Raw genomic sequence first — 57671 nt, 5'->3', positions numbered from 1 at the left:
TTGGTGGTGAGCTCGTCCGAGAGCACCTGCATGTAACGGGCCAGGACCACCAGATCGGCCTGGTATTCCTCGACCAGTTCCAGCAGGCGTGCCTCGGCCTGGGGCTTGGTGTCCGCGGTAATCGGGACGTGGATGAACGGCAGGCCTGCGGCTTCCGCCATCGGGCGGAGGTCTTCGTGGTTGGAAACCACGACGGCGATCTCCGCCCCGAGGCTGCCTGCACGCCACCGGAAGATGAGGTCGTTGAGGCAGTGGCCGAACTTCGAGACCATCACCAGCAGGCGCTGGGGGCGGCCGTCGTGGATGGCGAACTCCATCTCGAACTCTTCGGCGACGGCGGCGAACTCGGCGCTGAGGCTTTCCGCGGAGACGTCGCTGTCTCCGGGGGTGAAGGCCGTGCGCAGGTAGAGCTTGCCGCTGATGTGGTCGTCGAACTGCTGGTGCTCCACGATGTCGAAGCCGCGGTCGGCCAGGAAGCCGGTGATGGCGCGGACGATCCCGGGGCGTTCAGGGCAGGCGAGCGTCAGGACGTACTGAACGGTGCTGGTGGTCCCGGCCGTCGCGACGGCTTCGGCTGTTGCGCCCCCGGTGGGGCGGCCTTCGAGGACTGTGGTCATGGTTTTACTCCTGGTTTCTTGTGAGGGCCTGGTTGTCAGTGGGGGAAGCCGCGCAGCGGTCGTCGTCCGTGCAGCGCTGATCGCATTGATGTTTGGTGACGAGATCGAACTGGACGCCACCGTGCTGGTCCACGCCGCTGCGGATGGCACGCTCCACTACCGAGTCCGCCAGCCGGCGTCGGAGGGAAAGCGGGTCCCGGCGCAGGTCCCGGGTGAGGGCGAAACAGAGGAGGAACATCACCAGGACGAACGGCAGGGCCGCCACAATGGTGATCCTTTGAAGACCGGAGAGGGCTTCGGACGGTTGGTCACCGCCGGCAAGGAGCATGACCGCCGCCACCGCGCCGGTGAGGGTTCCCCAGAAGATCACGACACCCCGGCGAGGCTCCTCGGCACCGTTGGAGCTGAGCGAGCCCATGACAATCGAGGCGGCGTCGGCGCCGGTGATGAAGAAGATCGCCACCAGGATCATGGCCAGGACGATCACTGCGGAGATGGCCCAGCCGGGCATCTGGAGGTTCTTGACCAGATCGAAGAGTGCGCCGTCGAAATTGATGGTGGAGACGCCGTCGACCATCTTTGCGATGCCGTCAGACGGGTTGGCTGTCTTGTCGGCAAGCTGCTGGATGTTGAAGGCGGTTCCGCCGAAGATGCCGAACCAGATCACGGACACGATGCTCGGAACCAGGAGCACCCCGGTGACGAACTGGCGGATGGTGCGGCCGCGGCTGATCCGGGCGATGAACAGGCCCACGAAGGGCGTCCAGGAAATCCACCAGGCCCAGTAGAAGATCGTCCAGCTGGACATCCACTTGCGCAGTGCCTCATCGCCCACGGCTTCGGTGCGCGACGACATGGTGGCGAGGTCGCGGATGTAGTCGCCGACGGCCGAGGGGATCAGGTTCAGGATGAACAGGGTGGGACCGGCCACGAACACCACAAGTGCCAGGACCACTGCCAGGACCATGTTGATGTTGGACAGCCACTGGATTCCGCGGCTGATGCCGGAAACGGCCGACGCCACGAAGCAGAAGGTCAGAATGGCCACGATCACCACCAGGACCGGGGTGCCGATTTCACCGGCCCAGCCGTTGGAGGTGATGCCGCTGCCGATCTGCAGGGCGCCCAGGCCCAGGGAGGCGGCGGTTCCGAAGAGTGTGGCGAAGATGGCGAGGATGTTGATGAACTTGCCAACAGGGCCTTCAACGGCGCGTACGCCGAAGATCGAGGTAAACGCCACGGAAATGAGCTGGCGCCGGCCAAGCCGGTAGGTGCCGTAGGCCATCGCGATGCCCACCACCGCATACATAGCCCAGGGGTGCAGCGTCCAGTGGAAGATTGACGTGGCCATGGCCGTCTGGATCGCCTCGGGAGTGTGCCCGTCCACCGTTCCCGGCGGCGGCGAGATGAAGTGGTACAGCGGTTCAGCCACGCCGTAGAACATGAGGCCGATGCCCATGCCGGCGGCGAACATCATGGAGATCCAGGAAACCGTGCGGTATTCGGGCTTCTCGCCGTCCTTGCCCAGCGGGATGTTGCCGAACTTCCCCAGAGCCAGCCAGAGAATGAACACCACAAAGAGTGACGCCAGCACCATGAAGAGCCAGCCGGTGTATTCCATGACCCAGTCCAGGACGCTCTGCGAGGTCGTGGCCAGGCTGTCCCTGCCGAGGAATCCCCACAGAACGAAGGCGAGGGCGATTACTCCCGTGATGCCGAAGGTCCACTTGTCCAGGACGAGCTTCCGGTTGCGGCGGGCACTGACTGCCTGCTCGGTTCGGGTCTGGCGCAGTTCCTGCAGGATCTGCCGGTTGAGCTCGCTGTCGCTGTCGCTGTTTTGCTCCAGTTCCGGCTCGTGCTCGTTCTGCACTGTCGTGGCTGCTTCGTTCACTTCGGGGCCTTGCTCTATCTCGCCTACTTGGTCTATCTCACTATTCAAGGTCATGGGGGAATCCTTTGCCTGTGCTCAGATGAGGGTGGGGAGTGGCCGTCCACGGTCGGGCCGGGTGGGAGGTTGGGGGGCACCGTGGGGGTCGGTGCTCACGATTCGCCGGCGATCATCGGCGGGGCCGTGTTGGGTCGCAGAGCTTCCTCCGGGGCGGGTTGGTTGAGGGGGAACGCCCTGTGCATGGTGGACCTCTTTTGCATTCGAGATGGTGAAGAACGAGGCGGGCGGGCCATACGGCCTGTTCCGCATGGATCAACAGACTTCGCGATATGCAACAGCGTGGCGGAGCTCACAGGGCTTGTCAAGAGCTTTCCGCTCTGTTTCCTCCGGATTCTTGGCCCCACCGCACGGGCCTGCCCGGGAATCAGCCTTTCCAGATGGCGAATTTTGTTGCGCATTACGCGTTATATGACGATCTGCTCCCGGGATCCGGCGCATTGTCCCTGGACGCCGGCCACGGGCCCGTGAGCGCCCGTGGGAGGCCGTTGAGCAGGGAGTGCGGGTAAATTGACCACCGAGGCGGTTTTGGCCGGCACAGCGGAGCCTGTGGCCGCCTTCACGTGGAGGAGAAGTGTCCGGCGGACACCCTCGCAAGGCTGTGGAGGGGGCTGATGATTCCTTCGCCAAAACGACGACGCGGCCGGTGCGCCACCCTGTATGGCACGGGGTGGTGCACCGACCGCTATGGCCTGGCTGCAAAGGAGGAGCTGTTGCCTCGGACTAGTTGCTGATGTAGCCGTTCGGGTTCAGGACGTACTTCGTGGCGGCTCCGGCATCGAATTCGGCGTACCCACGCGGGGCGTCCTCGAGCGGAATGGCTTTAGCGTTGACTGCCTTGGAGATCTGGATCCTGTCGTGCAGGATCGCCATCATCAGCTGCCGGTTGTACTTCATCACCGGGCACTGGCCGGTCGTGAAGGAGAGGGACTTCGCCCAGCCGGTACCCAAGGACAGGGAAAGGCTGCCCTTCTTGGCCGCCTCGTCCGCAGCGCCCGGATCTCCGGTGACATACAGGCCGGGGATACCCACGGATCCGCCGGCAGCAGTGATATCCATCAGCGAATTGAGCACGGTGGCCGGTGCCTCCTGGGCCCCGTGGCCGTGGCCGCGTGCCTCGAAACCGACAGCGTCGATACCAGCGTCGACTTCCCGGACGCCGAGGAGCTGTTCGATTTGGTCAGCGGGGTCCCCGTTGGCCACATTGACGGTTTCGCAACCAAAGGACCGGGCCTGGGCCAGGCGATCTTCATTGAGGTCTCCCACGATGACCACTGCGGCCCCCAGCAGCTGGGCGCTGGCCGCCGCGGCAAGCCCCACGGGGCCGGCTCCGGCAACATAGACGGTGGACCCGACGCCGACACCGGCCGTGACGGCCCCGTGGAATCCGGTCGGGAGGATGTCCGAGAGCATGGTCAGGTCCATGATCTTCTCCAGGGCCTGGTCCCGATCGGGGAACCGCAGCAGGTTCCAGTCCGCGTAGGGGACCAGGACGTATTCCGCCTGCCCGCCTACCCATCCGCCCATGTCGACATAGCCGTAGGCGGACCCGGGACGGTCCGGGTTCACGTTCAGGCAGATCCCGGTCTTGCCCTCCTTACAGTTCCGGCAGCGCCCGCAGGAGATGTTGAAGGGGACCGAGACGATGTCCCCGACTTTGATGAACTCGACGTCGGGCCCGGTCTCGATGACTTCGCCGGTGATCTCGTGCCCCAGAACGAGCCCGGCCGGCGCAGTCGTGCGGCCGCGAACCATGTGCTGGTCCGAGCCGCAGATGTTGGTGCTCACGGTCCGCAGGATCACTCCGTGCGGAACCTTCCGGCCCACATTGATGGGATTGACACCGGGGCCGGCCTGCAGTTCAAACGTGGGATACGGGGTATCGATGATTTCCACGACCCCAGGTGCCTTGTAAGCAACGGCTTTGTTACCTGACATTGAATGGCTCTTTCCGTGAAGTGAATTGACTCAATTGGTGCGTGCAGCGCATGTCGCCGTGGAGCAAGCGACGGCGTTCAGGCCGGTCAGGCGTCGATCACCAGGTCCGTCTGCGCGGTGGAGCAGCAGGGCAGGAACTTGCCTGCAGAGATTTCCCTTGCCCGGATACCGCCCTGGTGGTTCATCTCGATCTCCCCGGAAAGCTTGACGACCTTGCAGGATCCACACATGCCTTCCTTGCAGTTTGCGCCGATCCTGACCCCCGCACGCTGCGCCACCTCGAGGATGTGCTCGGTGGGGTCGATCCGGACGTTGATGCCCGTGCGGAGGAAGGACATGGTGAGGCTGCCTGTGCCCACCGTGTCGAAGCTCGAGGCATCAGGGGTGGCGGCCTCAGGCTCCGCACCGCCGTCGGAGGCTTCGGAAGCGGGTGCGTCCGGGTCGACGGGTTCCAGCGGCAGCCCCGAGGCCTGCAGCGTTCCGTCGGCATCGTAGCCGGGCTCGTAGAGCCCGAACGCGGCGGGCTGGCCCTCGAAGTAGTCCTCGGCGGATTCGGCGATTTCCTCCGCGATCTCTTCTGCAATGTTTTCGGCCAGGGCGAGCTCCGCCTGATACTCAAGGAGCGTCTGGCGGTCGCCCGAGAAGAATTCCATGTAGATGGACGTGTCGTCGACGCCGACCTCGTTGAGGAGCTCGGTGGCGCCGTTCAGGTAACCCTCGGGGCCGCAGGCGTAGACCTGGCGGCCGTTGGCATCCGGGGCCACCTCGTTGAGCATGGCCGCCGACAGCCTTCCGCTGAGCCCTTCCCAGTCCTCGGGCCGGCCGCGGTCGCCCAGGGAGTAGAAGACCCTGAAGCGCGAATCCACGGAAGCGATGTGGGCCAACTCGCGGTCGAAGGCGAAGCCTCCGGCGTCCGAGCCGTGGTAGAGCACCACGACATCTGCCAGTCCCGGCAGGGAGTGGATGGTCCGCACCATCGACATGATGGGGGTGATGCCGGCGCCGGCAGCAAGCAGGAGGTACCGTGCCCGGCGGTCGGCGTCGGGCAGGTGGAATGCTCCCACCGGTCCGAGCATCTCAAGCACGGTGCCGGGCCGGACGTTTCCGTGGACCCACGGCGAGACCAGGCCCGTGGCGTCGCGCTTGACGCTGATGCTGAAGGTCCACGGCTGCGTCGGCGAACTGGACAGCGAGTAGCTGCGGTCCACCGGTTCCTGGTCCTCGCCGTTCACCGGGAAGGCGACGTTTACGTACTGGCCCGCGCGGAACGCCAGGGGCGCACCGTCGCAGCGGCGGAACACGAAGGTCATGATGCCGCCGGCCTCGGGAACGGTCTCGACGCATTCGGCCATGAACTCCTGGGGGTGCCAGGGGCCCAGGGCGTGGGCGGCGCGGGCCGGCACTTCGGTGCCGCCCATCACCCTGTTCCACGGCATCTCAAGACCGCGGATGCGCTGTGGTTCCAGGATTGCCGTTTCGGGGAGGAGCTCAATCATGCCAAGTGCTCCTGCACGCGCTGCACGTACCAGTTGATGAACGCTTCGACCTGGTACTCGCTCTTCATGTACGGGCCGGGCTCGTAGGCGGGGCTGGCGGCACCCTGCTGGCACAGTTCCACGAACGCCTTGTCCTGGATGTTCGTCTGCTTCCACACGTAGGTGAGCTTGTCCAGGTCGTAGTCAACGCCTTCCACGGCGTCGTCGGCTACCAGCCAGGTGGTCCGGACGAGGGTCTGGTGCTCGTTGATGGGGAAGACGCCGAAGGTGATCACGTGGTCGCCCATGAAGTGGAACCAGCTGTTGGGCTGCAGGTGCATCGAGCAACGACCGAGGCGGAAGTCGCGCAGGTCGCCGAGCAGCTTCTTGGAGAGCCGGCGCCCATCGGCGGAGAATGATTCGCCATCTCCGTCGAGCGCTTCACGGGAAATGCGGATGCCCGCGACGCGGGTATCGAGCTCCTCGACCACCTCGTAGGGAAGGCCGTAGCGGCGGCAGCGCTCCTCGAGATCGGATTGGGCCTGCTTGTTGCGGTCCCACACTTCCTCGAGGTGGGTGGGGATGAGGCCCTCGGTCAGGCCCCAGGTGGGGAAGAGGGAGCAGGCGAGTTCCGGGTGCCCGTCGCAGTGGTAGCACTCACGGTTGTTCTCCATGACGAGCTTCCAGTTGCCCTCTTCGATGATGTTCTGCTGGTAGGCGATCTTCGTCTTAGCCAGCTCGTGGGGCGCGAGGTAGGGTTCGAAGATCTTGGAGGTTTCGTCGAAGTCGGCGGGCGGTTCGTTCGCGATGCAAACGAAGATGAGGCCGGCGACTTCGCGGCCGTGGGCGCGCTTGAGCGCGAAGCAGTTCTTGTCGAACTTGGTCTCACCCGGTGCGGAGGCGTGGATCAGGTTGCCCTCGGGGGAGTAGGTCCAGGAGTGGTAGCCGCAGACCAGGTTTCCGGTCGACCCGGTGGCTTCGGTCAAGACGCGGGCACCGCGGTGGCGGCACACGTTGTGCAGCACGTTCACGCCGCCGTCGTCATTGCGCAGCACGATCAAGGAGTAGGGGCCGTAGTCGACGGTGACGTAGTCCCCCGGCTCGGGCAATTCAGCGGTGCTGGCTGCGAAGATCCAGTGCTGGCCGAAGATGGCCTCCATGTCGAGGCTGAAGATCGTGGGATCGGTGTAGAAAGGGGCATCGAGGGAGTAGCCGGTGCGCCGGAACTCGAACAACGCGGTGATTTCTGCCAGCTGTTCGGCGGGCAAAGTTGAAGCGAGTTTTCCGCGTGAATTCAGGGGCACGTTCACTGAAGCAGTCATGGGTTTCCTCCCGGGAGGCATGGGTAATTGGGTGTTGCGTGTCGATCACGGTCCTGCGTGCAGCAGGTGGCGTGGACGAAGACCTTGTAATGAATGAGATTAGGGTCACTAGAGCTGCAACAAAAGCGCAAGATTTTGAAGATAACCATGCAAAATAGACGCATGATCGATGCGAGGCTCATCACACTTCGGGTTTTTGCCCGGTGCGGCACCATAGGCGCAACTGCGGAACTCACCGGCTATTCGCCTTCCGCTGTCTCCGCACAATTGCGGGAGCTCCAGCGCGTGCTTGGCATGCAGCTCTTGACGAAGGACGGCCGGGGCGTGCGGCTGACCGCCACGGGCCGCTTCCTTGTGGCAGGCTCGGATCCCCTCATTGCCCAATGGGAGAGCCTGCGCGCCGCAGCCATGGAGGCCGGTGACCAGGTGCAGCCCCACTTTGGCCTTGGCGGATTCTCCACTGCAGCCGCCCAGTTGCTCGCGCCGCTGGCTGCCACGCTGCGCTCAACACGCCCCGAGCTCGAAGTGCAGGTTCTTGAGGCCGATCCGGCCCGCTGTTTCGACTTGTTGATTGCGGAGCGAATCGACCTTGCGGTCATTGTCGCCATGCAGTCCGAAGCCTATGGGGAGGACGATCCGCGCTTCGAGCAGACGGTTCTGCTCGACGATCCGCTGGACGTCATCATTCCCGCCGACCATCCGCTGGCATCACGGGAAACAGCGACGCTTGAAGAGCTGGCCGCGGAGCCCTGGATCACGGAGGCCGCTGGTTCCACCTACCATTCCCTCTTCACTGCGGCCTTCACGGCCGTCGGGGTGACGCCGCGGATTGCCCATGAGGCCGTTGAATGGGAAACCCAGATCGCGTTCGTGGGTGCGGGGCTGGGGGTCGGCCTGCTGCCACGGCTGGCACCTTTGCGCGGTGCCGAGAACGTGGTTCGGCTACGTATTACAGGCAAAGCGAAACCTGCGCGCCGCATTGTTGCTGCGGTGCGTAGGGGCAGCATCGCCTCACCGCTGATCCAGGAGTCGCTGGGCATCCTGCAGGTTAACGCCGATCGGATCCTCACCGCCCGGCTTGAAGAGGATCACTGAACGCTGCCAACGCGCGGATCAGCGGCGGGCGTAACCCATCCGCGCGCTGATCCTCAGCCCGGCTTCTTTCAGCCCGTCCAGGAGTCCCGGCTCCGTTTCCGGATCGAAGCGGAAGGCGGGCCCGGAGATACTAACGGCCCCGATGACGACGCCCACGTGGTTGTAGACCGGCACCGACATCGAGGTGAGCCCGATCTCGAATTCCTCCCGTACGACGCCATACCCCTGGCGGGCGACATCAAGCAACTCGGTTTCGAGGGTTTTCCTGTCCGTGATCGTGCGCGGCGTGCGGGCCGGCAGCCCGGTCTCCTTCAGGATCCGTGCACGCTCGTCCGCGGGCAGTCCTGCGAGCAGGACCTTGCCGCTGCTGGTCGCGTGCAACGGCGTCAGGCTGCCCACCCAGTCGTAGGTGGCCAGGGTGGACGGCCCCATGGCTTGGTCCACGTTCACGGCGAAATTGGAACGCAGCACTGCCAGGTTGACGGTTTCTTTGAACTCTTCGGCCAGGGCTTCGAGCACCGGGCGTGCTTCCCGCACCAGGCTGAGCCGGCCGGGGATGGAACTGGCCAGGCGCAGGATGCCGAAGCCCAGCTGGTACTTTCCGCGCTCGCTGTTCTGGTGGACCATGTCTCGGCTGACCAGGGAACCGAGCAGGCGCGACACAGTGGATTTGTGAATGCCCATCTCCTCGGCGATTTCACTCACTCCGGCGTGGCCGTCCCTGGCCAGGATCTCCAGTACCGCCAGCGCTCTGTCAACGGACTGGACGCCGCCATGCTGGCCGCCGTCTGCCTCAACATCCGGTTCGGCGTCAACGTTCGAAACCATGCTCCATCTTTCAGGTAGTTTCTGTGGCCAGCGATCGCCACAGGGTTTTGTAATGCCCTTTCGCTTACTTCAACTTAGCCGATCCTTAGCGGGAACGTGTGATGCAGGTGACACCGCGTTAACCTGCCTGACACAGATCGAGCCGCATCAGGACGCGCGGGAACCCGTTGATCACCGAATCCGTGTTGGCGGCCTTGCTGAAACCCTCGTCTTCGAAAAGCTTCCGGGTGCCTACGTACGCCATGGTGAGGTCCACATGCCGGCCGCCGTTGTCCACCGGATAGCCTTCAATGACGGGTGCTCCGTTGCTGCGCGCGAAGTCCACGGCGCCGGCGAGCAATGCGTGCGAGATCCCTTTGCCGCGGTGCCCGGGCCGCACCCGGATGCACCAGACGGACCATACCGGCAGCTCGTCCACCTGCGGGATCTTCCGGCTCCGGGAGAAGCTGGTGTCCGCCCGCGGATGGACGGCCGCCCACCCGACCGGCTCGTCGCCGTCGTACGCCAGGACCCCGGGTGGCACCTGTGCGGCGAGCAGCTGCTTGACGAATTCGCCGCGCTGCAGGCCCTGCAGGGACAGGTTCTGCTTCGCGGGGAGGCGGTAGCTCAGGCACCAGCACACATTCGCATCCGGCCGCTGCTTGGGTCCAAGGAGCGTGCGGACGTCTTCGAACCGCCTCGCGGGGCGGACTTCGATGGCCATGTCGATGGATCCTCCCGGCTTCTCGTCTTGCCATCGATCCTAGCCGCGGCTTTCACGGCTTGGGCAGTGCATTCGCTGAGCCAATCGGTGGCCTCCGCGGGCCTGCCGGAACCGCCTGAGCCGTTTCGGTTTGGTCCCGGCCGTGTCACACTTGGATGACAACCGAGGGGCTGGGGGCGCGGGCCAGGCAGGTTGTCGTGCGGAGGGAGGTGCCAGGGGCATGATGGCCGGATGGGCTTACCTCATGGGCGCGATAATGACGATTGACGCACTCCTGCTGGGCTTGCTGTTGATGAACGTGAAATGGCCGCGCCGCTCGAACAGGGAGTAGCAGGCTAGAGGACCTTGCGGACCGTTTCCTCGAAGCTCGTCACGTGGTGCAATGCCAGGGCTGCGGCCCTCTCTTCGTCGCCGTCGGCGATGGCGTTGAGCAGGTCGACGTGCTCGGCGATGTGCCCGGTGACCGAGGGCATCTTCTCGAGCATGTGGCACCAGATCCGGGTGGCCAGGTTGTCGTAGCGGATCAGCACGTCTTCCAGATGAGGGTTCGCCGCGGCCTTGTAGATGAGCCGGTGGACCTGGATGTCGTAGCGCATGAGTTCGTGCTGCCCGGCCTTGCCTTCCTCGAGTTGGCTGATGGTGGCCGCAATGTCGCGCAGTTCCTCCCGCACCTTGGGACCCGCCATGCGCGCTGCCCGGCGGGCAGCCAGCGGTTCGAGGAGTTCGCGGATTTCGGAGACGTCGGCCAGCTGGGTGATGTCCACCCCCGTGGCGAAAGTGCCGCGCCGCGGATAGGACACCACGAGATGATCGCTTTCGAGCCGCTTGATGGCCTCCCGGACGGGCGTGCGGCCGATGCCGAGTTCGCCCGCGATCTGGCCGTCATTGATCGGATCGCCGGGCTTGATGTCCAGCATGATCAGCCGGTCCCGCAGGAGCAGATAGGCGTGCTCGGCCAAGGATGCGCCCTGGGGGCCTGAAACCAGTGCTTCCAAAACAGTGCTCATTGCTCTCTCCGCTTGCAGTCATTCAATCCTTGCGCAGAAGACTCGCCGTGGACTGTTGACGTCCTTGTGACTTACAACATACCATGAATGCAGTTCTGATATATCAGTTGCCTAACAGTTGGTGACTACCTAGATTCCTAAGGAGCAGAGCATGGTTGAACCGCTGATCCGCCCGCTGGCCGAGGCGGACCCGGAAGTCGATCAGGCGATTGCGCAGGAGCTCATCCGGCAGCAGTCCACCCTGGAAATGATCGCCTCTGAAAACTTCGCCCCGTCGGCCGTGATGCAGGCGCAGGGCTCGGTCCTGACCAACAAGTACGCCGAGGGTTACCCGGGCAAGCGCTACTACGGCGGCTGCGAGCACGTGGACGTCATCGAACAGCTCGCCATCGACCGCCTGAAGGCCCTGTTCGGCGCCGAATACGCCAACGTGCAGCCGCACTCCGGCGCGCAGGCCAACGCCTCGGCGATGCACGCCCTGATCAAGCCGGGCGACACCATCATGGGCCTGAACCTGGCCCACGGCGGCCACCTGACCCACGGCATGCGGATCAACTTCTCCGGCAAGCTGTACAAGGTTGTCCCGTACAGCGTCCAAGAGGACACCATGCTGATCGACATGGCCGAGGTGGAGCGCCTCGCCGTCGAAAACAAGCCGCAGCTGATCGTTGCCGGCTGGTCCGCCTACTCCCGCCACCTGGACTTCGCCGAGTTCCGCCGCATCGCGGACCTGGTGGGCGCCTACCTGATGGTGGACATGGCGCACTTCGCCGGCCTGGTCGCAGCAGGTCTGCACCCCAGCCCGGTGCCTCACGCCCACATCGTCACGAGCACCACGCATAAGACCCTTGGCGGTCCTCGTGGCGGTGTCATCCTGACCAACGACGCCGAGATCGCCAAGAAGGTCAACTCCGCCGTCTTCCCCGGACAGCAGGGCGGCCCGCTCGAGCACGTCATCGCCGCCAAGGCCGTGGCGTTCAAGATGGCCGGCGAGCCGGAATTCAAAGAGCGCCAGGTACGCGTCCTCGAAGGCGCCAAGCTCCTCGCCGCGCGCCTCCTGCAGGACGACGTCGCGGCTGCCGGCATCTCCGTGGTCAACGGCGGAACCGACGTGCACCTGGTCCTGGTGGACCTGCGCAACTCCGAATTGGACGGCCAGCAGGCCGAAGACACCCTGCACCATATCGGCATCACCGTGAACCGCAATGCCGTCCCCTTCGACCCCCGCCCGCCGATGGTCTCCTCCGGCCTGCGGATCGGCACCCCGGCCCTGGCCACCCGCGGTTTCGGCGCCACCGAATTCGCCGAAGTCGCAGACATCATCGCGACGGCGCTCATCGCCGCCGCGGGCGACGGCACCCTCGGCGAGGACACCGCCGTCGAACTCCGCGCCCGCGTCACCGCACTTGCGGAACAGTTCCCCCTCTACCCGCACCTCGGTACGGCTGGTTCGGCCACCGAACTCGCAGCAGAAATGATTGGAGCAGCCCAGTGAGCGCAGACCACCTCCCGGAGCACCCGGATTTCCTCTGGCGCAACCCGGAGCCCAAGTCTTCCTACGACGCCGTGATCGTCGGCGGCGGCGGGCACGGCCTGGCCACCGCGTACTTCCTGGCCAAGAACCACGGGATGACCAACATCGCCGTCCTGGAAAAGGGCTGGCTGGCCGGCGGCAACATGGCCCGCAACACCACCATCATCCGCTCCAACTACCTCTGGGACGAGAGCGCCGCCATCTACGAGCACGCCCTCAAGCTCTGGGAAGTGCTGCCGGAAGAGCTCGAATACGACTTCCTGTTCAGCCAGCGGGGCGTGATGAACCTGGCCCACACCCTGGGCGACGTGCGCGAAAGCATGCGCCGCGTGGGAGCCAACAAGCTCAACGGAGTCGACGCCGAATGGCTGGACCCGCAGCAAGTCAAGGAACTCTGCCCCATCCTGAACGTCGGCGACAACATCCGCTACCCCGTCATGGGCGCCACCTACCAGCCCCGTGCCGGCATCGCCAAGCACGACCACGTGGCCTGGGCCTTCGCCCGCAAGTGCGACGAGATGGGCGTGGACATCATCCAGAACTGCGAAGTCACCGGCTTCCTCAAGGACGGCAACCGCGTGGTGGGCGTCAAGACCAACCGCGGCACCATCAACACCGAAAAGGTGGGCCTGTGCGCCGCCGGCCACAGCAGCGTCCTGGCCGAGATGGCAGGCTTCCGCCTCCCCATCCAGTCCCACCCGCTGCAGGCACTGGTCTCCGAACTGCACGAGCCGGTCCACCCCACGGTGGTCATGTCCAACCACGTGCACGTCTACGTCTCCCAGGCCCACAAGGGTGAACTGGTGATGGGCGCCGGCGTCGACTCCTACAACGGCTACGGCCAGCGCGGCTCCTTCCACGTGATCGAGGAACAGATGGCGGCCGCCGTTGAACTCTTCCCGATCTTCGCCCGGGCACACGTACTGCGCACCTGGGGCGGCATCGTGGACACCACCATGGACGCGTCGCCGATCGTCGGCACCACCCCGGTGGAGAACATGTTCGTCAACTGCGGCTGGGGCACCGGCGGCTTCAAGGGAACCCCCGCAGCCGGCCTGACCTTCGCCCACACCATCGCCACCGGCGCACCGCACAAGCTCAACGAGCCCTTCTCGCTCGAGCGCTTCGAGACCGGTGCCCTGATCGACGAACACGGCGCAGCCGCCGTCGCCCACTGACAGCCCCCGCGGACATTACAGAAAGTAGCCGGACATGCTCCTGATCTCCTGCCCCAACTGCGGGCCACGGGACGAAACCGAATTCCACTATGGCGGCCAGGCCCACGTTGCCTACCCCGAAGACCCCTACGCACTGAACGACCGCGAATGGGCCGAGTACCTGTTCTACCGGGACAACACCAAGGGCGCCTACGCCGAACGCTGGGTCCACAGCACCGGCTGCCGCCAGTGGTTCAACATGCTCCGTGACACCGTGAGCTACGAAATACAGGCGGTCTACCCGATGGGAACTCCAGCACCGGGCGGCAGCGCCCCTGGTACTACCGCAAACACCGCACAGGCCCCGGAAGGAGCAAGCAAGTGACGTCCCAGAACGCCCGCCTCGCCAACGGCGGCCGCATCGACCGCAGCATCTCCTGGCGCTTCACCGTGGACGGCCAGGAATACACCGGCCACCCGGGCGACACCCTCGCCTCGGCCCTCCTGGCCAACGGCCGCATCACCGTGGGCAACTCCCTCTACGAGGACCGCCCCCGCGGCATCCTGTCCGCCGGCGTGGAGGAATCCAACGCCCTGGTGAAGATCGCCCCGCGCTTCCCGGGCCACGTGGCCGAGTCCATGCTCCCGGCCACCACCGTGTCCCTCGTGGACGGGCTGAAGGTCGAACTGCTGAACGGCCTGGGCAAGCTCGATCCCAACGAGGACAAAGCCGAATACGACAAGAAGTACGTCCACACCGACGTGCTGGTGGTCGGCGGCGGCGTGGCAGGCCTTGCAGCCGCCCGCGAAGCGGTCCGCACCGGTGCCCGCGTCATCCTCATCGACGACCAGCCCGAGCTCGGCGGTGCCCTGCTTTCCGGCTCCACCGTTCCCGGCTTGGCCGAGGACATCGAAGGCAAGCCCGCGCTCGAATGGCTTGCCGACGTCGAGGCCGAGTTGGTTTCCGCTGCCGAATGCACCGTGCTGAACCGCACCACCGCGTTCGGTTCCTACGACTCCAACTACGTGATCGCCGCACAGAACCGCACGGACCACCTCAATGTCCCCGCGGCCGACGGTGTCTCCCGCCAGCGCATCTGGCACATCCGTGCCGCCCAGGTGGTCCTGGCCCCCGGCGCCCACGAACGCCCCTTGGTGTTCGAGAACAACGACCGCCCCGGCATCATGCTGGCCTCGGCCGTGCGCAGCTACTTGAACCGCTACGCCGTCGCCGCAGGATCCCGCGTGGTCATCAGCACTACCAACGACTCCGCCTACGCCCTCGCGGCCGAACTGCAGGCGGCCGGAATCAAGGTTGCCGCCGTCGTGGACGCCCGCACCCGGCTCAGCTCCACCGCCGCAGCCACGCTGGCCCAAGGCACCCGGGTGCTGATCGGCAGCGCCGTCGCGGACACCACCGGCAACGGCGAGGGCGGCCGCCTGGACGGCGTCACCGTCCGCAGCATCAACGACGACGGCGAACTCACCTCCGGCGTCGAACAGTTCGACTGCGACCTGCTCGCCGTCGCCGGCGGCTGGAGCCCCGTGGTCCACCTGCACAGCCAGCGCCAGGGCAAGCTGCGCTGGGACGAGGAGCTGGCCGGCTTCGTGCCGAGCTCCGTGGTCAAGGACCAGCAGGTGGTCGGCTCGGGCCGCGGCAGTTACGAACTGGCCGACTGCCTGGCCGAAGGCATCAGCGCCGGCGCCGCCGCCGCGATCGCCGCCGGCTTCAGCAGCGACACCGTTCCCGCCGAATCCAAGGCTCCCGTGGCCTCTGCACCCACCCGCCAGCTCTGGCTGGTACCGGGCCAGGAAGGCACGGCAGCTGAGTGGCACAACCACTTCGTGGACTTCCAGCGCGACCAGTCCGTGGCGGATGTCCTCCGCTCCACAGGCGCCGGCATGCGCTCGGTGGAACACGTCAAGCGCTACACCTCCATCAGCACCGCCAACGACCAGGGCAAGACCTCCGGCGTCAACGCGATCGGCGTCATCGCCGCCGCGCTGAAGGCTGAAGGAGCTGCCGCGGCCGGTATCGGCGAGATCGGCACCACCACCTACCGTGCACCGTTCACCCCGGTGGCCTTCGCGGCACTGGCCGGACGCCAGCGCGGCGAACTGTTCGACCCCGCCCGCGTGACCTCCATCCACCCGTGGCACGTGGCGAACGGCGCACTGTTCGAGGACGTGGGACAGTGGAAGCGCCCCTGGTACTACCCGCAGCCGGGCGAGGACATGGACGCAGCCGTGCTGCGCGAATGCGCCGCCGTGCGTGAGTCCGTGGGCTTCATGGACGCCACCACCCTCGGCAAGATCGAGATCCGGGGCAAGGACGCCGGCGAATTCCTCAACCGCGTCTACACCAACGCGTTCAAGAAGCTCGCCCCGGGTTCGGCCCGCTACGGCGTCATGTGCACCCCGGACGGCATGATCTTCGACGACGGCGTGACCCTGCGCCTGGACGAGGACCGCTTCTTCATGACCACCACCACCGGCGGCGCCGCCAAGGTGCTGGACTGGCTGGAGGAATGGCACCAGACCGAATGGCCGGAACTGGACGTTGCCTGCACCTCGGTCACGGAGCAGTGGAGCACCATTGCCGTCGTCGGACCGAAGTCCCGCGAAGTGATCGCCAAGGTTGCGCCGGAACTGGCGGTGGACGGCGGGCTGGACGCGGAGAACTTCCCGTTCATGACCTTCCGCGAAACCACCCTGGCCTCCGGCGTGCGGGCCCGTGTCTGCCGGATTTCCTTCTCCGGTGAACTGGCCTACGAAATCAACGTGCCGTCCTGGTACGGCCTGAACGTCTGGGAAGCAGTGGCCGCGGCCGGCGCCGAGTTCAACATCACCCCCTACGGCACCGAAACCATGCACGTGCTGCGCGCCGAAAAGGGCTACCCGATCGTGGGCCAGGACACCGACGGCACGGTCACCCCGCAGGACGCAGGTATGGAGTGGATCGTCTCCAAGGCCAAGGACTTCATCGGCAAGCGTTCCTACAGCCGGGTGGACGCCCAGCGCGAAGACCGCAAGCACCTGGTCAGCGTGCTCCCGGTGGACGGCTCGCTTCGTCTCCCCGAAGGTACGCAGCTCGTGGAGAAGGGCATCGCGGTCAACCCCGCCTACGGCCCCGTCCCCATGGAAGGCTTCGTGACTTCGAGCTACCACAGCGCAGCACTCGGCCGTTCCTTCGGCCTGGCCCTGATCCGCAACGGCCGCAACCGCATCGGCGAGACCCTGGTGGCCGCCGTCGGCGATCAGCTCGTGGACGTGACGGTCGGCGAAACAGTACTTTTCGATCCTGAAGGGAACCGCAAAGATGGTTGAGACAGCAGCAGCAACCGCCAGCAACAACGGCGTCCGGGAAGCCCGCCGCAGCCCGGCGGCGCACCTGGCCGGGACCTTCGAGGCCGCCTCGCTTGCCGGCGTCGCGGAGATCAAGGAAATCCCGTTCCAGACCATGGCCGGCATCCGCGTCCAGCGGGACAGTGACGCCGGCGCCCGCATCGCCCAGGTGGCTGGCGGGCTGCCGGCCACCTGCGGCGAGGTCGTCGAGCGGGACGGCGTGTCCGTCCTGTGGCTCGGACCGGCCGAGTTCCTGGTGATCGCTCCGGAGAACGCCCACGAGTCCCTGGGCGGGGACCTGCTCCCGGCGCTCACCGAGGCGCTCGGCGACGGTCAGGGCCAGGTGGTGGACCTTTCGGCCAACCGCACGGTCTTCGAACTCTCCGGCACCCGGGCCCGCGACGTCCTGGAAAAGGGTTGCTCCCTGGACCTGCACCCGCGCAGTTTCAAGGCCGGAACGGCCCTGTCCACCGAAATCGGCCACATCCCGGCGATCCTCTGGAAGAGCGGCGAGGACACCTTCCAGGTGCTGCCCCGCGCGTCCTTCGCCGATTTCCTGGGCCGCTGGCTGGTGGACGGCATGCGTGAATTCGCATCGCCGGAGGTGCCGTGATGACCGCCCCCGTCACCGAGCGCGGCAGCGGCAGCAGCGCCGAAACCACGATCGAGCACGTCCTGACCCTGGACTGCGCGGAAACCCCGGGCATTGTCCATGCGGTCTCCGGCTTCCTGTTGGAGCACGGCTGCGACATCGTGGACAACAAGCAGTTCGGCTCCCGCGACGACGCGCACTTCTTTATGCGGGTGCACTTCTCCTCGACGGGCGACGACTCCACCCTGGAAACGCTGCGTGAAGCCTTCGGGCCGATCGCGGAGAAGTTCGGCATGCGCTGGCAGCTGGAACGCCACGGCTCCAAGCGCAAGGTCCTGATCATGGTCTCCAAGTTCGGGCACTGCCTGAACGACCTGCTGTTCCGTGCCCGGGTGGGCGAATTGCCCATCGAGATCGTGGGCGTCGTGTCCAACCACACGGACCACCAGGGCCTGGTGGAATGGCACGGCATCCCGTTCTTCCACGTCCCGGTGACCGCGGAGATCAAGCCGCAGGCGGAAGCCCGGTTGCTGGAGATCATCGATGAACTGGACGTCGAGTTGGTGGTGCTGGCCCGCTACATGCAGGTGCTCAGCGACGATCTGGCCCGCAAGCTGGACGGCCGTGCCATCAACATCCACCACTCCTTCCTCCCCAGCTTCAAGGGCGCCAAGCCGTACCACCAGGCTTACGCCCGCGGGGTGAAGACGGTGGGTGCCACGGCGCACTACGTCAACGGGGAACTGGACGAGGGTCCGATCATCGCCCAGCAGGTCTTGGACGTGGACCACACCTACGGTCCTGAGGACCTCGTGGCCGTGGGCCGCGACTCCGAATGCAAGGCCCTCAGCAACGCGGTGCGCTGGCACTGCGAGGGCCGCGTGATCTTGCAGGGGAACCGGACAGTAGTCCTCAAGTAGGACCCGGATCCCTGCAACAAAGCCTGTTCACGGGAAGCAGGAAATGCCCGACGGCGGTTCGTACCGCCGTCGGGCATCTTGCGTTAAAGGCGTGCGCCTAGAGATCGTCCCTGCAATGGGCGGAGTGCAGTTTGTAGAGGCCCGTCAGGTCTCCGGCCGCCAGGCCGTCCGGCGCGCCGATTTCCGGGTACATGAGTTGGACCGGATCGTCCACATGGTCCAGGCCCACCACATGGCCCAGTTCGTGCTGCATCACCGCCGAGACGTAGTCGGACCCGCCGGGCAGGCCCAGCAGTTCGGTGATCTGCGGGGTGTCCAGGTCGAGGCGGCCCGAGACGTAACTGCGCGGACCCGAACCGAAACTGTAGGCCGTGCTTCCGCCGGTGCCGATCACCTTGCCGGCCAGTGCGGGGGACGATGCAGGGGTGGTCCAGGAGAGAAGCAGGGGCGCCCAGCGGTCCCCGTACAGCCTGGGCTGATAGGCCTCGCGCTTGTCGGTGGGCTTTTCCTTGGTGGCACCGTCGTTGATGAACTTCAGGCCCGTGGCGGCCGAAATCTTCGCCACGGCGTCCTCCAGGAGACCCTCGGAACCGGTTGGCGCGAGCTCGGCGTTCACCACATAGTGCACCGGACGGCAGGGGGAGTAGCCCACCGGTGTGCCGTCCGGGTTAGTGGCCAGGAACTTGTAGGACGTGCTCTCGACTGCGGGTTTCACGGGCGTGAGAAGCGGGTGCCCGGCCTCTTCGAGGCCGGGCGGCGGGGCGTCGTCCTGGTGTTTCGTGGAGCCCGGCGCAGCGCTTCCCGCCGGGCTTGGCCGGGCGTTCCCCGGGGTTTCACGGGTGGTACCCGGCAACGCCGGGAACAGGGAGGTAATGCGCGGGTCGCCGCGCAGGAAGCCACTGACCAGCAGGGCGACCACCGTCGCGACGGCCACTACGAGGAGGTTGCGGAACAGATACATCCCGGTACTGGGCCGCCGTGGCGGACGCCCGCCGTCGGGCTCGAAATCCGGGTACATCCTGCTCCCTGCGTTGTGAACTAAGCGGCCGCGGTACCGCCTAGCCTACGATGGCGCCGAAGGCCAGGCCCAGCCCATAGGTTGCGGCAGCGGCGCCAAGGCCGATCGCCAGCTGCCGGAGGCCGCGTGTGAGGGGCGAAGTGCCGGACAGCAGGCCGACGACGGCGCCCGTTCCGAGGAGCGCGACGCCCACCAGAGTACCGGCCACCAGGAGCGCAGTGAAACCGCCCAGCCCGAAGAGGAACGGCAGGATCGGCACGATGGCGCCCGAAGCGAAGAAGCAGAAGCTCGACAGCGCCGCACCCCAGGCGGAACCGACGGCCTCGTGCTCGTCGGGAACCGCCTCTTCCTCCGGGTGCAGCGACAGGGACGGATCGCAGTCGCAGGAGTAGACGCCCATGCGTTCGGCGGCGCGGTGCTCGGCTGCCTCGTGGCTCATGCCGCGGGCCAGGTAGACCAGCACCAGCTCGTTGTGCTCAATGTCCAGGGAGGGCGCCGCGGAAAGCGTGACCTGGGTGGGACGGGTGGCCTTCAACAGTTCCAGCTGGGAACGCACCGAGACATACTCGCCGGCGCCCATGGACAGTGCGCCTGCCAGCAGGCCGGCGATGCCGCTGAAGAGCACCACCGTGGTGGGCACGCCTGTGGCCGCCATGCCCATCACGAGGGACAGGTTGCTGACCAGGCCGTCGTTGGCGCCGAAGACGGCGGCGCGGAAGGAACCGGAGAGGCGGTTGCGGCCCCGTGTGGCCAGGCCCCGGACCACTTCTTCGTGGATCTGCTCGTCGGCCGCCATGGCGCGGGTCGCAGCGGGATCGGTGGCGTAGGGCGAGCGGCTCTCCGCCCGCTGGGCCAGGGCCAGGACAAAGACAGACCCGAAATGGCGGGCCAGGAAACCGAGCAGTTGGCTGCGGGTCGAGGCCGCCTTGGGCATGCCCGCGTGTTCCCCCAACAGGCGGAGCCAATGGGCTTCGTGGCGGCCCTCGGCGTCGGCCAGGGCCAGGAGGATTTCGCGTTCTTCGCCGTCGCGGCGCTGTGCCAGCTCGCGGTACACGGCGGCTTCGGCCCGTTCGTCGGCCAGGTACTGGCGCCAGCGCTTGATGTCTGCGGGGGAGGGGGCTTCCCTGTGCGGCTGTGCCGTGTCGTCGCGCTGTGCCGGGCCTTCGCGCTGCGCTGTGGTTTGGGGCTGTGCTGTGGTTTCGGGCTTCACCGTGTCCTGGGGCGGCACTGGTTTTCGCGTGTGCACTGTGGCTCCTGGGTAGTTTGGGGCGGGTTTCATCGCCCCATTGCAGCTCCACACTAGCGCCAATTTCCGCGGTTTTTTGGCCGGTATTCCTCACAGCGGAGTTTCGGCGTGCCTTAATGGGCGGCCCTTCCTGCGGCACCTTGACCCCCGGCAGGGGCAGTGCTCAGATGGAAGAACAAGGGGCCACGGGTTGGGGCGCGGCCGTGCAAGATGGCCGGACCGACCCGCAGCCCGCGGCACGTGAATGGAGGTTGCACCGTGGACAGCACCGAAACGCACGCCTGGCATCCTGAGCGTCCCACCGTGGAGTCGGATCCCGCCTACGACTACAGCGAGGACATCCCGGTGGACGAGGAGTGGGACGAAGAAGACGACGCCATTGACGAAGAGGAACGGGTTGTCCCGCTCGACGTCGACGAACATCGCGAAGAAGAAGCCGAAGAATAGTCCGGTCCCGCCTTCCGTATTTCCGTCAATTTTCCGTCAATCCAGGATGAATGAGAGTTCCTTGCCCCCGCGGTAGCCACGCGCGGCGACGGCGAGGAGCAGTTTCCGCTCGGCCGGGAACCAGAGCGCAGGACGCACCGAGCGCGACAGCAGCCGGGTGAGCAGCACCGGGTCCGCGCACCGCCGGAGTTCCTGCCTGCCGGCTGCGGACAGCAGCACTGATCCGCCGGCGGCATCGACACAAGGAATTACCGGCAGTGCCTCTGCGGGGTTCATGGCTGCGGGCGGCCCGGTCCGTGCGTCCGTGTGGGCAGTTGCAGGGGCGGCATCAAAAGGCATTGGCCTTCTCCTGGGGGAGTTGCTCTTGCCTGGCCGGTTGTCTCTGGTCCGGTGCAGGCCGCTTCCTCATCCGAACCACCCGTGAACATGGGGTTGGTGCGTGGCAAGTCGGAGCTTGGCGCCACATCTCTTGAAGCTGGAAACACTGTAGCAGCGTCCCGCAAGCAGGGAACACGACGACGGCGGCGCCACCTGTGAAAGGTGGCACCGCCGTCGGGGTTCCTTTGTCGAGGCTTGGGATCAGCCGGGTGGGCCCACGGTGGCGAGGGCCCTTGGCCGAGCGCAGCGAGGCTTGGGATCAGCCGGGTGGGCCCACGGTGGCGAGGGCCCCTGGCCGAGCGCAGCGAGGCTTGGGAGCCGCCGGGGACTAGTGGCCGCTGTGGCTGGCCACCGGGTGGGCGTCCAGGGGCAGTTCCTCGGAGACGGCCCCGGCAACCCGGCGGTCCCAGGCCCCGCGGACCTCGGGATCCGTGGGCGGCGTCAGCAGGGACACCACCACGTAGCAGACGAGCGATGCGCCCAGGCCCCAGTAGATGGGCTCGTTGGCGTAGACACCGTCCTCGCTGGGGATGGCCCCCAGTGCGTACATGATCAACAGGCCGAGCGTCAGGACGGAGCCGACTGCCATGGACCACGCGGCGGCGATGCCGGTGCCGCGCTTCCAGACAAGGCCGCCGAGGATCGCGACCAGCAGGCCGCCTACGAGGATGTCGTAGGCGATGGTCAGGGCGACCACCACGTCCTGGGCTGCCATGGAGATCAGCACGGCCAGGATGCCCAGGCCCAGGACCCAGTAGCGGTTGGCCTTGACGTCGTGCTCGGGGTTTTCGGTGTCGTCGGTGTGGATGGTCTTGCCGAACCAGCTGGCCACGAACGGCACTACGTCCGCGCGGGCCACGGTTGCGGCGGCGATCAGCGCGCCGGAGGCGGTGGACATCATGGCCGCCACGGCCGCGGCCATGACCAGGCCGCCGATGCCGATGGGGAGCAAGTGCGTAGCGACTTCGGCGTAGACAACGTCCTTGCCGAGGGCCTTGACGTCGATGTCCGGCAGGGCCACGCGGGCAGCCAGGCCGATGACGGCGCCGGCCAGGCCATAGAGGATGCAGTAGACACCGGCGGTGGCGCCGCCCCAGCGGGCCACCTTGGGGGTCTTGGCGGTGAAGACGCGCTGCCAGATGTCCTGGCCGATCAGCAGGCCGAGGGTGTACACGACGAAGTAGGTGATGATCGTCTGCGTGCCGATGCCGTCGATCTGGAAGAAGCTTGCGTCGACGCGTGCACGGATGCCGTCGAAGCCACCGGCAGCGTTCAGGGCGAAGGGCAGCATGAGCAGGAAGATGCCCACGGTCTTGATGACGAACTGGACCTGGTCGGCCAGGGTGATGGACCACATGCCGCCGATCGTGGAATAGACCAGTACGATTGCGCCGCCGACGGCGATGGCGAGCCAGCGTTCCCAGCCGAAGAGGACCACGAAGATGGTGGCGTAGGCGCCAGTGGAGGTGGCGCAGAGCATCAGGGTGTAGGCCAGCATCACGATGCCGGAGGTCTGGGTGGCCTGCTGGCCGTAGCGCAGGCTGAGCATCTGGGAGACGGTGTAGATCTTCAGGCGCTGGATGGTGCCGGCAAAGAGCAGGCTCAGCAGGAGCACGCCGGTGCCGATGGCCACCACGAGCCACATGCCGGAGATGCCGAACTTGTAGCCGAGGCCGACACCGCCCACCGTTGAGGCGCCGCCGAGGACCACAGCGGCCATGGTGCCCGTGTAGAGGAACGGGCCCAGGCGGCGGCCGGCCACCAGGAAGTCACTGTTGTTCTTGGTGCGGGACTTGCCCCACCAGCCAAAGGCCAGCATGGCCAGCAGATACACCACCACAATGGCGATGTTGAGGAACGATGAGTCCATTGTCGGCTCCTGGGGATATTCGCTGCGGCCGGGTTCCGTGTCGATGACAAGTCCGGTGTCATTCGGAGCAATCCGTGATGCAGCGTGGTGGGGAGAAAGTTTTCCATTTGCCTAGAAGGCAACACTTGTTGCATGAAAGGATATGTAGTGATCGGCGTAACAGTCAAGGACGGTGCGCAGGGCAGGCGGGCTCCGGGAGCCTGCCGGATACTATGGCCCAAATGACTGGGCCGCACTTTTCGGCCTGAAAGGTTCGTGAATGAAGGCTCTCCCCGTTGAACCCAGCAACGTCCCGCTTGCGATCGGTTCCAGAATCCGCGCCGCCCGCCAATCCCAGCGGCTCACCATCGAGCAGGTGGCTGAGGCGACGGGGTTGACCAAGGGATTCCTCAGCCGGGTGGAGCGGGACCTGACGTCGCCGTCCGTGGCATCCCTGGTGACGCTGTGCCAGGTGCTGTCCGTGTCCATTGGGGAGCTGTTCGCGGCGCCGGAGACGCACCTGACGCGCCGCGACGACGGGCCGAAGATCTCCCTCGGCGGCGAGGGAATCGTGGAGCGCCTCCTCACGGCCCGTTCGGAGCGCCGCCTGCAGATCATCCAGGCCGTGATCGAGCCCCGCGGCCGCGGCGAATCCGAGCTCTACGCCGTGGACTGCGACGTGGACGTCCTGCACGTCACCAAGGGCCGGATCCAGCTGATCCTGAGCAACGAAAAGTACGACCTCGAGGAAGGCGACACCCTGTCCTTCCCCGGCCGCGAGCCGCACACCTGGATCAACCCCACGGACGAAACCGTCGAGGTGCTCTGGATCCTGGTGCCGGCCGCGAGCCGCTAGGAAACCGGCCGCTGGGAAACCGGCCGCGGGCCGCTGGGAAACCGGCCGCCGGGAAACCGGCCGCCGGGAAACCGGCCGCGGGCCGCTGGGGGCCCTGTCAGCCGACGTGCACCCAGGGCCGGCGCGTCACGTCGGCCTCGGCCTCGCGCAGCACCTCCCGGGTCACCGGAGCGATTTCGCCTTCGCCGAAGAACAGGAACTTGCTGAGGTTGGCGATCGGGTTGCCTTCGGTCCAGCGGAAGTAGATGTGCGGCATCAGCCCAGTGACATCGCGGATGTGCAGCAGCACGGCGGCAAGGGTGTTCGGCACGTTGTTGCTGTGGACCTCCAGGACTTTGAAGCCGTGGCGGTGCTTGCCCTCCACGAGCAGTTCCTGTTCGAAGTCGGAGCTGTCGTCCACGATGACCTCGATAAACAGGGCATCGCTGTCCTCGGGCAGGTGGTTGGCCTGCTGGGCATGCTCCAGCTTCTCCCGGTACCGCTCGGCGCCGACCCGTTTCGGCTCGTGGGCGATGAGCCGGATTGGCCCCTCGTCGCTGGCAGCGGTGAACTCCAAGGCCCGTTCGTCCATCTTGATATGGGTGGCGCGCAGTTCGAAGGAGCGCCGGACCCGGGAGGCGAAGCTCACCAGCAGGATGCCCAGGATGAACAGGGCGGCGATCCTGATACCGTCGGGGCGCTCCACCACATTGGCTACCGTGGTGTAGCTGAACACGAGCGCCACGGCGCCGAAGGCGAAAGTCTTCACGCGCTGCTTCCGGCGCTTGGCCGAGAGGGTCACCGCGATGGACGCGGAGGTCATCAGCACCAGCACGCCGGTGGCGTAGGCGCCGCCCTGCGCCTCTACGTTCGCCTCGAAGATCACCGTGATCAGGAAGCCGATGGCGGTGAACACCAGGACCAGCGGGCGGACGGCTTTGGTCCATGAGGGCGCCATACCGAAGCGCGGGAGGTAGCGCGGCACGAGGTTCAGCAGCCCGGCCATGGCGGAGGCGCCGGCGAACCACAGGATTGCGATGGTGCTGATGTCGTAGACGGTGCCGAACGCATCGCCGAGGTACTGGTGCGCCAGGAAGGCCAGGGCGCGGCCGTTGGCTTTGCCGCCCGGCTCGAATTCGGCCGCCGGGATCAGGAAGGTGGTGATGAAGCTGGACGACACCAGGAAGGCACTCATGATGAGGGCCGCCGTCGTGAGCAGCTTATGGGCCCCTCGGATGCGGCCGGCGGGCCGCTGCTCGGTGTCGTCCGGCGCCCCCTTGATCTGGGGCATGACGGCGACGCCGGTCTCGAAGCCGGAGAGGCCTAGGGCGAGCTTCGGGAACACGAGCAGCGCGATGCCGATCATCACCAGCGGGTTGCCGTGCTGCTGGTTGAGGGCGGCCCACCAGTCGGTGACGACGTGCGCTTCGGCGGCCACATGGAACAGGCCCACCAGTACCACCACGGCATTGAGCAGCAGGTAGACGCCCACCAGCAGCACTGCCACGTTGATGGCTTCCTTGAAGCCGCGCAGGAAGACGATCCCCAGGGCGGCAATCAGGGCGAGCGTGATGGCGATTTCCTGGCCGTGCATCCAGTCGGGCGCGAAGGGGTTCTCCACGGCGTGTGCACTCGCGTCGGCGGCAGACAAAGTCATGGTGATCATGAAGTCGGTTGCGGCGAAGCCGAGCAGGGCCAGGACGAACAGCTTGCCGCCCCAGCGGGGGAGGAGCTTCTCCAGCATGGCGATGGACCCTTCGCCGCGCGGGCTTTCGGAAGCGACGCGGCGGTATACCGGCAGGGCGCCCATGAGCGTGACGGCCACCAGCACGATGGTAGCCAGTGGGGACACGATGCCGGCCGCGAGGGCCGCGATGGCCGGCTGGTAGCCGAGGGTCGAGAAGTAGTCGACGCCGGTGAGGCACATGACCTTCCACCAGGACTGCGGCGTGTGCTCGCTTTCCGGCTTGCCATGCTGCCGCGGGCGGCCGGCCTCGGGCATGCCCTCGAGCAGCCAGTGCTTGAAGCTTCCGCTGGATTTGCGCCGGTTGGAAGGGTCTGCCGGCGGCCTCGTCAGGGTGGTCACGATGTCCTTTCGCGCAGCCTGGGAGCTGCTCCAGAAGGAGCGTACGGCGGTGCCCGGGTGCGGAATCCCGGTCTTTACGGAATCCTTACGCCGTGTGTGAGCGGCGTCTCCTTCGGCCGGAATCCCAGGCGCCGGCAGAATTAATCAAGTCGATGTAAGTTTCGGCCCCCGGCGGGAAACCATAGGGGTGACGGGCGGCGCGAAGGCAGCCCGTACCAGCCAGGAAGCCTGACCAAAGATTGGGGAAGACCATGAACTTCGCAGCGCTTGGGAAAACCGTCGCGACGGCGGCGCTCGCCATCGCCCTGGGTGCCACCGCCGCCTGCGCGCCGACTCCGGCGTCCGGCCCGTCCGGCCCCACCGCCGGACCCGCACTCACGCTCACGTCATCCGCGACGGACGCCGGCAAGCCGGTCCAGGGAACGAAGGCGAAGCCGGTGAAGACCTTCACCTTCCCGGATGGCCACATTTCCTTCCGGTACCAGGCGGGCTGGACCGTCGCCACCGCGGACTGCCCCACTGTTCCCGGCGGACCCGCCGAGTGTGTGGAAGCCACGATCGGCAGCAAGGGCAAGGCCGTGGCCTTCATGGTCAGCGGCTTCTACGGCGACGGCGCATCCGGCCCTGTGGACCGCACCGTGTTCGACGCGACCGCCGTGCCGGGGCTGGCGGGCTTTGAAGGAACGCCGACCTTCGGCTTCTTCAAGGACAGTTACGGCGACGTCAACGACCACTACTTCATGGACGTGCGCCGGGCTGAAGAACTCGTCTCCGGCAGCACAGGCAGCGGCAGCGGGCAGGTCACCCTGCCCAACGGCGTCGGCATCTTCCGTGTCTACATCGATTCCCCCGGTTTCGCTTCCGACGCTGAGGCCAGGGCGTGGATGGGAACGGCGGAATACGCGCAGTTGAAGGCCCTGTTGATGAGTGTCAGCTACAAGTAACGGCTCGCCGCGCTTGGCTGAAAAGAGCCCGACGGCGGCCGGTTGCCCAGGTGCCCCGGCCGCCGTCGGGCTGTCTGCTGAAGTCGAAAATTTGTAAACAGGTGATGCATATTAGGAAACTTTGCGTGTATGATGGCTGTCACAACCTGACTCGATCTCGAAGGAGAGAGGCCGCTGTGGAAGAGCTCCGCATCGAAGCCAACGGAAACCTTGGCCCCATTGATTCATCCCGCATCCCGCGTTACGCCGGTGCTGCCACCTACGCGCGCCTCCCGCGACTGGACCAGGTTGCCAAGGCCGACGTGACGCTGGTGGGTGTGCCATTCGACTCCGGCGTTTCCTACCGCCCGGGTGCCCGCTTCGGCGCAAACCACATCCGCGAAGCCAGCCGCCTCCTGCGTCCCTACAACCCGGCCTGGGACGTCAGCCCCTTCGAAAACGTCCAGGTTGCCGACGCCGGCGACATGGCCGTGAACCCCTTCAACATCAACGAGGCCATCGAGACCATCCAGCAGAACGCGCTGGACCTGACCGCCAACGGCAGCAAGCTTGTGACCCTCGGCGGCGACCACACCATCGCCCTGCCCCTCCTGCGCGCCGCAGCCGAGCGCGCCGGCGAACCGGTGGCCATGCTGCATTTCGACGCCCACCTGGATACCTGGGACACCTACTTCGGTGCCGAGTACACCCACGGCACCCCGTTCCGCCGCGCCGTCGAGGAAGGCATCCTCGATACCGAGGCCATCAGCCACGTCGGTACCCGCGGCCCGCTCTACGGCAAGAAGGACCTCGACGACGACCACCGCTTCGGCTTCGGCATCGTCACCTCCGCCGACGTCTACTACCAGGGCGTCCTGGAAACCGTGGAGAAGATCCGCGACCGAATCGGCAACCGCCCGCTGTACATCTCCGTCGACATCGACGTCCTGGACCCCGCCCACGCGCCGGGCACCGGCACGCCGGAAGCCGGCGGCATCACCAGCCGCGAACTGCTCGAGATCATCCGCGGCTTCCGCGGCATGAACCTCGTGGGTGCCGACGTCGTGGAAGTTTCCCCGGCTTACGACCACGCCGAAATCACCGGCGTCGCCGCCAGCCACGTGGCCTACGAACTCGTCACCCTCCTGGCCGACAACGCCGTCGAAGGCAACCGCCACGGTGCGGCGACCGGCTACGCGCAGCAGGCGCTGGGTACGCAGTCGGCAGGCGCCCGATGAATCCCCAGCCGATCTCCACCCTCGCAAGCCCGCCCGGGGACGCCGCGCGGCCGGAGGCCCCTGAAGGACTCCAGCGCAACGGCGGGGACCTCGTCGTCGAGACCCTCGAGGCGCTCGGCGCGAAGACCGTCTTCGGTATTCCCGGCCAGCACGCGCTGGGCCTGTTCGACGCCATGGGCCGCGGGAAGCTGCGGTTCGTGTCCTCGCGGGTGGAGAACAACTCGGCTTTCGCAGCGGACGGCTACTCCCGCGCCACCGGCGAGGTGGGCGTGCTGTTCCTGTCCACCGGCCCCGGCGCCCTGACCTCCCTGGCCGGCCTGCAGGAGGCCTATGCCACGGGCGTGCCGATGGTGGTCGTGGCCAGCCAGATTCCGCTCGAGGGCCTGGGCGCCCGGCGCAAGGGCATGCTGCACCAGCTCGATGACCAGAAGGCCTCCGCGGCCAACGTCACCAAGAGCCAGCGCCTCATCCAGCACGCCTCCGGCATTCCTTCGGCCATCCAGGACGCCTGGACCGAGGCCATTTCATCGCCGCAGGGGCCGGTGTGGATCGAGATTCCGCAGAACGTGCTGCTCGATCCCATCATGGTCCCCCCGGTGGAAGACGCCCTCGCCGAGGCAGCGGACAACCCGCCCCGCGTGGAGCTGGTGCGGGAGGCCGTGAAGTGGCTTTCGACGGCGGAACGCCCCGCGATCATCGCCGGTGGCGGCACCCGGCGCGGCCGGGCCGAGAAGTCCCTGCTCTCGATCGCCGAACAGCTGCGTGCCCCGGTGATCTGCACCCCCGGCGGCAACGGCGCGTTCCCGTGGAACCACGAGCTGTCGCTGCAGTCCTGGATCGAGGACCGGTACATGACGGACCTCCTCGAGGACGCCGACGTGCTGGTGGTCATTGGCTCCTCGCTTGGTGAAGTCACCTCCAACTACTTCACGTTCGAGCCGCGCGGCCGGATCATCCAGATCGACGCCGAACCCCGGGTCCTGGAGTCCAACCGCCCCGGCCTGGGCATCCGTGCCGACGCGGGGCAGGCCCTCGCCGCCCTGGACGAGGCGTTGTCCACTGCCCTGTCCAGCGCGGGAGCCGCAGGCACAGCGGTGCGTTCGTGGCACGGCGCCACCCCGGAGCAAACCGTCAAAGAGGCCCTGGCGAAGGTCAAGGCGCGCCTCGAATCGCAGGACCTGGCCAAGGAACTGAAGTTCATGGCCGACATCCGCGAGGCCGTTCCGGACAGTATGCAGACTTTCTGGGACATGACCATCTCCGCGTACTGGGGCTGGAGCTGCTGGGACTCCCGGCAGGGCCAGTTCCACTCTGCCCAGGGCGCCGGTGGCCTCGGCTACGGTTTCCCGGCCGCGATCGGTGGCGCAGTGGGCCTGGAAACCACGGGGAAGCCGGCCCGCGTGCTGGCGGTGTCCGGCGACGGCTCGGCCATGTACTCCATCTCCGAGCTCGCCACGGCCAAGCAGCACAACATCCCGGTCACCTGGCTGATCGTGGATGACGGCGGCTACGGCATCCTGCGCGAATACATGGTGGGCGCCTTCGGCAAGGCGACGGCCACCGAACTGGCACGACCGGACTTCGTCAAGCTCGCCGAATCCTTCGGCGTCCCGGCCCGCCGGGTCTCCCCGGACCAGGTGGGGGACGCCCTCAAGGAGGGTTTCGCCGCGGACGGACCGAACGTCGTCGTGGTTGAAACCCTGCTGAAGATGTTCGCCCCGACCCACTTGGACTGAACTCTCCCGTTCCCATAGCGCGAACGAACACTTGGGGCCCCCTTTCCTCGGATTTGGGGCCTCAAATGTTCGTTCGCGCTTGGCGCTTAAGTGACCTTCGCCGCAGTTAGTTTCCCAAAGCAACCTTTTAGCCTTATAGTTGCTTTAGGCAAACAATTGAGGTGATCCACATGTCCGTCGCTTCCGGCACCGCGACCGAGCTCGTCCACCGGATCTTCGACCTCCAGCGCGTGCTTCGGTGCATTGTCAGCACCAGCGTGGCACGCGATGCCAAGGTCGGATTCGCACTCCAGGGCGTACTGCGCTTCATCGGGGAAGGGGAGTCCCGGGCCACCCACCTGGCGTCCCGGCTCGGTGTCAGCCCGCCCGTCCTCAGCCGGCACATCGCCGAACTCGAGGAGCTGGGCCTGGTGGTCCGGCGTCCCGATCCCGCGGACGGCCGCGCGCAGCTGGTAGCACTCTCCGAGCAAGGCATCGCCCAGTTGCGTGAATTCGAAGAGGAGCGCAGCGCCAGGCTCCGCGACTACCTCGCCGAATGGAGCGAGGAGGACGCCCTCGAAGCCGGTCGCGTCATCGGGAAACTGGCGGACTCACTCACCCGGTCCATCCGGGACCAGCATTCCCTCCGGGCAAAGGCGGCCGGAGCTTCCACACTGAACCACACCACAGAGGAGGCAACGAGCCTTGGCAAAGCAAACGCTTGAAAGCCCGACGGCGGCCCGCACCGCCGCGGACAAGTCACCCGCGGCAGGCGGCACGGCAGCCGTGAACACTGCGCCCGCAGCCGCGGCGCCGATGACCCACCGCCAGATCATGGAGGCCCTGACCGGCCTCCTTGCCGCGTTCTTCACGGCCATCCTGAGCAGCACCATCGTGGCGAACGCACTGCCCACCATCATGTCCGAACTGCACGGCACGCAGACGGACTTCGCCTGGGTGATCACCGCGGCCCTCCTGGCCAACGCCGCCACCACGCCCATCTGGGGCAAGCTCGCCGATCTCTTCGACAAGAAGCTCCTGGTCCAGCTGAGCATCATCATCTTCGTGGCCGGCTCCGTGCTGGCCGGATTCTCCCAAACCATCCCGCTGCTGCTGGCCGCCCGCGTGGTCCAGGGCGTGGCACTTGGCGGCCTCACAGCCTTGGCCCAGGCCATCATCGGCACCATGATCCCGCCGCGCGACCGCGGCAAGTACTCCGGCTACATGGGCGCCGTCATGGCGGTGGGGACCGCGGGCGGTCCGCTGCTGGGCGGCTTCATCGTGGACAGCCCGCTGGGCTGGCGCTGGACGTTCTTCGTCTGCGTGCCGCTCGCCGTCGTCGCGCTCATCCTGCTCCAGGTGACGCTGAAGATCCAGCACATCAAGCGTCCTGCCAGGATCGACTGGTTCGGCTCCGTCCTGCTCACCGCGGGCGTCAGCCTGCTGCTGATCTGGGTTTCCTTCGCCGGCAACCCGGACTACTACGACTGGATCTCCTGGCAGTCCGCCGCCATGGTGGGCGGCGGAGTGCTGCTCCTGGCGCTGCTGGTGCTGGTGGAATCCAAGGTCTCCCAGCCGATCATCCCGCTGAAGATCATTCGCGAACGCACCACCGCCCTGGCCATCCTCGCCTCGGTGGCCGTGGGCGTGGCCATGTTCAGCTCCTCCACCTTCCTCGGCCAGTATTTCCAGGTGGCCCGCGGTGCCACGCCCACCGAGGCCGGCCTGCTGACCCTGCCGATGATCGCCGGCAACCTGGTGGGTTCGGTGGTGTCCGGGCAACTGATCAGCCGCTTCGGGAAGTGGAAGGGCTTCCTGCTGGGCGGTTCCGTGCTGCTGATCGGCGGCCTGGCACTCGCCGGAACCATCGACCACACCACCGAACTGTGGATCACCTCCATCTACACCGCCGTCTTCGGCCTGGGCCTGGGCCTGCTGATGCAGAACCTGGTGCTCGCGGTCCAGAACACGGTCCGTGCCAAGGACATCGGCTCGGCCAGCGCCTCCGTGGCGTTCTTCCGTTCCGTGGGCGGCGCGATCGGCGTGTCCGTGCTGGGCGCCGTCATGAGCAACCACGTGAAGGACCTCGCCGCCGAAGGACTCGCGGCCGCGCACATCCCGCTGACCGGCGGCGCGGATGGGGCCAGCATGGACCTCGCGGACATGCCCGGGCCCATCCGGGAAATCATGCGCGCGGCATATGGCGACGCAACCGCCCTGATTTTCCTGATTGCCGCGGCAATTTCGGTGATCGCATTCCTTGCCGTGCTGTTTATCAAGGAAGTCCCGCTGCGGCGGACCGTTGATGCGGCCCCGGAAAAGGAATTGCTGGCACATGCCAGTGCCGAAGCGGGAATGTCCGTGGAAACCACTGTTATGGAGGCGCCGGAAGAGTTCGACGGCGGCAGCCCGGTGAGCGGTGCCGCGGAACCGGCCGAGGACCTTGACCTTGAATTCGCCCGGATCCTCACGGGCGAACGCAGCGGGCGACCTGATCAGGAGGCCGGCGCCGGGCAGGAGCTCCGCGCCGGGCAGGAGGCCGGATTGCGGCAGGTCCACGAGCAATTGGCACACACCCAACAATTGCTCGCCGAACAGCTGGCGGGCCTCAGCCAGGCGCAGCGCGAACTGCAGCAGGGGCTCGCCGAACAGCGGGCCACCGCGGCGGAGCAGTCCAGGACCGCCGCGGAACTCGCCGTGCTGCGCAAGGAACTCAAGCGGGAACGCCGCCGCCTCGAGGGCGCGGCCCTGCTGCTCGTCGCCGGTGACACGGCGGCTCGGGCCGGTTCCGCCAAGGAGTATGGCCGGCACGCCGGCTGAGGTCTTCCGTTCCGGCTTTCGGCCCGAAACTAAACCATTTGGAGCATCCCTGCGGCGTCCGGTACGCCGCAGGGATGATCTTTGCCCGGAGTTGTTTCGCTGAGGCAACGGATTTCGTAGAGTTGGAAGGCTAATACCGTCAGCGCCTGCTGCTACTACTAATCTCCTTACTCAATCGCGCACTCTATTTAAGGATCCGTGGGCATGCTTCTCACCCTGATACGGCGCTACTCCAAGCCGTATTCACCGCAAATTCTGGCCGTCATCATATTCCAGCTGGCGTCCACCATTGCGACCCTGTACCTCCCCAGCCTCAACGCCAAAATCATTGACCAGGGAGTCTCCAAGGGCGACACCGACTACATCTGGCAGACAGGGGCCTTGATGCTCGCCGTCGCCTTCGGCCAGGTCCTCACGGCCGTTGCCGCTGTGTACTTCGGCTCGCGTGTGGCCATGTCCATGGGCCGCGACCTGCGCCGCGACGTATTCCGCAAAGTCAGCAGCTTCTCCGCCAAGGACGTCAACGCCTTTGGCGCACCCACCCTGATCACCCGGGGAACCAACGACGTCCAGCAGGTCCAGATGCTCATGCTCATGGGCCTGAATTTCATGGTCTCCACGCCCATCATGTGCGTAGGCGGCATCATCATGGCGCTGCAGGAGGACCTCAGCCTGTCCTGGCTGGTCTGGGTTTCCGTGCCGCTGCTGGTAGCCGTGGTGGGTTACCTCGTGGTGCGCCTCATGCCGCTCTTCCGTTCCATGCAGAAGAAGATCGACGCCATCAACGGCGTGCTGCGCGAACAGATCATCGGCATCCGCGTGGTCCGGGCCTTCGTCCGCGAACCCTACGAGGTCAAGCGCTTCGGGGCCGCCAACAAGGACCTCACCGAGGTCTCGGTCAAGATCGGCAACCTGTTCGTCCTGATGTTCCCGGCCATCGGCATGATCCTGCACCTGTCCACGGCCGCCGTGCTGTGGTTCGGCGGAGAGCGGGTGGACTCCGGGGAGATGGAGGTCGGTGCGTTGACGGCCTTCCTGCAGTACCTGCTGCAGATTCTGATCGCCGTCATGATGGGCACCTTCATGGCCATGATGATCCCGCGCGCCTCGGTGTGTGCGGACCGCATCGGCGAGGTCCTCGACGTCGAACCTTCCATCCACAACCCGGACGCCCCGGTCGCACCGGCAGAGAAGAAGGGCCGCGTGGAATTCCGCGACGTCACCTTCAGGTACCCCGGCGCCGAAGAACCGGTCCTGAGCAACATCTCCTTCTCGGCCGAACCCGGCCAGACCCTCGCGATCATCGGATCCACGGGTTCCGGGAAGACCACGCTCGTGTCCCTGCTGCCGCGGCTGTACGACGTCGCCTCCGGTGACGTGCTGCTCGACGGCGTTCCCGTCACCGAGCTGGACCGCGACGAAATCACCAGCCGCGTGGCCACGGTCCCGCAGAAGCCCTATCTGTTCTCCGGCACCATCGAGCACAACCTGCGCTTCGGCAAGACCGAGGCCAGCGACGAGGAACTCTGGGATGCGCTGGAAACCGCCCAGGCCAAGGACTTCGTCCAGGAAAAGAGCGCCGGGCTCAACCGGCGGATTGCGCAGGGCGGCACCAACGTTTCCGGTGGCCAGCGCCAGCGGCTGTGCATTGCCCGCGCCCTGGTCACCCAGCCCAAGGTGTACCTCTTCGATGACTCCTTCTCCGCCCTGGACGTCGCCACGGACGCCCGGCTCCGGCGCGCCCTGAAGGAGAAGACCCGGGACGCCACGGTGATCATCGTTGCCCAGCGCGTCTCCACCATCGCCGACGCGGACCAGATCCTGGTCCTGGACAACGGCCGGATCGTGGACCGCGGCACCCACGAGGAACTCCTGGAAACCTCACCTACGTACCAGGAAATCGTCGAATCCCAGCTGAGCGCGGAGGAAGTGGCATGAGCGGGCAGAACCAGCAAAAGCGCGGCTGGGCCGCGAAGGCCGAGGCCGCCAAGGCAGCCCGCGCGGCCGCTGAAGCAGAAGCCGCCGAGGCAAAGGATGATGCCACCCTGGCGGCGGCCGCGAACGACGACGATTTCGAGGAACCCGAGTACACGCCCGGCGAGGCCGACGGCGGCATGTTCGGTAACCTGCCCGCCAAGAAGGCCAAGGCTTTCTGGCCCTCGGCGAAGCGGCTCATGGGGCTGCTCAAGCCCGAAGCTGCCGGGGTGATCTTCGTGGTCGGCCTTGTGGTGGTTTCCGTGGTGCTCAACGTCATCGCCCCGAAGGTCCTCGGCGGCGCCATGGACGTGATCTTCGGCGGCTACATGGGCAAGAAACTGCCGGAGGGCGTGAGCCAGGAGCAGTTCACTGACATGCTCCGCCAGCAGGGTGAAGACAACTACGCGGACATGCTGTCCAAGCTCCACCTGACGGACGGCATCGACTTCTCCCGGCTGACCTTCCTGATTTCGATCGTGCTGTTGATGTACTTCGTGGCCAACATCTTCCTGTGGGCCCAGGGCTACGTCCTGAACCGGATCGTCATGAAGGTCATCAACCGCCTCCGCGACGACGTCCAGGCCAAGCTCAACCGCCTGCCGCTGAACTACTTCGACACCCGGCAGCGCGGCGACATCCTCTCCCGCGTGACCAACGACGTCGACAACGTCCAGCAGGGCCTGCAGCAGGCCTTCGCACAGCTGGTCAGCTCGGTGCTGACGGTCCTGGGCATCGTGGTCATGATGTTCATTGTGTCCTGGGAGCTGGCGCTGATTGCGCTGATCGCCCTGCCCCTGTCCGGCATCCTGGCCGGCGTGATCGGTTCCCGCAGCCAGAAGCTGTTCGCCGCGCAGTGGAAGAACACCGGTGCGCTCAACGGGCAGATCGAGGAGTCCTTCTCCGGCCACGAGCTGGTCAAGGTCTTCGGCCGTGACGCGGACATGCTGGCGCGCTTCGACGAGCGCAACGAGGCCCTCTACAAGGCGTCGTTCGGTGCGCAGTTCGTGTCCGGCATCATCTTCCCGGCCATGAACTTCGTCTCCTACCTCGCCTACGTGGGCATCGCCGTGGTCGGCGGCCTGCGCGTGGCTTCCGGTTCCATGAGCCTGGGCGACGCGACGGCGTTCATCCAGTACTCGCGCGAGTTCACCCAGCCGCTGGGCCAGATCGCCGGCATGGCCAACATGCTGCAGTCCGGCGTTGCCTCGGCCGAGCGCGTCTTCGAGTTCCTGGACGCGGACGAACAGGTTCCCGAGGATGCGGCCAAGCACCTGCCGGCCCGCACGGACGGCCACGTGGAATTCGAGAACGTGTCCTTCAGCTACGCGGCGGACAAGCCGCTCATCGAGGACCTGTCCTTCAGTGCCGAGCCGGGGCACACGGTGGCGATCGTCGGTCCGACAGGTGCAGGCAAGACCACCCTGGTGAACCTGGTGATGCGCTTCTACGAGCTCAACTCGGGCCGGATCACCTTGGACGGGGTGGACATCAAGGAGCTGAGCCGCTCCGAGCTGCGGTCCAAAGTGGGCATGGTGCTGCAGGACGCCTGGCTGTTCGGCGGGACCATCTACGACAACATCAAGTACGGGAACCTGGACGCCACCGAAGAACAGGTCATGGAAGCGGCCAAGGCCACCTATGTGGACCGTTTCGTGCGGGCCCTGCCGGACGGCTACCAGACCATCATCGACGAAGAAGGTACCAACGTCAGCGCTGGTGAGAAACAGCTCATCACCATCGCCCGGGCGTTCGTGTCCGATCCATCCCTCTTGATCCTGGACGAGGCCACCAGTTCCGTGGACACCCGCACCGAACTGCTGCTGCAGAAGGCCATGGCAGCCTTGCGCACCGACCGCACCAGCTTCGTGATCGCACACCGGCTCTCCACCATCCGCGATGCCGACACCATCCTGGTGATGGAGAACGGCAGCATCGTGGAACAGGGCCGGCACAGCGAACTGCTGGCCATGCAGGGCGCGTACTACCGCCTGTACATGTCCCAGTTCGCCGGTGAAGACGCCGGGGAAGCCCCGGTGGATGAGACGACGGCGGTGCACAGCTGAGCGCGCCAGTCACCCCGCAGGCAGCCTCCGCGGCGGAAGGGTCCGCAGCGCCCCGGCGCATCACGGTCACCGTGCCGATGCGCTGGGGAGACATGGACGCCTACGGCCACATCAACAATGTCCAGATCGTGCGGATGCTCGAAGAGGCCCGCATCGCGGCCTTCGGGCCACCCCGCGGCGCCGGGCTGCCCGGTGTTGAACCGCCTGTGGCGATCTTCAACGACGTCGAGGACGGCATCATGACCCTCGTGGTGGAGCACAAGGTCCGCTACGTCCGCACCCTCGACTACCGCAACATTCCGGCGGACGTCGAGATCTGGGTAGGCGCCGTCAAAGGGGCGAGCTTCGACCTGCACTACACCATCAAGGATCCCGTCACCGGCGAAGAGTGCGTGAAGGCCAGCACCCATCTGGCCTTCGTCGACGAAGCAACGGGCCGGGTCCGACGCCTCACGCCGGAACAAAAGGAACGCCTGGAGCCTTACCGGGCTTAGGTTTTCGATCCAAGCAAAGACGACCCGGCCGGCTGCGAAGCCGGCCGGGTCGATTGATCAACAGGGGCGCCCGGGGCGTTCGCGTGGCCGTAGAGTTTCAGCATGAAACTTGAGATCGCCGTGGTAGGTGTGCAGGGCGCTGTTGTCGCTGCCGAAGAAGGCGCGGACCGGATCGAACTGTGCAGTGCCTTGGAACTCGGCGGGCTGACCCCCAGCCAGGGCCTCATGGAATCCTGCCTCGAGGCCGTGGCCGGCGTGGCTGGTCCGGTTGCGGCTGGCGCGGCTTTGGAAATCCACCCGCTGATCCGCTGCCGGCCCGGCGACTTCCGCTACTCCGAAGATGAGCTGGCCACCATGGTCAAGGAGATCCGCGCGCTGCTCGGCCAGGGGGCCAACGGCGTCGTGCTCGGCGCGCTCGATGCCCGCAGCGAACTGGACGTCGACGCCGTCCGCCGCCTCGCCGACGCAGCCCGGGAGGCAAACCAGGACGCCGAACTGGTCTTCCACCGCGCCGTGGACGAGACGCCGGACCCGGCCGCCGCCGTCGGGCAGCTCGTGGAACTTGGCTTCACGCGCGTCCTTAGCTCCGGGGGAGCTGCGAGCGCAGGCCTGGGCCTGCCCGTGCTGTCGCGGATGGTGGAAACCGCGGAGGGAAGGCTCCAGGTGATGGCCGGCGGCGGCTTGGCCATCACGGACATCCCGGAGATGCGGTGGGCCGGACTGGACGCCGTCCACCTGTCCGCCAAGCGGATCGTGTCTGCGTCGGGCGCCGGAAGCGCGGGCGGGGGCCCGGCGTCGTACATGGTGACCGACCGGAAGATCGTCGCTGCCGCCAAGGCCGCCGTCGATGCCGGGTAGCAGCGCGCCGGGAAGTGCCGGTGGCGCGCATTAGAGGGTGAGGGGCACCAGTTCCAGGCTCATGAACACGCTGTTGGGGTCCGGGACGTAACCGGCGAACGGCGGACATTCGGTGAAACCGTGGCGCAGGTAGAGCCGGCGTGCGGTGGCGAAGTAGTCTTCCGAGCCGGTTTCGAGGCACAGCCGCGACAGCCCGCGGCCGCGGGCCTCGCACACGATGGCCGCCAGCAGCAGGCCGGCTATGCCGCGGCCCCTCGCCGCGTGTGTGGTGCGCATCGACTTCAGCTCGCCTTCCTTGGCGCCGTCGGCCCCGACGGGAAGTTCCTTCAACGCGCCGCAGGCCAGCAGGATCCCGTTCTCGCGGGCGGTCCAGAAGGTGATCTCCGGCCGGGAAAGGGCGGAGTGGTCCAAGGCGTGCACGCTCTCCGCGGGGGAGGTGGCGTACATGTCCGCGAGGTGTTCCTCCAGCAGCAGGCGGACATCCTCCTGCGCGGGATCGTCGAGGCCGATGTCGATCATGGCGCACAATCTACCCGGCGCAGATGTCAGGCATGTAAAACGTGTTCCCGTCAATGCCCGGGCCGGGGGAAATCGCAGTGAGTACGGACCGCAATTCTGCTTTACAGGGTGATTCGCGGCGTCAATGATTGAAGGATTCACCACGAACGGTGAACCCAAGCGAAAACCTCCCGGGAGCCCCAGTGACGCCCCTGCGCCAAACAGCACAGCAGCCCGCAAGAACAGGCCATCACACCGGCCACCCTGAACTTCCCTGCGGCGTCGGGGATTGGGACAAACTGCTCTACGGCAACCACCGCTTCGTGGTCGACGTCCCCTCCGGTGCACCACAACAATGTGTTCCAGCGCAAGAAGGGGCGGCTGCGTTCGGGGTGGTGCTGCCCTGGCGGCGCCAGGACCCGGATCCCGCGGCGGTGGACATCATCGTCGTCTCAGCCGGCAGCGGCCGGCGCGTGCGCAACGTGCTGGTCCTAAGCGCTACCCGGGAATCCTGCGAGCTCGCCTTCGAGGCCATAGACGGTCCCGGCAGCTACTTCGTCTACTACCTGCCCTACGCGATGCTCGGCGCCGCCCACTATCCGCAGGCCCGGTACCTGCCGCGGCGGCCGACGGCGGCACCAAGGTGGGCGGCCGCCGTCGGGCAATCTGCCTGGGACCCGGGCATACGCGGGCTGCCGGAGGCGACGGTGCTGCGCTATGAGGCCGCGAGCGAACGCGACTCCTTCGCCCCGATGAACTTCACCGCCACGGAGGCCGAGCTCCAGGCCCTTTACGCCAGGCACGGCGGGGAAGCGTTCCTGCTCTTTCCCGAGGACAGGCTGAACCCGGTGTCCATGCGGGAGCGGCTCCCGGCGCACTGGGCCATCAACGGGCCCGCCGGCACCTTCCGCGCTACCGCCCAGCCCGGCGAGGACTATGTGGTGCAGCTCGGACTGCACGCCGTGGAAGGGCTCGACGGCGTGACGGTCCGGGTGGACGGGCCCGCCGGCGCCCGCTGCCTGAACACCGGCGGCACCGACCGCCTCGGCCGGCCCCTGGCCAAGCGGCTGTCCGTGGCGGCCGGGTCGGTCCAGGCTCTCTATGTGGTGCTGCCCGTTCCGCGGGAAGCGGCGGGGAGCACGATTACCGCAGCCATCACGGTCGCCGCGCAGGGAGCCGGGCCGAAATCCGTCGCGGTCATCCTGGACGTGCTGCCGCTGGAGGCCGCGGATCCGGGCATCCTGGCCGGCGGCTTCGGCGATCCGCGGTACCTGCGCCGGCTCGCCTGGCTGGATTCGACCCTCGCCCAGGACCACGGACTCGTGGCGCCGTTCACCGGGATCGCCCTCGACGCCGGCACCCGCACCCTCGGCATCCTCGGCAGGACGCTGCGGCTCGCCCCGTCCGGACTGCCGGAGCAACTGAGCTCCACCTTCACGCCGGCCATGACCGGAACGGACGGTCCCGCCGTCGAACTGCTCGCCACGGCCATGCGGCTCGACGTGACCGCCGCGCAGCACCGCGGATGGGAGTCCGCGCCGACTGACTTCACCGTCCACGGCCCGGGCAAGGTGTCCTGGACCAGTCGTTGGCACAGCATCGGGACAGGCCTCGCCGTGGACCTCCATGGGGAGCTCGAGGCAGACGGCGCATGCAGCTTTGCGCTCCGGCTGCGGAACGGGGACAGCCGGTCGGTGATGCTCGACGACGTCGGACTGGCAGCCGGGTTCGTCGAGGCCGCCGTGCCGCTCGCCATGGGGCTCGGTGTGCCGGGCGGCCGGCGTCCGGACGCCCTCGACTGGCGCTGGGACGTGGCCGCCAGGAACCAGGACGCCCTGTGGCTCGGCGGGGTGAACGCCGGTGTGCAACTGTCCTGGCGCGATCCCGGCTACGAACGGCCCCTCAACACCAACTTCTACCGGGAGAAGCCGCTGCGCGAGCCGCTTTCCTGGGCCAACCGGGTGGACGGCCAGGTGCGCGGCGGCGTCAGGCTGGAAACAGAGTCGAATCCCGGCACAGGATCCAACACAGGCGCAGTGCAGTTGACCGCCTTCAGCGGAGCGAGGACCCTGGCACCCGGGGACAGCCTCGACTTCGACTTCCGGCTGCTCCTCACCCCGTTCAAGCCGATCGAGCCCGGCACGCACCTTTCCCGCAGGTACTTCCACGCCCCGGGGGAGCCGCGGGAGGTCGCGGAGTCCGGGGCCACCGTGGTCACCATCCACCACGCCACCGCTCCGGCCCCGTACATCAACGATCCCCTGCTGAGCGCCGACAGCCTGGCCGGCTACGTCAATGGGGCGCACGCCCGGGGGCTGCGCGCCAAGGTCTACAACACGGTGCGGGAACTGACCTTCCACAGCCCGGAACTGCTGCCGCTCATGTCCCTGGGGCACGAGGTCTTCAGCGACGGGCCGGGGGAGGGCCACCCGTGGCTGCAGGAGCACGCCGGCAGCGGCTACGTGTCCGCCTGGTTCGCCCCCGACGTCGACGACATCGCCGTGGTGACCACGGGGGAGTCCCGCTGGGAGAACTTCTACGTCCGGAGCCTGGCCGAACTGGCGAAGACCACCGGTGTGGACGGCATCTACCTGGACGACATCGCCTACGACCGGCACACCATGCTGCGGGTGCGCAAAGTCCTCGAACGCCACAGCCCGGCGCAGGGCCCGGTGACCAATAGCGTGGTGACCAACCGCCCGGCGCAGGGTCCGGAGATCGACCTGCATTCGGCAAACCAGTTCACGGCCAAGGACGGCTTCGCCTCCTCCGCCAACCTCTACATGGAACAGCTGCCCTACGTGGACCGGCTCTGGTTCGGCGAGTACTTCGACTACGAGAACACCTCCCCGGAGTACTGGCTCGTGGAGCTCTCCGGCATCCCGTTCGGGCTCATGGGAGAAATGCTCGAAGGCGGCGGCAACCCTTGGCGGGGCATGGTGTTCGGCATGACCGGCCGGGCACCCGCCGTCGACAACCGTCCCCTGTGGCAGTTCTGGCAGGACTACGGACTGGAACGTGCCCGCATGGCCGGGTTCTGGGATCCTGGCGCGCCGGTCCGCACCAGCCATCCCGGTGTCCTGGCCACCAGCTGGTCCGGCGACGACGGCATGGTGGTGGCGCTCGCGTCCTGGGCCGAGGAGACTGTGGACGTGACCTTGGAGTTCGGTGGAACGCACGACGGCGGAACAGTGCCTTTCCCGTTGCAGGCCCTCCCGCTGTACGCTCCCGCGATCGCGGGCTTCCAAACAGCCGCCGGGTACGCCCCCGGCCAAGCCATCCGCATCGACCCCCGCCGCGGACTCCTGCTCACGATCGGATACCCCCATGACTGACCCGGCAACCCCGGCCTCCGCCACCGCGGGCAACATCACCTTCGGCTCCATCACCCTCGACGTCGCCGATCTCGGCCCGGAGAGCCCGCTGCCTCCGGTCGCGGCCGGCATCCACACGCCCTACCGCGTGGGCATCGGTGTCCCGGATGAACTCAAAGCCAGGGCCGGCTACGGCTACCCGCCGAACATCTACCCCTACTCGATCCAGGACGGGTACTCGCGGGAACGGCAGCCACGCGTGCTGCCCGCCGTCGTGCTGGAAAACCGGCATCTCAAGGCGACCGTCCTGCCCGGCTTCGGCGGCAGGATCTGGGAACTGCTGGACAAGGCCACCGGCAAGCAGCTCCTGCATAGCCCCCGCACCATCCAGTTCGCCAACTTCGCGCTGCGCAACGCCTGGTTCGCCGGCGGGCTCGAATGGAACATCGGCACCCGCGGCCACACGCCCACCTCGTGCATTCCCTGGCACACCGCGCTGCTGACGGCCCCGGACGGCCAACAGCTCCTGCGGATGTGGGAGTTCGAGCGGCTCCGTGGGGTGGTGGTGCAGGTGGACCTCTGGCTCCCGGTGGACTCCCGGGTGCTGTTCTCCGCCATCAGGCTCCGCAACCCGGATCCGGACGAGGTGCCCATGTACTGGTGGAGCAACGCCGCCGTGCCGGAGACCCCGGACACCCGGGTGATCGCGCCGGCCCGCACGGCGTTCGGCAGCGACTACGAAACTGATATCCAGCGCGTCACGCCCACCGATCATGAAGGGGCGGACGCTACGTGGCCGGTGCGGAACGCCCACGCCGCCGACTACTTCTTCGACATCCCCGAAGGACACAGGCACTGGATCGCCGCAGTGGACGCCGACGGCGACGGGCTGGCGATGCTGTCCACGTCCCGGCTGCGCGGCAAGAAGCTGTTCGTCTGGGGCCAGGGCGACGGCGGGCACAACTGGCAGGAATGGCTCAGCCCGGGTTTCGGGGCAGGTTACGCGGAAATCCAGGCCGGGCTGGCACAGACCCAGTTCGAGCACCTGCCCATGCCCGGCGGGGCCGAATGGAGCTGGGTGGAAGCCTACGGAAACGCGGACCTCGACGCCGCTGCCGCGCACGGCGACTGGGACGCAGCCGTCGAACATGCGCAGTCCAGGCTCGCCGGGCTCGCGGACCAGCAGGCACTCGACGCGGCGCTCGCGTTCGCGGCGTCCCTCGCAGACGCGGCCCCGCAGGACATGCTGCTGGCAGGGACCGGCTGGGGTGCCCTCGAAGAGGAACTCCGCCGCGCTTCCGGCGCGCCGCCGTTGGACAGCGGCGGCACACCCTTCGCCGCGGATACCCTCACCGCGGAACAGGCGCCCTGGCTGGAACTCCTCCGGTACGAGGTTCCCGACGCCGGAACCCCCTTCGTGTTCCCCGCATGCGGAAGCTTCGTGGCCGGGCAGGCGTGGGAACGGCTGCTCGAAGGGGCCGCGGGGGCCGAAGCCCGCTTCCACGAGGCCACCTTGAAGCACGCCCGGCAGGACCTCGGGCCGGCCGAAAAACTGTACGTCCAGGCACTCGTCCTGGATCCCGCGCACGCGCTGGCCCACCGCGGCCTGGCACTGCTCCTGCTTGCCACGGACCGCATCGACGCCGGCCTCGCCGAGCTCCGCGCAGCCTGCGCCGCGGACCCGGCAGGCGGGAAGCTGTTGGCCGAAGCCATGACCCTCCACCTGGCCCACGGGGAGCCCGGGGCCGCGCTCCTGCTGGCCGAACAGGCACCCCGGGAGGCCACCGCCGCCGGGCGGAACCGCTTCCTCGCCGCCCGTGCCATGGCCGGCAGCGGCAGGACGGATGAGGCTGCCGCGATCCTGAGGGAAGGGGTGGAAATTCCGGACCTGCTCGAGGGCGACAACGCGATTTCCGAGCTTTGGCTGCAGCTGTGCCCGGGGGAGGAGGTCCCCCGGACGTACCGTTTCAGCATGCACTAGGAGGCCTGCAGGGACAGCGCGAACGTACAGTCGAGGCCCCGAAAACAGGGCCCAAATGTACGTTCGCGCTGGTGGGAAGCCGGTGGGAGGCAGAAGCGGGGCACGGCCGTGAAATGCCCGGCCAAACCATGTAAGTTTGCTAGGTGACTCCCGCCAGCAACGCCACCGTTTCCCGTGCGTCCGGAATGTCCAAGGAAATCGAAGACGCGGCGTGGTTCGTGCTGGGACCTGCCCTCCAGGGCAAGCCTTCCGCGCTTGACGGACGCACCCACACCTGGACCACCGAGGCCGCCACGGAACTGCTCGGCCGCCTGGAACGCGGCGTCGAGGACAGCAAGGCGCCCATGATGACCAATCTGCGCCGCAACCTGGAAGGGGCCAGCCGCGAGGCAAAGCTGCTCGCCGTCGAACTGCTGTTCCTGCAGTCCCTGCCGCTGGCGCACGAAGTCAAATCCCTGAAGGTCAAGCGCGCCCGCGTGGCCGAGGCCGCGTCCTGGCTGGAGCCGGCCCTGCAGTTGCCGGATGAGCTCTACCGGGACATGACCGACCACGGCGTCATCCGGGACCGCACCGCGGAATTCAACTGGACCATCTGGGACCAGCTCGGCTGGCTGTGCCGCTTCGTGGCGCAGGTGGATAAGCAGCCGACGGCGGTGGTCGCCAAGGCGCTCGCCGACCCCCTGGCGTTCCACGAGCTTGCCGCCGGAACCCCGGGCGACCAGCCCGCCATCCGCCGCAGCATCGAGTATTTGGCATGGCCGGGCTATTTCGAGCCGGTCGTGGCCGACGTGGAGCGCCGTGAAATCCGGGACGCCTTCGCCTCCCTGGTGGGCGGGGCCAAGGGCGACACCGAAGAAGACATCACGGCGGACATCCATCGCATTCGCCTGCACCTGGACGAACAGGCCGGGCAGCGCACTGACTGGTACTCCCGCCAGCTCGTGGGCCAGTGGCGCAAGGTGGGCGATCCGGGCCGCCGCGCCTGGCTGATGCGCACCCACCACGACTCCGCGGAGCTCCTCGCCGCCTGGCAGGACGAGGAAAAGGCGACCCTCGACGTCGAGCATCTGCGGGAGCTGCAGCCGGGCGTGGCCGCCGGGCTGGTTCAGCGCGTCGTGGACGAAGACTGCAAGCACTTGGGCTACGTGGAACGCGAAGACATCAAGACAGCCGTTTTCGCCTTCCTGACCGTGATGAAGCCCGGTGACCTCGCCCTGTTCCAGCACTCAGGATCGGTGCGGATCGGTGTGGTGCTGGGCGAGGCCGAGCACGACGATGACAAGCCGCGGCTGCGCCGCAAGGTGCGCTGGTTCGAGGAAAGCCATCCCATCGCGGAGGCGCCCCGGCACGTGCAGCGCCAGCTCTCCACGCCCGGGATCGTCGTGGACGTCACCCGGGTGGTAAGCCTGTTGCAGGCGCTGCTGCCCGCGGAAGCGGAGTCCGACGGCGAGGACACAGCCGCCCCCGAGTCCGCCGTCGAGCCCGTCCCCGAAGGCTTCCGCCCGCTCAGCGAGGAATTCGCCGCCTCCTTGCACATGGAGCTGGAGCCGTTGCAGGAAATCGCCGGGCTCCTGGAGGAAAACAGGCAGCTGGTGCTCTACGGCCCGCCCGGCACCGGCAAAACCTACCTGGCCAAGCACCTGGCTGCCGAGCTCGCCGGGGACAGCACCGACGAGCGCGTGAAGCTGGTGCAGTTCCACCCCTCGTACGCCTATGAGGACTTCTTCGAGGGCTACCGCCCGGACAAGACCGACGACGGACAGGTGTCCTTCAAGCTCGTGGCCGGGCCGCTGCGCCGCCTGGCCGAGGAAGCGGCCAAACCGGAAAACGCGTCCAAGCCGTATTTCCTGATCATCGACGAAATGAACCGGGCCAACCTGGCCAAGGTGTTCGGCGAGCTGTATTTCCTGCTCGAGTACCGGGACGACCGGATCTACCTGCAGTACAGCCCCAACGAACCCTTCAGCCTGCCGGACAACCTTTACATCATCGGCACCATGAACACTGCGGACCGTTCCATTGCCATGATGGATGCCGCGATCCGCCGCCGCTTCGCGTTCGTGGAACTGCACCCGAAGGTGGAGCCGATCCGCGGGACCCTGCGGCGGTTCCTTGAAGCCCGCGGCCTGGACACCCTGAACGCCGATTTGCTCGATGCGCTCAACGAGGCGATCGACGACTGGGACCGGGACCTGATGATCGGCCCGTCCTACTTCATGAAGGGCGCCGCTCAGACCCCGGCCGGTCTGCGCCGGATCTGGAAGTACGAGCTCATGCCGCTGCTCGAGGAGCACTACCACGGACAGCTGAACCGGGCCCAGGTGGAAGAGCGCTTCGGACTGGAACAACTCTTGGGACGCCTTGCCTCCCGCTGAGCAGCACCATGCTGAGCAGCACCTCGAAGGCCGGCGCCCTGTGATGGTCCCGCCCCGGCCGTGGCACGCCCCCGGCGTGCGCCACATCGTGCTGGACGAGCAATCCAGGGGCGTCGTCGAACGGCTGGATCCCGACACCGCCGCTTTCCTCAACTCCAGCGGGCTCGCGAAGGCAGCGCCGATGGGCATGGGCCTGTACCGGATCGAGCCGAGCGGCAAGGTGGGTTCGGTTCGCACCCCGACCGTGCAGTTCGAGGTGCGGCCCAAGGACCGGCTCGGCCTGCAACGGCTGCTGTTCCTGCTCAGTTATGCAGGAGACCAGGGATTCCGCGAAGACTCGGTGGCCGCCGTCGAGCACCAGGACCTGTGGAGCGCCTTGGCCGAATCGCTGGCGCAATTGGCCGAACGAGCCCTCGTCCGCGGGCCGATGCAAGGCTACGTGAACGTCGAGGAATCCCTGCGCACCGTCAAGGGACGCATCCGGATTTCCGAGCAGATCGCCCGGCGGCCCGGCCTGATGGTGCCCTTGGAAGTGTCTTACGACGAGTTCAGCGAGGACATCGCCGAAAACCGCATCCTGCGGGCCGCGCTGGCCCGGATGGGCCAGGTCCCGAGCGTCCGGCCCGAGGTGCTGAGCCGCCTCCGCCGCCTGGGCGGAAAGCTCGACGGCGCCACGCCCCTGGTGCCCGGGGCGCCCCTGCCGCACTGGCAGGCCAGCCGGATGAACTTGCGCTTCCACGCGGCCTTGCGCCTGGCGGAAGTGATCCTGCGGAACTGCTCGGCCGAAGCGGGCGACGGGAAGCAGCGCAGCGCCGCCTTCGTGGTGGACATGTCCACCGTGTTCAAGGAATTCGTGGGCGTCGCCTTGCGCGAGGCCATGCGTGCCCACCCCGGCGAGACCCGGATGCAGTACGGTGCCCTGCTCAACGAGGCCGTCCGGGACTCCGACCGGATCACCGTCCGCCCGGATGCCGTGCATTTCCTGGGCGGCCGCCCCGTGGTGGTCTACGGCGCCAACTACGCGGCGGGCCCGGACACCGGTGCCTCACTGAACGCCGACCACTACCGGATGCTCGCGTACTGCACCGCGTTGCAGGTCCCCACGGCCTGGCTGGTGTACGCAGGGCCGGGGGAAATGAAGCTGCGGCGCATCCTCAACACCGACATCGACGTGGTGGAGTACCCGCTGGACCTGTCCAAGCCCCCCGCCGAAATCCTCGCCTCCGTGGCAGACCTGGCCCAACAGTCCTGGGGAGAAGTGGTCCGCCAGGCCCGGGGATGAGGGCCGCCGGCGGGACCGCCAGCGCGCAGGTGCCGGGCTGTTCCGTGCCGGCGCCAACAGGTCTAGCCTGAGAGCAGACTGCTGCGGATGGAGGCAACGATGGGCGGCATGAGGAAAAAGAAGAAGTCGTGGAAAGACATGACCCCGGGGCAGCGCCGTGTCACCATTGTGGCCGGTGTGCTGGAGTTCGCGTTGATGCTCGCGGCGCAGCGCAGCATCTCCAAGACTCCCCGGGAGCAGATCCGCGGGAGCAAGGCCCTTTGGCGGGCCGTGAGTTTCATCAACTTCTTTGGCCCCGTGGGGTACTTCCTCTTCGGCCGGCGCAAGAACACCGCAGCCCCTCCGGCCTGAGCACACCCGCCGCCGCCAGGCGGGTGTGCTGAGTTGGTGCCGCCGCCAGGCGGGCATCCGAACCGTGAGACCTAGCCCGCGACGCGGTCCAGGCGTCAGCTGAGCCGCGCGAGCAGCCGGCGTTCGACGCGTCCTGTGATCCCCAGGAACGTAGATTCGTCGCCGTAGGCGCGGGTAAGGATGAGTCCGCCCTGGATCCCGGCGACGGCGTCCAGTGCGTTCTCGTGTGCATCCTCAAGGGTGAGTCCGCCGCGCTGCAGCAGCGCGGCCAACGCGTCGACCCAGTCCACGAAGTAGGCCTTTACCTCGTCGGCGAATGTCTCCTTCTCCTCGCCGAGCGTCATTGCAGCGAATAGGCAGACATTCTCGCGCGAGACGAAGTAGTCAGCGACCGCTTTCGTCATCGCGGAGACCGCTTCAACGGCGTCAGTTGCGGCACGAAGCGGCGCGAAAACCTCATCCTCGAACCAAGCGCGCACTTGGTCGAGCACGGCCCTGGCCATGTCCTTCTTCCCGTTGGGGAAGAAGTGGTACAGGCTGCCGCGACCGATGCCGGCCTCCTGCTGGATGACGGATAGGGAGCTGCTCTCAAACCCTCGCCGGCGGAAGACGCCGGCGAGGGCGCGGACAGCGTCCGGGCGTTCGAGGAGGGTGCGCGGCATTACAGTCCGAGTTCGCTCAGGCCGGGATGATCCACGGGCCGGGGTCCGGGGGCGTCCCAGAAGAACTTGCGCTCCGATTCGTCGATGGCGACGTCGTTGATGCTCGCGTGACGGTGCGTCATGAGTCCATCCTTGTCGAAGTGCCAGTTCTCGTTGCCGTAGGCGCGGAACCACTTGCCCGCAGCGTCATGGTACTCGTACGCGAAGCGGACGGCGATGACGTCGCCTGTGTAGGCCCACAACTCCTTGATGAGCCGGTAGTCGAGCTCGCGCTCCCACTTGCCCGTGAGGAACTCGACGATGGCCGCGCGGCCCTGCACGAACGTCGAGCGATTGCGCCACCAGCTGTCCTCGCTGTATGCGAGGGAGATGCGCTCGGGGTCGCGCGTGTTCCAGCCATCCTCGGCGGCACGGACCTTCTGGATGGCGGTCTGTTCGGTGAACGGAGGGAAGGGCGGACGAGCCATGATGTACTCCTTCGGAATTTCAGGTTGTACCGTTCGGTTCAACCTGTACCAAAAAGTACAGGATCTGTATATTGCCGTCAACCTCCCCGTGCGTGATGTCGGGATGTTGTTGTTGGCGTGCCCCGTCGACCGTTCAGGCGGGGCACTGCTGCCAGCAATGAACCTCCTGCCGCTCAGCTGCGCGGAACGCCGTCGAGGAAGCCGGTGAGCTGGGCCTCCAGGGCGCTGCGGTCCTTCATCCCGCACTCCCATACGGTGAGGACCTCCCACCCGGCGGCTGCGAGCCGCTCGCGCTGAAGGGTGTCACGCTCGCGGGTGCGGCGCCGCTTCGCCTCCCAGAATTCGGCGTTGGCCGCGGGGGCGTGCAGTCCGGCCGGGCAATCGTGGAAGTGCCAGAAGCAGCCGTTCACGAAGATCACCTTGTGCCGGCCTGCGAAGACCAGGTCCGGGCTACCCGGAAGCCTCCCGCCGGCGGCCATGCCGTGCAGGCGGTAACGATAGCCCTTCGCATGCAGGAGCCGACGGACCAGGAGCTCGGGTTTGGTGTTCTTGCCGCGGATCCTGGACATGTTCCGGCTGCGCTGCTCCGGTGTCAGCAGGTCCCGGCTTTCGCCCATGATCCGAGTCTAGCCACGGTTACCGTGCGCGGCGCCTGGAAGGACAGCAGCCGGATCCACTCCGGTTCCGGTCCGTGCAGAGTTGCGCCCGGCAGCGCGGCCGCCGTTTCTTCGACGACGACGGCGGCCTCGAGTTCCGCGAGTTTCGCGCCGAGGCAGCGGTGGATGCCGGAGCCGAAGGCCAGTCCGTAGGGCAGCGGACCTTTGGGTGCCGATGCTCCCGCTCCTGCGTGGTTTCCCGTCAGTTCCAGCAGGACCTCTTCACCGGCAAGGATGGCCTCGCCGTTGAGCTCGGTGTCCCGGCTGGCAACACGGCGCCAGGTCGGCACGGAGGACTCGTCCGCGAGGACACGCCGCACGAGCTCCGTGGCCTTGTCTTTGCTTGTAGCTTCGTCCCAGGCGATGCCCATGGACCCCTCGGCCAGGCGGAACAGGGCGGTGCTGATGAGCTGGGTGGTGGTTTCCTGCCCGGCGATCAGCAGGAAATACCCCAGGGAGCAGATCTCCGGGGTGCTGAGGCCGTGTTCGTGCAGGGACGTGAACAGGTTGCGGCCGGGGGAGGCCACGGATTCCAGCACCAGCTTGCGCAGCCAGCGGTAGAAGTCCGCGGCGCTGCGGGCGAGTTCCAGTTGCCGTTCCGGGCCGGGCCAGCCCCAGAACAGTTCCAGGGAGTCCAAGCTCCAGGCTTTCAGTTCCGGGAGGTCCCGGACCGGCAGGCCCAGCATTTCCAGCATCACCACAGCCGGCGGAAGGGCGGCGACGGCCTGCACCAGCTCCACGCTGCCCGCGGCGGCGAGTCCGTTGGCGGCTTCGTATGCGGCTTCCTTGGCCAACTGGCGGATCCGCGGCTCCATCGACTCCACCGTGGCAGGGGTGAAGAAACCGGCCACTACTTTGCGGATCCCGGGGTGGGAGCTGGTGTCATTGCTGGCCAGCACGGGCGGGAGCGCGAAGCGGGCCCCCTGCAGGATGCGCAGGGCAGGCCCGGACAGCGGCGTCACGGCGAGCAGCGCGTTGGCGGGGCCGAAGTCGTCGGGACGGTGCAGGACCTCGCGCACCTCAGCCGGTTCCCGGACTACGCGGTAAGGGCACTGGGCGCTCATGAGGCCGTGCCTTCCAAGCAGAGCCCGTCCAACCACAGCGGCGCCTGCCCGCGGAACGTCTCCACGGGCAACGCCGACGCCGCGTCCGGGATCACGCCCAACAGCGGGACCGTCCCGTCCGAGAAGGCCGTCCGGTTGCCGAGCTCTGCCAGTCCGGGCTGCTCCGGCCAGCTGCCCAGGATCAACCCCGTCACTGCAAGGTGCCGGCGTTCCAGGGCCTCCACGGTCAGTCCGGTGTGGTTCAAGGTTCCCAACGACGGCCGGGCAACCACGGCAAAGCCAGCCGCGTCCCCGAGGAGGGCGCCGAGATCGGCCAGCGTTCCGGCGTCGGGATCCAACTCCACGAGCAGCCCGCCCGCGCCCTCCACCAGCACGTGGTGGTGCCCGGCGGCGAGCTGCCGGATGCGTTCGGCGTGCGCCGCCAGGCGCGGCAATTCCACACCGTCCACGGTGGCGGCCTGCACCGGAGCGAGTGGTTCTTCGAGCACGACGCCGGCCTCCGACGTCAGGGGAGCGGCGAGCCTGGCGATTTCGGAACAGTCCGAGTCGCCGTCCTTGTTGCCGCTTTGGCACGGCTTATAGGCGGCGACGCTGCGGCCAAAGGAGTGCAAGGCCGCGGCCAGGGCGGCCGTGGCGACCGTCTTTCCGACTCCGGTGTCCGTGCCCGTGACCAGGATGATGGGTGGCAGGCTCTGGGGCTCTTGCTTCATGGGGTGTCCTCCAGGATGCCGCGCAGCGTTGCGCAGGCGTAGTCGATCTCGTCGGGGGTGAGCGTGGCCCGGGCGGTCAGGCGCAGCCGGGAGATGCCGTCCGGAACAGACGGCGGCCGGAAGCAGCCCACCCGGATCCCGGCTTCACGCGCAGCGCGGCTCGCGCGCAGTGCCGTACCGGCGTCGGGCAGCGGGACGGACTGGACAGCGCCTGCTTGTGCTGGGCCCTGCCGCAATCCGATTGCCAGCCGGGTGGCGTTGTCGCGGACAGCGGCCGGACGCCACGGCTCGGCGGCGATGACCCGTAGCGCCTCAAGGGCGGCGGCGGCGGACGCCGGGGCCAGCGCGGTATCGAAGATGAAGCTCCGCGCGCGGTTGAGCAGGTGCTCCCGCAACAGGGCCGAACCCAGCACGGCCCCGCCTTGGCTGCCCAGGGCCTTGGACAGGGTGGCGGTCAGCACCACGTTCGGATGCCCGGCCAGGGCCGTCCCGGCCACGGCGCCGCGTCCCTCCAAGTGCCCGCGTCCCTCCAAGTGCCCGTATCCCTCATTCCCGGCTCCGCCCGAGACGCCCAGGCTGTGGGCTTCGTCGATCAGCAGCATGGCGTCGTGGTCCACGGCCAGTTCCAGCAGGGAGGCCAAGGGGGCGGCGTCGCCCCACACGCTGTAGATGGATTCGACGACGATCAACGCCCGCGGCTCGCTGTTCCCCGGACGAGCGACTCCGGAAAGGCGCTCGGCGAGCAGCCGGGCGGCGTCGTCGACGTCGTTGTGGGCGAAGGTTTCCACCCGCGAACGGGAGAGCCGGAAGCCGTCGATCAGCGAGGCGTGGCAGTGCTCGTCGGCCACGATCAGCGTGCCTGGGCCGCCCAGCGCCGTCACCACGCCCAGGTTCGCCAAGTACCCGGAGGAAAACACCAGGCCCGCCTCCATGCCGGTGAAGCGGGCCAGCTCCTCCTCGAGCTCAAGGTGCAGCCCGGTGGTTCCGGCCACGAGCCGCGAGGATGTGGCACCGGTGCCCCAGCGGCGCACGGCCTCGCACGCGGCCTCGGCCAGGCGCGGATCCGACGCCAGGCCGAGGTAATCGTTGCTGGACAGCTCCACCACGTTCCCGCCACCCGATCGGGTTTCCGGGGAGCGCCGCAGCCCGCGCCGCTCACGGACGGCGGCCTGCTGCTCCAGCCACTTGGTCATCGAGACGCTCACGGAGCGCCCACCCTTTCAGCCGACACGGCCGCGACTGCCGCCACCATCCCGGCGGCCATCGCTTCCGCTTCCGCGGCCGAACTGATGTACGGCGGCATGGCGTAAACGAGGTTCCGGAACGGCCGCACCCACACACCGTTGCGGAGGGCGGCCCGCGTCACGGCGGGAACGTCTACGGCGTCCTCCAGTTCGATGACGCCCACCGCGCCGGTGGTGCGGACGTCCGCGACGCCGTCGAGTTCCCGTGCGGGGGCGAGACCGGCGGCCAGCGCGGCACCCACCCGGGCCACGTCACCCCGCCAGGCACCGGTGGCGATGATCCCCAGGCTGGCGTTCGCCACGGCGCAGGCCAGGGGATTGCCCATGAACGTCGGCCCATGCAGGAGAGCCCCGGCTGCGCCGGTCGAGACGACCCGCGCCACATCGCCGGTGCAGAGCATGGCCGCCAGGCTGAGGTAGCCGCCGGTGAGGGCTTTGCCGACGCAGAGGATGTCCGGCACCACCCCGGCGTGGTCGGCCGCGAAGAGTTCCCCGGTGCGCCCGAAGCCGGTGGCGATCTCGTCCAGGATCAGCAGCAGGCCGTGCTGGTCGGCGACCTCCCGCAGGATCCGCACGCAGTCCGCCGGGTAGGCGAACATGCCGCCCGCGCCTTGCAGCACGGGCTCGGCGATGATCGCGGCCAGCTCATCCGAGTGCCGCGCGGCCAGTTCCGCCACCCCGGCCTGCCACTGCGCGATGTCCTGCCCGGTCGCGGTTGCTGCGGCCGGCGGACGGGGCGCGAAGACATTCGACGCCAGCATGCCCGGGAACGCCGAGTGCATGCCGTCCACCGGATCGCAGACACCCATCGCCGCGAAGGTGTCCCCGTGGTAGCCGCCGCGCAGGCTGAGGAAGCGTTGCCGCTTCGGCCGTCCCGCCGCCGTCTGGAACTGCACCGCCAGCTTCAGGGCCACCTCCACGGAAACCGAGCCCGAGTCGGCCAGGAACACCCGCTCCAAAGCGGGGCGGCCGGCCGCGGCTGGCGCCATCGCGAGGAGCCGCTCTGCCAGCTCGACGGCGGGACCGTGCGTGAGCCCGCCGAACATCACGTGGCTGAAACCGGCCAGCTGCCGCTTGGCCGCGGCGTCCAAGAGGGGATTCCGGTAGCCATGGATCACCGACCACCACGAGGACATGGCGTCGAGCACCTCGAAGCGCCCGCCCTGCTCATCGCGCAGCCGCAACCGCACGCCCTCGGCGCCTTCCACCTCCCACAGCGGAAGGGAGCCCGACGCCGGAGCATACGGATGCCACAGGCTGGCCCTGTCGCGTTCGATGAGGCCGTCGCGCTCGATGAGGCCGTCGCCCATGATGAGGCCGCCACGTCCGGCCCGGTTCATCCCGCCACGCTCCCGTGCCGGGAGCATGCGGCGCTCCAACCCAACGGCGTCACCTGGACCTTCATCCGGCGGCGGCACTGCGCGCAATAGCGCGGCGGTTCCAAAGCCAACTGCGCCCGGCAGCCTTGATGCGCCTGGCGCCCGGGGTGGGCATCCGACGTCGGGCTCCCACCGGCCGCGGCCGGCCTGCCTCCCGGAGCCCCGCCGCCGGGGACGTCCGCCAGCAGCGCCCCGCCGCAGTGCCCGCAGTACAGTTCCGTGTTCACAGCGTCTTCTGGAGTTCCTTGATGGGCATGTTCAGCTCCACCAGCAGCTGCAGGTCGGCGTCGGCCGGCCGGCCCAGCGTGGTCAGGTAGTTGCCGACGATCACGGCGTTGATACCGCCGAGCAGGCCTTCGCGGGTGCCCAGGTCGCCCAGGGTCAGTTCGCGGCCGCCGGCGTAGCGCAGCACCGTGCGCGGCATCGCCAGGCGGAACGCGGCGATGGCGCGGAGGGCGTCCTTGCCGTCCATGATGCCTTGGCTTTCCAGCGGCGTGCCGGGCCGCGGGTTGAGGAAGTTCAACGGGACCTCGTGCGGGTCGAGGGCGGCGAGCTGGGTGGCGAGTTCGGCCCGCTGCTCCAGGGATTCGCCCATGCCGATCAGGGCGCCGCAGCACAGTTCCATGCCGGCCTCCTTGACCATGGCGCAGGTTTCCAGGCGCTCTTCGTACGTGTGGGTGGTGACCACCTGCGGGAAGTAGCTGCGCGCCGTCTCCAGGTTGTGGTTGTAGCGGTGTACGCCCCATTCGGCGAGCTGCTCCACCTGACGCTGGGTCAGCATGCCCAGGGAGCAGGCGATGTTGATGTCCACTTCCTCGTTGATGCGGTCGATCGCGAACTTGATCTGGTTCATCAGCTTGATGTCCGGTCCGCGCACCGCAGCCACGATGCAGAATTCGGTGGCGCCCGTCGCGGCGGTTTCCTTGGCCGCCTTGACCAGTTCGGGGATGTCCAGCCAGACGCCCCGTACCGGACTGTCAAAGAGGCCCGACTGGCTGCAGAAGTGGCAGTCCTCGGGGCAGCCCCCGGTCTTGATGGAGATGATGCCCTCCACCTCCACGTCCTCGCCGCAGTGCTCCACCCGGACCTCGTGGGCCAACTGCAGGGCTGCCGGGATGTCCCCGTCGGGGAGCCGCAGGACTTCCAGCAACTGGGCCTCGTTCAGGCCGATGCCGCGCTCAAGGACCTGTTCGCGGGCTGTTTCCAAAATGGTCATGCTGCTCCTCGCTTCGTCGCTGGAATGCTTCGGTGAATGCCTCCTCACTGACCGTAGCCATCCCGCGGGACGGCGATTTTGTTGGACGTCCACAAAGCCCGGCGGCCGTTCTTGGCACCGCGCGGGCTGGAGCAAACCCGTGCCCGTGAAGAAGTAACAGCGCCGAAACACCACGGTGACGCCGCCGTCGAATCCCGCCGATAGCGTCGGGCGGAGCCGGAGAACACTGAGGAACAGCTGAGGAAAGTGATGTGGGGATGACTGAAGAACAGCAGGCAACACAGACCCTGGAACGCACGACGGCGGGCGGCAGCGCCGTCGTCGACGGTTCCGGAAGGGCGGCGGCAGGCAGCCCCGCCAGGAGCGACGCACTGAGCGCCGCGAAGGAAAGCCTGGAGGATTACACGCTGCGCTTCGCGCCGCGTTCCTACCGGAAGTGGAGCGCGGGGGTGGTGGCGACGAGCGCCCTGGGCGGCATCGCGTACCTGGCGGACTTCTCGATCGGCGCGAACATCGGGATTTCCTACGGCACCGGCAATGCGATCCTTGGCATCCTGGTGGCCGCGGTGGTCATCTTCGCCACCGGGTTTCCGCTGGCCTACTACGCGGCCCGGTACAACATCGACCTGGACCTCATCACGCGTGGCTCCGGCTTCGGCTACTACGGCTCGGTGGTCACCAACGTCATCTTCGCCACCTTCACCTTCATCTTCTTCGCCCTGGAGGGCTCCATCATGGCGCAGGGCCTGGAGCTGGGGCTCGGCATCCCGCAATGGATCGGCTACGCGGCGTCCACGCTGATCATCATCCCGCTGGTGATCTACGGGATGAACACGCTGGCCAAGCTGCAGGTGTGGACCACGCCGCTCTGGCTGCTGCTCATGGTGGTGCCGGTCGGGTACCTGGTGGTGTCGCACCCCGAAAGCATCGACTCCTTCTTCGCCTACACCGGCACGTCCGGGGAGTCCGGGACCAACCTGGCGTCCGTGATGCTGGCCGCGGGCGTCTGCCTGTCCCTGATGGCGCAGATCGCCGAACAGATCGACTACCTGCGGTTCATGCCGCCCCGCACCGCCGCGAACAAGGGCGCCTGGTGGCGGGCCGTGATCCTGGCCGGACCGGGCTGGGTGATTTTCGGTGCCATCAAGCAGATCGTCGGCATGTTCATCGCCGTCTACCTCATCGCCACCCTGGACCCGGCGGCGTCGGCCCACGCCAACGAACCCGTGCACCAGTTCCTGGGCGTCTACCGGGAAATGATGCCGGCCTGGCTCGCCATGACACTCGCCGTGGTGCTGGTGGTCATTTCGCAGATCAAGATCAACGTCACCAACGCCTACTCCGGCTCCCTCGCATGGACCAACAGCTTCACGCGCATCACCAAGACCTACCCGGGCCGGATGGTTTTCGTGGTGCTCAACCTGGCTGTGGCCCTGGTGCTCATGGAAGCGAACATGTTCGAGTTCCTCAACACGATCCTGGGCTTCTACGCCAACTGCGCCATCGCCTGGGTGGTCACGGTGGCTGCGGACATCGCCATCAACAAGTACCTGCTGAAGATTTCGCCCAAGGTACCCGAGTTCCGCCGCGGCATGCTGTACGCGGTGAACCCGGTGGGCTTCGTCTCCATGCTGGCCTCGGCCGGGGTGTCCATCGCCGTGTTCTTCGGCGCGTTCGGATCCGCCGTGCAACCGTACTCGCCGATCTTCGCTGTTGGCCTGGCCTTGCTCCTGCCGCCGCTGCTGGCCGTCCTGACCCGCGGCCAGTACTACCTGCGCCGGACGGACGACGGCATCGACCTGGCGATGTTCGATTCCGAGGGCAACCCCAGCCAAGCCAAGCTGCTGTGCCACGTGACCGGGATCGAGTTCGAACGGCCGGACATGCTCCGCTCGGCCCAGGACGGACCCGACGGCGAACCCCGGTACATCTCCTCGCTCGCCCTCTCCACGGACAAGACCGGGGAACTGGTGCTGCCGGCGCAGCAATAGCGTTACCGCGTAGGCACAGGGCTACGACCCGAGTTCCCTGTTCAGCCGCTCCAGCC

At 67.2% G+C, this 57671-nt stretch carries 48 protein-coding genes and 1 riboswitch (2 of these 49 cut by a window edge); of the genes, 24 read left to right on the top strand and 24 right to left on the bottom strand.

From position 1 onward, the window contains the following. The 5 genes from purU (DWV11_RS09340) to DWV11_RS09320 form a co-directional block, all read right to left on the bottom strand. On the bottom strand, positions 1–617 hold the 5' portion of the coding sequence (purU, locus tag DWV11_RS09340; RefSeq protein ID WP_115788611.1) for a formyltetrahydrofolate deformylase. It extends 307 nt beyond the left edge of the window; the window shows 617 of its 924 coding nt (coding positions 1–617); it begins with the start codon at positions 615–617; its stop codon lies off the left edge, out of view. 4 nt (positions 618–621) lie between these two features. Next, positions 622–2562: a BCCT family transporter gene (locus DWV11_RS09335; protein WP_115788610.1), complete on the bottom strand. Its 1941-nt coding sequence runs from the start codon at positions 2560–2562 to the stop codon at positions 622–624. 723 nt (positions 2563–3285) lie between these two features. Further along, complete coding sequence (fdhA, locus tag DWV11_RS09330) at positions 3286–4500, bottom strand: formaldehyde dehydrogenase, glutathione-independent (protein WP_115788609.1); 1215 nt, start codon at positions 4498–4500, stop codon at positions 3286–3288. 86 nt (positions 4501–4586) lie between these two features. Then, on the bottom strand, positions 4587–5996 hold the full coding sequence (locus DWV11_RS09325) for a ferredoxin reductase (protein ID WP_115788608.1): 1410 nt from the start codon (positions 5994–5996) through the stop codon (positions 4587–4589). Next, positions 5993–7297, bottom strand: coding sequence for an aromatic ring-hydroxylating oxygenase subunit alpha (locus DWV11_RS09320; protein WP_115788607.1), 1305 nt, complete (start codon positions 7295–7297; stop codon positions 5993–5995). The genes DWV11_RS09325 and DWV11_RS09320 overlap by 4 nt, the downstream gene beginning before the upstream one ends. 162 nt (positions 7298–7459) lie before the next feature. Here DWV11_RS09320 and DWV11_RS09315 point away from each other — a divergent pair, with 162 nt between their 5' ends. Then, positions 7460–8392: a LysR family transcriptional regulator gene (locus DWV11_RS09315; protein WP_115788606.1), complete on the top strand. Its 933-nt coding sequence runs from the start codon at positions 7460–7462 to the stop codon at positions 8390–8392. 18 nt (positions 8393–8410) lie between these two features. On the opposite strand, the gene DWV11_RS09310 is transcribed toward DWV11_RS09315, so the two are convergent. From DWV11_RS09310 to DWV11_RS09300, 3 genes are all read right to left on the bottom strand, one after another. Next, a complete protein-coding gene (locus tag DWV11_RS09310; RefSeq protein ID WP_115788605.1) occupies positions 8411–9220 on the bottom strand; it encodes an IclR family transcriptional regulator in 810 nt (269 codons plus the stop codon). A gap of 118 nt (positions 9221–9338) precedes the next feature. Continuing rightward, positions 9339–9923: a GNAT family N-acetyltransferase gene (locus DWV11_RS09305; RefSeq protein ID WP_115788604.1), complete on the bottom strand. Its 585-nt coding sequence runs from the start codon at positions 9921–9923 to the stop codon at positions 9339–9341. A 335-nt stretch (positions 9924–10258) separates the two neighbouring features. Further along, positions 10259–10930, bottom strand: a complete 672-nt coding sequence (locus DWV11_RS09300; protein ID WP_115788603.1) for a GntR family transcriptional regulator — start codon at positions 10928–10930, stop codon at positions 10259–10261. A gap of 151 nt (positions 10931–11081) precedes the next feature. On the opposite strand from DWV11_RS09300, the gene glyA reads away from it, so the two are divergent. From glyA to purU (DWV11_RS09270), 6 genes are read left to right on the top strand one after another with little or no spacing between them, the layout of a single operon-like run. Further along, entirely contained in the window at positions 11082–12425 is a 1344-nt protein-coding gene (gene glyA, locus DWV11_RS09295; protein WP_115788602.1) for a serine hydroxymethyltransferase, read from the top strand. Beyond that, a complete protein-coding gene (locus tag DWV11_RS09290; protein WP_115788601.1) occupies positions 12422–13642 on the top strand; it encodes a sarcosine oxidase subunit beta family protein in 1221 nt (406 codons plus the stop codon). The genes glyA and DWV11_RS09290 overlap by 4 nt, the downstream gene beginning before the upstream one ends. A 34-nt stretch (positions 13643–13676) precedes the next feature. Further along, positions 13677–14006 carry a sarcosine oxidase subunit delta gene (locus DWV11_RS09285; RefSeq protein ID WP_115788600.1) on the top strand — a complete coding sequence of 110 codons (330 nt, stop codon included), beginning with the start codon at positions 13677–13679 and terminating at the stop codon, positions 14004–14006. After that, positions 14003–16948 (top strand): sarcosine oxidase subunit alpha family protein, encoded by a 2946-nt coding sequence (locus DWV11_RS09280; RefSeq protein WP_115788599.1) that lies wholly within the window; start codon positions 14003–14005, stop codon positions 16946–16948. The genes DWV11_RS09285 and DWV11_RS09280 overlap by 4 nt, the downstream gene beginning before the upstream one ends. Next, the gene (locus tag DWV11_RS09275) at positions 16941–17579 is read left to right on the top strand and encodes a sarcosine oxidase subunit gamma (protein ID WP_115788598.1); all 639 of its coding nucleotides are present in this window, start codon (positions 16941–16943) and stop codon (positions 17577–17579) included. Before DWV11_RS09280 ends, DWV11_RS09275 begins: the two co-directional genes overlap by 8 nt. Continuing rightward, a complete protein-coding gene (gene purU / locus DWV11_RS09270; RefSeq protein ID WP_115788597.1) occupies positions 17579–18478 on the top strand; it encodes a formyltetrahydrofolate deformylase in 900 nt (299 codons plus the stop codon). The genes DWV11_RS09275 and purU (DWV11_RS09270) overlap by 1 nt, the downstream gene beginning before the upstream one ends. A gap of 97 nt (positions 18479–18575) precedes the next feature. On the opposite strand, the gene DWV11_RS09265 is transcribed toward purU (DWV11_RS09270), so the two are convergent. Together DWV11_RS09265 and DWV11_RS09260 are read right to left on the bottom strand one after the other, a co-directional pair. Next, on the bottom strand, positions 18576–19496 hold the full coding sequence (locus tag DWV11_RS09265; protein ID WP_425452055.1) for a matrixin family metalloprotease: 921 nt from the start codon (positions 19494–19496) through the stop codon (positions 18576–18578). 40 nt (positions 19497–19536) lie between these two features. Continuing rightward, positions 19537–20742: a VIT1/CCC1 transporter family protein gene (locus DWV11_RS09260; protein ID WP_245953525.1), complete on the bottom strand. Its 1206-nt coding sequence runs from the start codon at positions 20740–20742 to the stop codon at positions 19537–19539. A 258-nt stretch (positions 20743–21000) separates the two neighbouring features. Between DWV11_RS09260 and DWV11_RS09255 the strand changes: the two genes are divergently transcribed. Next, entirely contained in the window at positions 21001–21189 is a 189-nt protein-coding gene (locus tag DWV11_RS09255; protein ID WP_115788594.1) for a hypothetical protein, read from the top strand. A 36-nt stretch (positions 21190–21225) separates the two neighbouring features. Here DWV11_RS09255 and DWV11_RS09250 read toward each other — a convergent pair whose 3' ends face one another. Together DWV11_RS09250 and DWV11_RS09245 are read right to left on the bottom strand one after the other, a co-directional pair. After that, complete coding sequence (locus DWV11_RS09250) at positions 21226–21528, bottom strand: hypothetical protein (protein WP_115788593.1); 303 nt, start codon at positions 21526–21528, stop codon at positions 21226–21228. A 16-nt stretch (positions 21529–21544) separates the two neighbouring features. Next, positions 21545–21664, bottom strand: a riboswitch (SAM riboswitch). Between the two features lie 231 nt (positions 21665–21895). Continuing rightward, entirely contained in the window at positions 21896–23437 is a 1542-nt protein-coding gene (locus DWV11_RS09245; protein ID WP_115788592.1) for a sodium:solute symporter family protein, read from the bottom strand. A 259-nt stretch (positions 23438–23696) separates the two neighbouring features. Between DWV11_RS09245 and DWV11_RS09240 the strand changes: the two genes are divergently transcribed. Then, positions 23697–24272, top strand: coding sequence for a helix-turn-helix domain-containing protein (locus DWV11_RS09240; RefSeq protein ID WP_115788591.1), 576 nt, complete (start codon positions 23697–23699; stop codon positions 24270–24272). Between the two features lie 97 nt (positions 24273–24369). Here DWV11_RS09240 and DWV11_RS09235 read toward each other — a convergent pair whose 3' ends face one another. After that, positions 24370–26337 carry an APC family permease gene (locus DWV11_RS09235; protein WP_115788590.1) on the bottom strand — a complete coding sequence of 656 codons (1968 nt, stop codon included), beginning with the start codon at positions 26335–26337 and terminating at the stop codon, positions 24370–24372. A 251-nt stretch (positions 26338–26588) separates the two neighbouring features. Between DWV11_RS09235 and DWV11_RS09230 the strand changes: the two genes are divergently transcribed. The 9 genes from DWV11_RS09230 (at position 26589) to DWV11_RS09190 (ending at position 38425) form a co-directional block, all read left to right on the top strand. Beyond that, positions 26589–27281, top strand: a complete 693-nt coding sequence (locus DWV11_RS09230) for a hypothetical protein (RefSeq protein WP_115788589.1) — start codon at positions 26589–26591, stop codon at positions 27279–27281. A gap of 176 nt (positions 27282–27457) precedes the next feature. Next, positions 27458–28498 carry an agmatinase gene (speB, locus tag DWV11_RS09225; RefSeq protein ID WP_115788588.1) on the top strand — a complete coding sequence of 347 codons (1041 nt, stop codon included), beginning with the start codon at positions 27458–27460 and terminating at the stop codon, positions 28496–28498. Continuing rightward, positions 28495–30234, top strand: a complete 1740-nt coding sequence (locus DWV11_RS09220) for a thiamine pyrophosphate-binding protein (RefSeq protein WP_245953524.1) — start codon at positions 28495–28497, stop codon at positions 30232–30234. The genes speB and DWV11_RS09220 overlap by 4 nt, the downstream gene beginning before the upstream one ends. A gap of 170 nt (positions 30235–30404) precedes the next feature. Beyond that, positions 30405–30938 (top strand): MarR family winged helix-turn-helix transcriptional regulator, encoded by a 534-nt coding sequence (locus DWV11_RS09215; RefSeq protein ID WP_115788655.1) that lies wholly within the window; start codon positions 30405–30407, stop codon positions 30936–30938. Between the two features lie 91 nt (positions 30939–31029). Continuing rightward, a complete protein-coding gene (locus DWV11_RS09210) occupies positions 31030–33033 on the top strand; it encodes an MDR family MFS transporter (protein WP_115788654.1) in 2004 nt (667 codons plus the stop codon). Between the two features lie 204 nt (positions 33034–33237). After that, positions 33238–34971, top strand: a complete 1734-nt coding sequence (locus DWV11_RS09205) for an ABC transporter ATP-binding protein (protein WP_115788587.1) — start codon at positions 33238–33240, stop codon at positions 34969–34971. Next, complete coding sequence (locus tag DWV11_RS09200) at positions 34968–37073, top strand: ABC transporter ATP-binding protein (RefSeq protein ID WP_115788586.1); 2106 nt, start codon at positions 34968–34970, stop codon at positions 37071–37073. The genes DWV11_RS09205 and DWV11_RS09200 overlap by 4 nt, the downstream gene beginning before the upstream one ends. 77 nt (positions 37074–37150) lie before the next feature. Beyond that, positions 37151–37567 carry an acyl-CoA thioesterase gene (locus tag DWV11_RS09195; RefSeq protein WP_115788653.1) on the top strand — a complete coding sequence of 139 codons (417 nt, stop codon included), beginning with the start codon at positions 37151–37153 and terminating at the stop codon, positions 37565–37567. A gap of 102 nt (positions 37568–37669) precedes the next feature. After that, a complete protein-coding gene (locus DWV11_RS09190; protein WP_115788585.1) occupies positions 37670–38425 on the top strand; it encodes a copper homeostasis protein CutC in 756 nt (251 codons plus the stop codon). Positions 38426–38455: 30 nt separating this feature from the next. Here the strand turns inward: DWV11_RS09190 and DWV11_RS09185 are convergent, their stop codons facing one another. After that, complete coding sequence (locus DWV11_RS09185) at positions 38456–38944, bottom strand: GNAT family N-acetyltransferase (RefSeq protein ID WP_115788584.1); 489 nt, start codon at positions 38942–38944, stop codon at positions 38456–38458. A gap of 149 nt (positions 38945–39093) precedes the next feature. Between DWV11_RS09185 and DWV11_RS09180 the strand changes: the two genes are divergently transcribed. The 5 genes from DWV11_RS09180 to DWV11_RS09160 all read left to right on the top strand — a co-directional run bounded on the left by DWV11_RS09180 (position 39094) and on the right by DWV11_RS09160 (position 48226). After that, the gene (locus DWV11_RS09180) at positions 39094–42258 is read left to right on the top strand and encodes a glycoside hydrolase domain-containing protein (RefSeq protein WP_245953523.1); all 3165 of its coding nucleotides are present in this window, start codon (positions 39094–39096) and stop codon (positions 42256–42258) included. Then, entirely contained in the window at positions 42251–44218 is a 1968-nt protein-coding gene (locus DWV11_RS09175) for a DUF5107 domain-containing protein (protein WP_115788582.1), read from the top strand. Before DWV11_RS09180 ends, DWV11_RS09175 begins: the two co-directional genes overlap by 8 nt. Positions 44219–44403: 185 nt before the next feature. Continuing rightward, complete coding sequence (locus DWV11_RS09170) at positions 44404–46593, top strand: McrB family protein (RefSeq protein ID WP_210725712.1); 2190 nt, start codon at positions 44404–44406, stop codon at positions 46591–46593. 43 nt (positions 46594–46636) lie between these two features. After that, positions 46637–47875, top strand: coding sequence for a 5-methylcytosine restriction system specificity protein McrC (locus DWV11_RS09165; protein WP_210725711.1), 1239 nt, complete (start codon positions 46637–46639; stop codon positions 47873–47875). Between the two features lie 108 nt (positions 47876–47983). Continuing rightward, a complete protein-coding gene (locus DWV11_RS09160; RefSeq protein WP_115788651.1) occupies positions 47984–48226 on the top strand; it encodes a PLD nuclease N-terminal domain-containing protein in 243 nt (80 codons plus the stop codon). Positions 48227–48321: 95 nt separating this feature from the next. Here the strand turns inward: DWV11_RS09160 and DWV11_RS09155 are convergent, their stop codons facing one another. The 9 genes from DWV11_RS09155 to bioB all read right to left on the bottom strand — a co-directional run bounded on the left by DWV11_RS09155 (position 48322) and on the right by bioB (position 55624). Next, complete coding sequence (locus DWV11_RS09155) at positions 48322–48888, bottom strand: TetR/AcrR family transcriptional regulator (protein WP_115788580.1); 567 nt, start codon at positions 48886–48888, stop codon at positions 48322–48324. After that, positions 48888–49355, bottom strand: coding sequence for a nuclear transport factor 2 family protein (locus DWV11_RS09150; RefSeq protein WP_210725706.1), 468 nt, complete (start codon positions 49353–49355; stop codon positions 48888–48890). The genes DWV11_RS09155 and DWV11_RS09150 overlap by 1 nt, the downstream gene beginning before the upstream one ends. A gap of 173 nt (positions 49356–49528) precedes the next feature. Continuing rightward, on the bottom strand, positions 49529–49972 hold the full coding sequence (locus tag DWV11_RS09145; protein WP_115788579.1) for a very short patch repair endonuclease: 444 nt from the start codon (positions 49970–49972) through the stop codon (positions 49529–49531). Next, positions 49948–51075, bottom strand: a complete 1128-nt coding sequence (locus DWV11_RS09140; RefSeq protein ID WP_115788578.1) for a cytochrome P450 family protein — start codon at positions 51073–51075, stop codon at positions 49948–49950. Before DWV11_RS09140 ends, DWV11_RS09145 begins: the two co-directional genes overlap by 25 nt. Then, a complete protein-coding gene (gene bioD, locus DWV11_RS09135; protein WP_115788577.1) occupies positions 51072–51785 on the bottom strand; it encodes a dethiobiotin synthase in 714 nt (237 codons plus the stop codon). Before bioD ends, DWV11_RS09140 begins: the two co-directional genes overlap by 4 nt. Beyond that, positions 51782–52978: an 8-amino-7-oxononanoate synthase gene (locus tag DWV11_RS09130; RefSeq protein ID WP_115788576.1), complete on the bottom strand. Its 1197-nt coding sequence runs from the start codon at positions 52976–52978 to the stop codon at positions 51782–51784. The genes bioD and DWV11_RS09130 overlap by 4 nt, the downstream gene beginning before the upstream one ends. A gap of 8 nt (positions 52979–52986) precedes the next feature. Then, positions 52987–54339: an adenosylmethionine--8-amino-7-oxononanoate transaminase gene (locus DWV11_RS09125; protein ID WP_115788649.1), complete on the bottom strand. Its 1353-nt coding sequence runs from the start codon at positions 54337–54339 to the stop codon at positions 52987–52989. Positions 54340–54365: 26 nt separating this feature from the next. After that, positions 54366–54635, bottom strand: coding sequence for a biotin synthase auxiliary protein BsaP (gene bsaP / locus DWV11_RS20685; RefSeq protein ID WP_115788575.1), 270 nt, complete (start codon positions 54633–54635; stop codon positions 54366–54368). Further along, a complete protein-coding gene (bioB, locus tag DWV11_RS09115) occupies positions 54632–55624 on the bottom strand; it encodes a biotin synthase BioB (RefSeq protein ID WP_245953521.1) in 993 nt (330 codons plus the stop codon). The genes bsaP and bioB overlap by 4 nt, the downstream gene beginning before the upstream one ends. A gap of 257 nt (positions 55625–55881) precedes the next feature. On the opposite strand from bioB, the gene DWV11_RS09110 reads away from it, so the two are divergent. After that, the gene (locus DWV11_RS09110; protein ID WP_115788573.1) at positions 55882–57615 is read left to right on the top strand and encodes a purine-cytosine permease family protein; all 1734 of its coding nucleotides are present in this window, start codon (positions 55882–55884) and stop codon (positions 57613–57615) included. 21 nt (positions 57616–57636) lie between these two features. Here the strand turns inward: DWV11_RS09110 and DWV11_RS09105 are convergent, their stop codons facing one another. Next, positions 57637–57671 carry the final stretch of a helix-turn-helix domain-containing protein gene (locus DWV11_RS09105; protein ID WP_115788572.1) on the bottom strand. Its footprint extends 1276 nt past the window's final position, so 35 of the gene's 1311 nt are visible here — the last part of the coding sequence; its start codon lies beyond the right edge, outside the window; it ends in the stop codon at positions 57637–57639.

Source organism: Arthrobacter silvisoli (assembly GCF_003369445.1).
Lineage (GTDB): Bacteria > Actinomycetota > Actinomycetes > Actinomycetales > Micrococcaceae > Arthrobacter > Arthrobacter silvisoli.
The sequence above is the reverse complement of the archived record's forward strand: the minus strand, read 5'-3'. Positions and strand labels throughout refer to the sequence as shown.

Bases quoted from the DNA above. Each gene is read 5' to 3' on its own strand.
- DWV11_RS09335 (WP_115788610.1), bottom strand. From the start codon at position 2,562: ATGACCTTGAATAGTGAGATAGACCAAGTAGGCGAGATAGAGCAAGGC.
- fdhA (WP_115788609.1), bottom strand. From the start codon at position 4,500: ATGTCAGGTAACAAAGCCGTTGCTTACAAGGCACCTGGGGTCGTGGAA.
- DWV11_RS09325 (WP_115788608.1), bottom strand. From the start codon at position 5,996: ATGATTGAGCTCCTCCCCGAAACGGCAATCCTGGAACCACAGCGCATC.
- DWV11_RS09320 (WP_115788607.1), bottom strand. From the start codon at position 7,297: ATGACTGCTTCAGTGAACGTGCCCCTGAATTCACGCGGAAAACTCGCT.
- DWV11_RS09315 (WP_115788606.1), top strand. From the start codon at position 7,460: ATGATCGATGCGAGGCTCATCACACTTCGGGTTTTTGCCCGGTGCGGC.
- DWV11_RS09310 (WP_115788605.1), bottom strand. From the start codon at position 9,220: ATGGTTTCGAACGTTGACGCCGAACCGGATGTTGAGGCAGACGGCGGC.
- DWV11_RS09305 (WP_115788604.1), bottom strand. From the start codon at position 9,923: ATGGCCATCGAAGTCCGCCCCGCGAGGCGGTTCGAAGACGTCCGCACG.
- DWV11_RS09300 (WP_115788603.1), bottom strand. From the start codon at position 10,930: ATGAGCACTGTTTTGGAAGCACTGGTTTCAGGCCCCCAGGGCGCATCC.
- glyA (WP_115788602.1), top strand. From the start codon at position 11,082: ATGGTTGAACCGCTGATCCGCCCGCTGGCCGAGGCGGACCCGGAAGTC.
- DWV11_RS09285 (WP_115788600.1), top strand. From the start codon at position 13,677: ATGCTCCTGATCTCCTGCCCCAACTGCGGGCCACGGGACGAAACCGAA.
- DWV11_RS09275 (WP_115788598.1), top strand. From the start codon at position 16,941: ATGGTTGAGACAGCAGCAGCAACCGCCAGCAACAACGGCGTCCGGGAA.
- purU (WP_115788597.1), top strand. From the start codon at position 17,579: ATGACCGCCCCCGTCACCGAGCGCGGCAGCGGCAGCAGCGCCGAAACC.
- DWV11_RS09265 (WP_425452055.1), bottom strand. From the start codon at position 19,496: ATGTACCCGGATTTCGAGCCCGACGGCGGGCGTCCGCCACGGCGGCCC.
- DWV11_RS09250 (WP_115788593.1), bottom strand. From the start codon at position 21,528: ATGCCTTTTGATGCCGCCCCTGCAACTGCCCACACGGACGCACGGACC.
- DWV11_RS09245 (WP_115788592.1), bottom strand. From the start codon at position 23,437: ATGGACTCATCGTTCCTCAACATCGCCATTGTGGTGGTGTATCTGCTG.
- DWV11_RS09240 (WP_115788591.1), top strand. From the start codon at position 23,697: ATGAAGGCTCTCCCCGTTGAACCCAGCAACGTCCCGCTTGCGATCGGT.
- DWV11_RS09230 (WP_115788589.1), top strand. From the start codon at position 26,589: ATGAACTTCGCAGCGCTTGGGAAAACCGTCGCGACGGCGGCGCTCGCC.
- DWV11_RS09220 (WP_245953524.1), top strand. From the start codon at position 28,495: ATGAATCCCCAGCCGATCTCCACCCTCGCAAGCCCGCCCGGGGACGCC.
- DWV11_RS09215 (WP_115788655.1), top strand. From the start codon at position 30,405: ATGTCCGTCGCTTCCGGCACCGCGACCGAGCTCGTCCACCGGATCTTC.
- DWV11_RS09210 (WP_115788654.1), top strand. From the start codon at position 31,030: ATGACCCACCGCCAGATCATGGAGGCCCTGACCGGCCTCCTTGCCGCG.
- DWV11_RS09205 (WP_115788587.1), top strand. From the start codon at position 33,238: ATGCTTCTCACCCTGATACGGCGCTACTCCAAGCCGTATTCACCGCAA.
- DWV11_RS09200 (WP_115788586.1), top strand. From the start codon at position 34,968: ATGAGCGGGCAGAACCAGCAAAAGCGCGGCTGGGCCGCGAAGGCCGAG.
- DWV11_RS09195 (WP_115788653.1), top strand. From the start codon at position 37,151: ATGCGCTGGGGAGACATGGACGCCTACGGCCACATCAACAATGTCCAG.
- DWV11_RS09190 (WP_115788585.1), top strand. From the start codon at position 37,670: ATGAAACTTGAGATCGCCGTGGTAGGTGTGCAGGGCGCTGTTGTCGCT.
- DWV11_RS09185 (WP_115788584.1), bottom strand. From the start codon at position 38,944: ATGATCGACATCGGCCTCGACGATCCCGCGCAGGAGGATGTCCGCCTG.
- DWV11_RS09175 (WP_115788582.1), top strand. From the start codon at position 42,251: ATGACTGACCCGGCAACCCCGGCCTCCGCCACCGCGGGCAACATCACC.
- DWV11_RS09170 (WP_210725712.1), top strand. From the start codon at position 44,404: ATGTCCAAGGAAATCGAAGACGCGGCGTGGTTCGTGCTGGGACCTGCC.
- DWV11_RS09165 (WP_210725711.1), top strand. From the start codon at position 46,637: ATGGTCCCGCCCCGGCCGTGGCACGCCCCCGGCGTGCGCCACATCGTG.
- DWV11_RS09160 (WP_115788651.1), top strand. From the start codon at position 47,984: ATGAGGAAAAAGAAGAAGTCGTGGAAAGACATGACCCCGGGGCAGCGC.
- DWV11_RS09155 (WP_115788580.1), bottom strand. From the start codon at position 48,888: ATGCCGCGCACCCTCCTCGAACGCCCGGACGCTGTCCGCGCCCTCGCC.
- DWV11_RS09150 (WP_210725706.1), bottom strand. From the start codon at position 49,355: ATGGCTCGTCCGCCCTTCCCTCCGTTCACCGAACAGACCGCCATCCAG.
- DWV11_RS09145 (WP_115788579.1), bottom strand. From the start codon at position 49,972: ATGGGCGAAAGCCGGGACCTGCTGACACCGGAGCAGCGCAGCCGGAAC.
- DWV11_RS09140 (WP_115788578.1), bottom strand. From the start codon at position 51,075: ATGAGCGCCCAGTGCCCTTACCGCGTAGTCCGGGAACCGGCTGAGGTG.
- bioD (WP_115788577.1), bottom strand. From the start codon at position 51,785: ATGAAGCAAGAGCCCCAGAGCCTGCCACCCATCATCCTGGTCACGGGC.
- DWV11_RS09130 (WP_115788576.1), bottom strand. From the start codon at position 52,978: ATGACCAAGTGGCTGGAGCAGCAGGCCGCCGTCCGTGAGCGGCGCGGG.
- DWV11_RS09125 (WP_115788649.1), bottom strand. From the start codon at position 54,339: ATGGGCGACGGCCTCATCGAGCGCGACGGCCTCATCGAACGCGACAGG.
- bioB (WP_245953521.1), bottom strand. From the start codon at position 55,624: ATGACCATTTTGGAAACAGCCCGCGAACAGGTCCTTGAGCGCGGCATC.
- DWV11_RS09110 (WP_115788573.1), top strand. From the start codon at position 55,882: ATGACTGAAGAACAGCAGGCAACACAGACCCTGGAACGCACGACGGCG.